Origin of the sequence: Paraburkholderia unamae (assembly GCF_003096875.1) — a bacterium.
Classification (GTDB): domain Bacteria; phylum Pseudomonadota; class Gammaproteobacteria; order Burkholderiales; family Burkholderiaceae; genus Paraburkholderia; species Paraburkholderia unamae.
In genome coordinates, this window is sequence record NZ_QEOB01000004.1 from 1 (window position 1) to 57,267 (window position 57,267).

The 57,267-nt window shown below is 66.7% G+C and carries 49 protein-coding genes and 1 rRNA gene (1 of these 50 only partly in view); 30 read left to right on the forward strand and 20 right to left on the reverse strand.

The genetic code is table 11. From position 1 onward, the window contains the following. Positions 1-133: 133 nt before the first annotated feature. Positions 134-247, forward strand: a 5S ribosomal RNA gene (gene rrf, locus C7402_RS09455). Between the two features lie 105 nt (positions 248-352). Here rrf and C7402_RS09460 read toward each other — a convergent pair. From C7402_RS09460 to C7402_RS09475, 4 genes are all read right to left on the reverse strand, one after another. Continuing rightward, a complete protein-coding gene (locus tag C7402_RS09460) occupies positions 353-661 on the reverse strand; it encodes an EthD family reductase (protein ID WP_116610459.1) in 309 nt (102 codons plus the stop codon). 169 nt (positions 662-830) lie between these two features. Beyond that, positions 831-2,813: an RNA polymerase sigma factor RpoD gene (rpoD, locus tag C7402_RS09465; RefSeq protein ID WP_116610460.1), complete on the reverse strand. Its 1,983-nt coding sequence runs from the start codon at positions 2,811-2,813 to the stop codon at positions 831-833. A 565-nt stretch (positions 2,814-3,378) separates the two neighbouring features. Beyond that, positions 3,379-3,807: a GFA family protein gene (locus C7402_RS09470; protein WP_116610461.1), complete on the reverse strand. Its 429-nt coding sequence runs from the start codon at positions 3,805-3,807 to the stop codon at positions 3,379-3,381. A 315-nt stretch (positions 3,808-4,122) separates the two neighbouring features. After that, entirely contained in the window at positions 4,123-4,464 is a 342-nt protein-coding gene (locus C7402_RS09475; protein WP_112170734.1) for a helix-turn-helix domain-containing protein, read from the reverse strand. Positions 4,465-4,543: 79 nt separating this feature from the next. Between C7402_RS09475 and C7402_RS09480 the strand changes: the two genes are divergently transcribed. The 4 genes from C7402_RS09480 to C7402_RS09495 all read left to right on the forward strand — a co-directional run bounded on the left by C7402_RS09480 (position 4,544) and on the right by C7402_RS09495 (position 8,833). Then, the gene (locus tag C7402_RS09480) at positions 4,544-5,437 is read left to right on the forward strand and encodes a hypothetical protein (RefSeq protein WP_116610462.1); all 894 of its coding nucleotides are present in this window, start codon (positions 4,544-4,546) and stop codon (positions 5,435-5,437) included. Next, the gene (locus C7402_RS09485; RefSeq protein ID WP_116610463.1) at positions 5,385-5,633 is read left to right on the forward strand and encodes a hypothetical protein; all 249 of its coding nucleotides are present in this window, start codon (positions 5,385-5,387) and stop codon (positions 5,631-5,633) included. Before C7402_RS09480 ends, C7402_RS09485 begins: the two co-directional genes overlap by 53 nt. Positions 5,634-5,645: 12 nt before the next feature. Continuing rightward, positions 5,646-6,515 (forward strand): SAM-dependent methyltransferase, encoded by an 870-nt coding sequence (locus C7402_RS09490; protein WP_116610464.1) that lies wholly within the window; start codon positions 5,646-5,648, stop codon positions 6,513-6,515. A gap of 101 nt (positions 6,516-6,616) precedes the next feature. After that, entirely contained in the window at positions 6,617-8,833 is a 2,217-nt protein-coding gene (locus tag C7402_RS09495; RefSeq protein WP_116610465.1) for an O-linked N-acetylglucosamine transferase, SPINDLY family protein, read from the forward strand. Between the two features lie 22 nt (positions 8,834-8,855). On the opposite strand, the gene bcsR is transcribed toward C7402_RS09495, so the two are convergent. The 9 genes from bcsR to bcsB are packed head-to-tail and all read right to left on the reverse strand — an operon-like array spanning position 8,856 to position 24,053. Beyond that, positions 8,856-9,065: a BcsR/BcsP family cellulose biosynthesis protein gene (gene bcsR, locus C7402_RS09500; RefSeq protein ID WP_112170681.1), complete on the reverse strand. Its 210-nt coding sequence runs from the start codon at positions 9,063-9,065 to the stop codon at positions 8,856-8,858. After that, the gene (gene bcsG, locus C7402_RS09505) at positions 9,065-10,651 is read right to left on the reverse strand and encodes a cellulose biosynthesis protein BcsG (protein WP_116610466.1); all 1,587 of its coding nucleotides are present in this window, start codon (positions 10,649-10,651) and stop codon (positions 9,065-9,067) included. Before bcsG ends, bcsR begins: the two co-directional genes overlap by 1 nt. Before the next feature lie 60 nt (positions 10,652-10,711). Next, a complete protein-coding gene (gene bcsA / locus C7402_RS09510; protein ID WP_244314803.1) occupies positions 10,712-13,318 on the reverse strand; it encodes a UDP-forming cellulose synthase catalytic subunit in 2,607 nt (868 codons plus the stop codon). Then, the gene (bcsQ, locus tag C7402_RS09515; protein WP_116610467.1) at positions 13,315-14,136 is read right to left on the reverse strand and encodes a cellulose biosynthesis protein BcsQ; all 822 of its coding nucleotides are present in this window, start codon (positions 14,134-14,136) and stop codon (positions 13,315-13,317) included. The genes bcsA and bcsQ overlap by 4 nt, the downstream gene beginning before the upstream one ends. Next, positions 14,133-14,336, reverse strand: a complete 204-nt coding sequence (locus tag C7402_RS09520) for a hypothetical protein (RefSeq protein ID WP_112170678.1) — start codon at positions 14,334-14,336, stop codon at positions 14,133-14,135. The genes bcsQ and C7402_RS09520 overlap by 4 nt, the downstream gene beginning before the upstream one ends. A gap of 9 nt (positions 14,337-14,345) precedes the next feature. Further along, complete coding sequence (gene bcsE / locus C7402_RS09525; RefSeq protein WP_116610468.1) at positions 14,346-16,157, reverse strand: cellulose biosynthesis protein BcsE; 1,812 nt, start codon at positions 16,155-16,157, stop codon at positions 14,346-14,348. Between the two features lie 56 nt (positions 16,158-16,213). Further along, complete coding sequence (locus C7402_RS09530) at positions 16,214-20,299, reverse strand: cellulose synthase subunit BcsC-related outer membrane protein (RefSeq protein ID WP_116610753.1); 4,086 nt, start codon at positions 20,297-20,299, stop codon at positions 16,214-16,216. Next, positions 20,281-21,666: a cellulose synthase complex periplasmic endoglucanase BcsZ gene (gene bcsZ / locus C7402_RS09535; RefSeq protein WP_116610469.1), complete on the reverse strand. Its 1,386-nt coding sequence runs from the start codon at positions 21,664-21,666 to the stop codon at positions 20,281-20,283. Before bcsZ ends, C7402_RS09530 begins: the two co-directional genes overlap by 19 nt. A gap of 2 nt (positions 21,667-21,668) precedes the next feature. Then, positions 21,669-24,053 (reverse strand): cellulose biosynthesis cyclic di-GMP-binding regulatory protein BcsB, encoded by a 2,385-nt coding sequence (gene bcsB / locus C7402_RS09540; RefSeq protein ID WP_116610470.1) that lies wholly within the window; start codon positions 24,051-24,053, stop codon positions 21,669-21,671. A gap of 557 nt (positions 24,054-24,610) precedes the next feature. Here bcsB and C7402_RS09545 point away from each other — a divergent pair. The 7 genes from C7402_RS09545 to C7402_RS09575 all read left to right on the forward strand — a co-directional run bounded on the left by C7402_RS09545 (position 24,611) and on the right by C7402_RS09575 (position 30,895). Beyond that, on the forward strand, positions 24,611-25,984 hold the full coding sequence (locus tag C7402_RS09545) for an MFS transporter (protein WP_165841848.1): 1,374 nt from the start codon (positions 24,611-24,613) through the stop codon (positions 25,982-25,984). 27 nt (positions 25,985-26,011) lie between these two features. Beyond that, entirely contained in the window at positions 26,012-26,752 is a 741-nt protein-coding gene (locus tag C7402_RS09550) for a dienelactone hydrolase family protein (protein WP_165841849.1), read from the forward strand. An 8-nt stretch (positions 26,753-26,760) separates the two neighbouring features. Next, positions 26,761-27,249 carry a homoprotocatechuate degradation operon regulator HpaR gene (gene hpaR, locus C7402_RS09555; RefSeq protein ID WP_116610473.1) on the forward strand — a complete coding sequence of 163 codons (489 nt, stop codon included), beginning with the start codon at positions 26,761-26,763 and terminating at the stop codon, positions 27,247-27,249. Positions 27,250-27,449: 200 nt separating this feature from the next. Next, positions 27,450-28,793, forward strand: coding sequence for a DUF3500 domain-containing protein (locus tag C7402_RS09560; protein ID WP_116610474.1), 1,344 nt, complete (start codon positions 27,450-27,452; stop codon positions 28,791-28,793). Between the two features lie 27 nt (positions 28,794-28,820). Further along, the gene (locus C7402_RS09565; RefSeq protein ID WP_116610475.1) at positions 28,821-29,603 is read left to right on the forward strand and encodes an SDR family oxidoreductase; all 783 of its coding nucleotides are present in this window, start codon (positions 28,821-28,823) and stop codon (positions 29,601-29,603) included. Beyond that, positions 29,603-29,995 carry a nuclear transport factor 2 family protein gene (locus C7402_RS09570; RefSeq protein WP_116610476.1) on the forward strand — a complete coding sequence of 131 codons (393 nt, stop codon included), beginning with the start codon at positions 29,603-29,605 and terminating at the stop codon, positions 29,993-29,995. Before C7402_RS09565 ends, C7402_RS09570 begins: the two co-directional genes overlap by 1 nt. A gap of 42 nt (positions 29,996-30,037) precedes the next feature. Then, positions 30,038-30,895: a fumarylacetoacetate hydrolase family protein gene (locus C7402_RS09575; protein ID WP_116610477.1), complete on the forward strand. Its 858-nt coding sequence runs from the start codon at positions 30,038-30,040 to the stop codon at positions 30,893-30,895. Between the two features lie 12 nt (positions 30,896-30,907). On the opposite strand, the gene C7402_RS09580 is transcribed toward C7402_RS09575, so the two are convergent. Beyond that, complete coding sequence (locus C7402_RS09580; protein WP_116610478.1) at positions 30,908-31,846, reverse strand: LysR family transcriptional regulator; 939 nt, start codon at positions 31,844-31,846, stop codon at positions 30,908-30,910. A gap of 368 nt (positions 31,847-32,214) precedes the next feature. On the opposite strand from C7402_RS09580, the gene C7402_RS09590 reads away from it, so the two are divergent. The 3 genes from C7402_RS09590 (at position 32,215) to C7402_RS09600 (ending at position 35,637) form a co-directional block, all read left to right on the forward strand. Continuing rightward, positions 32,215-33,138, forward strand: a complete 924-nt coding sequence (locus C7402_RS09590; protein ID WP_116610480.1) for a VOC family protein — start codon at positions 32,215-32,217, stop codon at positions 33,136-33,138. Positions 33,139-33,208: 70 nt separating this feature from the next. Continuing rightward, positions 33,209-34,666, forward strand: coding sequence for an aldehyde dehydrogenase family protein (locus tag C7402_RS09595; RefSeq protein ID WP_116610481.1), 1,458 nt, complete (start codon positions 33,209-33,211; stop codon positions 34,664-34,666). Between the two features lie 104 nt (positions 34,667-34,770). Further along, positions 34,771-35,637 (forward strand): alpha/beta hydrolase, encoded by an 867-nt coding sequence (locus tag C7402_RS09600; RefSeq protein WP_116610482.1) that lies wholly within the window; start codon positions 34,771-34,773, stop codon positions 35,635-35,637. A gap of 66 nt (positions 35,638-35,703) precedes the next feature. On the opposite strand, the gene C7402_RS09605 is transcribed toward C7402_RS09600, so the two are convergent. Both C7402_RS09605 and C7402_RS09610 read right to left on the reverse strand, forming a co-directional pair. Beyond that, positions 35,704-36,057: an NIPSNAP family protein gene (locus C7402_RS09605; RefSeq protein ID WP_112170662.1), complete on the reverse strand. Its 354-nt coding sequence runs from the start codon at positions 36,055-36,057 to the stop codon at positions 35,704-35,706. Positions 36,058-36,215: 158 nt separating this feature from the next. Then, positions 36,216-37,019 (reverse strand): IclR family transcriptional regulator, encoded by an 804-nt coding sequence (locus C7402_RS09610; protein WP_112170661.1) that lies wholly within the window; start codon positions 37,017-37,019, stop codon positions 36,216-36,218. 92 nt (positions 37,020-37,111) lie between these two features. Here C7402_RS09610 and C7402_RS09615 point away from each other — a divergent pair, with 92 nt between their 5' ends. The 7 genes from C7402_RS09615 (at position 37,112) to C7402_RS09645 (ending at position 45,588) form a co-directional block, all read left to right on the forward strand. Then, on the forward strand, positions 37,112-38,098 hold the full coding sequence (locus tag C7402_RS09615; protein WP_116610483.1) for a fumarylacetoacetate hydrolase family protein: 987 nt from the start codon (positions 37,112-37,114) through the stop codon (positions 38,096-38,098). A gap of 73 nt (positions 38,099-38,171) precedes the next feature. Then, positions 38,172-39,482 carry a homogentisate 1,2-dioxygenase gene (hmgA, locus tag C7402_RS09620; protein WP_116610484.1) on the forward strand — a complete coding sequence of 437 codons (1,311 nt, stop codon included), beginning with the start codon at positions 38,172-38,174 and terminating at the stop codon, positions 39,480-39,482. Between the two features lie 61 nt (positions 39,483-39,543). Then, positions 39,544-41,163 (forward strand): bifunctional 3-(3-hydroxy-phenyl)propionate/3-hydroxycinnamic acid hydroxylase MhpA, encoded by a 1,620-nt coding sequence (mhpA, locus tag C7402_RS09625; protein ID WP_165841851.1) that lies wholly within the window; start codon positions 39,544-39,546, stop codon positions 41,161-41,163. Positions 41,164-41,243: 80 nt separating this feature from the next. After that, entirely contained in the window at positions 41,244-42,530 is a 1,287-nt protein-coding gene (locus tag C7402_RS09630) for an FAD-dependent monooxygenase (RefSeq protein WP_112170657.1), read from the forward strand. A 344-nt stretch (positions 42,531-42,874) separates the two neighbouring features. Further along, on the forward strand, positions 42,875-43,918 hold the full coding sequence (locus C7402_RS09635) for an aromatic ring-hydroxylating oxygenase subunit alpha (protein WP_165841852.1): 1,044 nt from the start codon (positions 42,875-42,877) through the stop codon (positions 43,916-43,918). A 99-nt stretch (positions 43,919-44,017) separates the two neighbouring features. Continuing rightward, entirely contained in the window at positions 44,018-44,335 is a 318-nt protein-coding gene (locus tag C7402_RS09640) for a 2Fe-2S iron-sulfur cluster-binding protein (protein ID WP_116610754.1), read from the forward strand. Between the two features lie 14 nt (positions 44,336-44,349). Then, positions 44,350-45,588 (forward strand): NAD(P)/FAD-dependent oxidoreductase, encoded by a 1,239-nt coding sequence (locus C7402_RS09645; RefSeq protein ID WP_116610755.1) that lies wholly within the window; start codon positions 44,350-44,352, stop codon positions 45,586-45,588. Positions 45,589-45,638: 50 nt separating this feature from the next. Here C7402_RS09645 and C7402_RS09650 read toward each other — a convergent pair whose 3' ends face one another. Next, positions 45,639-46,283, reverse strand: coding sequence for a TetR/AcrR family transcriptional regulator (locus C7402_RS09650; RefSeq protein ID WP_165841853.1), 645 nt, complete (start codon positions 46,281-46,283; stop codon positions 45,639-45,641). Positions 46,284-46,459: 176 nt separating this feature from the next. On the opposite strand from C7402_RS09650, the gene C7402_RS09655 reads away from it, so the two are divergent. Continuing rightward, complete coding sequence (locus C7402_RS09655; protein ID WP_116610488.1) at positions 46,460-47,128, forward strand: O-methyltransferase; 669 nt, start codon at positions 46,460-46,462, stop codon at positions 47,126-47,128. 105 nt (positions 47,129-47,233) lie between these two features. On the opposite strand, the gene C7402_RS09660 is transcribed toward C7402_RS09655, so the two are convergent. After that, positions 47,234-49,450, reverse strand: coding sequence for a TonB-dependent receptor (locus C7402_RS09660; RefSeq protein WP_112170652.1), 2,217 nt, complete (start codon positions 49,448-49,450; stop codon positions 47,234-47,236). A 538-nt stretch (positions 49,451-49,988) separates the two neighbouring features. On the opposite strand from C7402_RS09660, the gene C7402_RS09665 reads away from it, so the two are divergent. Together C7402_RS09665 and C7402_RS09670 are read left to right on the forward strand one after the other, a co-directional pair. After that, positions 49,989-50,720, forward strand: coding sequence for a PIG-L deacetylase family protein (locus tag C7402_RS09665; protein ID WP_116610489.1), 732 nt, complete (start codon positions 49,989-49,991; stop codon positions 50,718-50,720). After that, the gene (locus C7402_RS09670) at positions 50,717-51,412 is read left to right on the forward strand and encodes a 4-carboxy-4-hydroxy-2-oxoadipate aldolase/oxaloacetate decarboxylase (RefSeq protein WP_116610490.1); all 696 of its coding nucleotides are present in this window, start codon (positions 50,717-50,719) and stop codon (positions 51,410-51,412) included. Before C7402_RS09665 ends, C7402_RS09670 begins: the two co-directional genes overlap by 4 nt. A gap of 168 nt (positions 51,413-51,580) precedes the next feature. Here C7402_RS09670 and C7402_RS09675 read toward each other — a convergent pair whose 3' ends face one another. Then, complete coding sequence (locus C7402_RS09675; protein ID WP_116610491.1) at positions 51,581-52,840, reverse strand: LysR family transcriptional regulator; 1,260 nt, start codon at positions 52,838-52,840, stop codon at positions 51,581-51,583. 40 nt (positions 52,841-52,880) lie between these two features. After that, positions 52,881-53,582, reverse strand: a complete 702-nt coding sequence (locus tag C7402_RS09680) for a GntR family transcriptional regulator (RefSeq protein WP_116610492.1) — start codon at positions 53,580-53,582, stop codon at positions 52,881-52,883. A 3-nt stretch (positions 53,583-53,585) separates the two neighbouring features. Between C7402_RS09680 and C7402_RS46240 the strand changes: the two genes are divergently transcribed. From C7402_RS46240 to C7402_RS09700, 5 genes are all read left to right on the forward strand, one after another. Next, entirely contained in the window at positions 53,586-53,876 is a 291-nt protein-coding gene (locus C7402_RS46240) for a hypothetical protein (RefSeq protein ID WP_133254451.1), read from the forward strand. Between the two features lie 79 nt (positions 53,877-53,955). Then, the gene (locus C7402_RS09685; RefSeq protein ID WP_116610493.1) at positions 53,956-54,801 is read left to right on the forward strand and encodes a gallate dioxygenase; all 846 of its coding nucleotides are present in this window, start codon (positions 53,956-53,958) and stop codon (positions 54,799-54,801) included. Continuing rightward, positions 54,798-55,157: a protocatechuate 3,4-dioxygenase gene (locus tag C7402_RS09690; RefSeq protein WP_116610494.1), complete on the forward strand. Its 360-nt coding sequence runs from the start codon at positions 54,798-54,800 to the stop codon at positions 55,155-55,157. Before C7402_RS09685 ends, C7402_RS09690 begins: the two co-directional genes overlap by 4 nt. 247 nt (positions 55,158-55,404) lie before the next feature. Then, on the forward strand, positions 55,405-56,487 hold the full coding sequence (locus C7402_RS09695) for a porin (protein ID WP_112170730.1): 1,083 nt from the start codon (positions 55,405-55,407) through the stop codon (positions 56,485-56,487). A 192-nt stretch (positions 56,488-56,679) separates the two neighbouring features. Further along, positions 56,680-57,267, forward strand: the 5' portion of a protein-coding gene (locus tag C7402_RS09700) for an NAD(P)/FAD-dependent oxidoreductase (RefSeq protein ID WP_116610495.1). It continues 525 nt past the right edge of the window; 588 of the gene's 1,113 nt are visible here — the first part of the coding sequence; it begins with the start codon at positions 56,680-56,682; the stop codon falls past the right edge of the window.

A 57,267-nucleotide genomic window follows, 5' to 3' on the forward strand; every position in this document is an offset into this window, starting at 1 on the left:
CGCACAGGTTGAGATCATGTGTTGTGCCAGAAACAACACAACCCCAATTGAGCAACACCTCTTTACGCTTCTTCCCGATTGGCTGTGGCGCCAGGTTCAACCAGAACCCGAGTCGACGCAGCAACCTCTCATGCCTGATGACCATAGCGAGTTGGTCCCACCCCTTCCCATCCCGAACAGGACCGTGAAACAACTCCACGCCGATGATAGTGCGGATTGCCCGTGTGAAAGTAGGTAATCGTCAGGCTCCTTATGCAGCAAGTCCAGAACCCCGGTGTCTCCGAAAGAGAACCGGGGTTCTGGCGTTTACGTGTCTGAAATGCGTGTGCGAGCAAAACGTCGCGCGATTCTTCTATACGTCCTTCGTGTCGAAGAACAAAAGGTCGGCGCCCGCCTGTGCGAAATTGCCGACGTCACGCGCCGCGGCCTCGCCTTCGGGCGAGCCGAGACCGGCACGCAAAGCATCGAAGCTATCGAAGCTCAGCACGGCCGCGAGGTGATACGGCGATGGCCCTTGCGGCGTCGACACCGGCCCGTTGCTGACTTCGTAACGCGTCATGCCCGGGATTTTCTTCGCGAGGGGGATATGCGTCGACGCGTAGTAGGCATCGAACGCGGCGGTATCCGCCGGAGTTTTGTAGAGCACGACGAGCTTGGCCATGACGTTGTCTCCTGGTTGGTTGGCAGGACATATTACGCGCATGTGCGAAGTCAGGCCGGTAGCCGTTCATCGCGCTCGAGTCGTCCAAGCGTGCCAAACAAAAAAGCCCGTCACATGTGTGACGGGCTTTTTTCATTCGAGCACTCTACAAGCGCTGCGTTAAAACCGCTTAACGCTCCAGGAACGGCCGCAGCTTGTCCGCGCGGCTCGGGTGCATCAGCTTGCGCATCGCCTTGCTTTCGATCTGGCGAATCCGCTCACGCGTCACGTCGAACTGCTTGCCCACTTCTTCGAGCGTGTGGTCCGAAGTCGTGTCGATGCCGTAACGCATGCGCAGCACCTTCGCTTCGCGCGGCGAGAGTGCCTTGAGCGCCTCGTCGATGGCAGCGCGCATGTTCGCGTGGATCGCCGCGTCGGCCGGCGAAGCCGAACCCGCGTCCTCGATCATGTCGCCGAGCGTCGCGTCGCCGTCGTCGCCCACCGGGCTTTCGAGCGAGACCGGTTGCTTGGCGATCTTGAGGATGCCGCGCACCTTCTCTTCGGTCATGCCCATGCGCGCGGCGAGATCCGCCGGATGCGCTTCCATGCCCGTCTGCTGAAGAATCTCGCGCGAGATGCGGTTGAGCTTGTTGATCGTTTCGATCATGTGCACCGGCACGCGGATCGTGCGCGCCTGGTCGGCGAGCGCACGCGTCACGGCCTGACGCACCCACCACGTCGCGTACGTCGAGAACTTCCAGCCACGGCGATATTCGAACTTGTCCACCGCCTTCATCAGGCCGATGTTGCCTTCCTGGATCAGGTCGAGGAACTGCATGCCGCGGTTCACGTACTTCTTCGCGATCGAGATCACGAGACGCAGGTTGGCCTTGACCATCTCGCCCTTCGCCTGACGCATCTTCGACTCGGCAACCGTCATGCGGCGGTTGATCGCCTTGATCTGTTGCAGCGACAACGATGCAGCCGCTTCGATCTCGGCGAGCTTGCGCTGTTCCGCCTGGATAGCGGGCAGGCTGCGCTCGATCGAAGGACCGTACTTGCTCGATGCGGCAGCGGCGCGCACGCCCCATTCCAGATCGGTTTCGTGGCCCGGGAACTGCTCCACGAACGCCTCGCGCGGCATGCCGCAGCGATCGACGACGATGGCGAGCACATTGCGCTCGATCGCACGAATCTGTGCGACCTGCTCGTGCAGCAGCGTGCACAGGCGGTCGATGGTGCGGGCCGTGAAGCGGATCGGCGCGAGTTCGGTCTGGATGTCGGCGCAGATCTGCATCTCGGCGGACGAGGCGCGCGCGTTGACGTCCGTCGTGCATGCCATCTGTTCGAACAGCGTGCGAACGCGCGCGAAGATCGCGAGGCTGTCCGCCTTCAGTTGCGCGAGCAGCGCTTCGTTGGCCTTGCTGTTGTCGGCGTCGTCGTCGCTGTCTTCATCGGAATCGTCCGACGAGTCGTCGTCCGAGGCCTGAGCGTCGACTTCTTCGTCTGAGTCGGTGTCGGCCGCAGCGGCCGGCTCTTGCGCGGCTTCGTCGCTGCCGATGCCGTCGACGAGCTCGTCGATGCGCATTTCGTCGGCGGCAATACGGTCGGCGTCGGCGAGAATCGTCGCGACGATCGACGGGCAAGCCGCGATCGCCTGGATCATTTCCTGGAGGCCGTCTTCGATGCGCTTGGCGACTTCGATTTCGCCGGCACGCGTGAGCAGCTCGCTCGAGCCCATTTCGCGCATATACATGCGCACGGGGTCGGTCGTGCGGCCGAACTCGGAGTCGACCGTCGAGAGCGCGACTTCGACTTCCTCGTCGGCTTCGTCGTCGGCCTGCTGGTCGGCGCGGGAATCTTCGTTCAGCAGCAGCGTGTCGGCGTCGGGCGCCTGCTCGTAGACCTGCACGCCCATGTCGTTGAACGTGGCGACGATCGTTTCGAGCGCGGCCGTCTGCGCGAAGTTGTCGGGCAGATGGTCGTTAATGTCGGCGTGCGTGAGATAACCGCGTTCGCGGCCGAGCTTGATGAGCGCCCGCATTTGATGCTGGCGTTTTTCGAGTTGCGAGCCTGCGTCCAACTGATTCGTGTCGCCGGACTTGTCTTTCGACGAGCGGCGTGCGGGGCGGGCAGACGAGGTCAGCGCTTCGTCCCGGTCATGGCTTGTCAATACATTCTCCTCGAAGGGATAGCCCGACAAGGGCAAAAAGGGTCACGCGCCAGCGGCGTGGCGTCCTGGCGATGACGAAATTGCAGGGGAGTGGGCGGGGGCGCGCATGCCGGTCCCGCCAAGCGAGCGCCAAACGCACAAAGGCGTGGCAGCCTGGATTTTCGTGCAATGCAGAAAGACCGCGTATGGTAGTGCGTTACGGCATGCGAGGCAACCCGAATCGTCGTGTTTGCGGCACATTGACCGCCTTTAGGGTCGGGTCTTTTGCTCATCCAGCCGATCGCGCACTTTCTACGTGATTCCCTTAGACAAACTTTCGCACGGTTTGTTCCGCTGAATTTGATCTTCAGGCTTTGCACGTGCAATCGTTCCCCATTACTCATTTATGCGCTCCGAATTCGCTCGTACCCCGTCAATCTCACGTGCGAATCGAGACAACACTTTGAACGCACTCGCCGGAGCACGGGTTGACGGTGCCCGGCGCCCGCTGGGTCACCCAATCGCCTGCGTAGCTTCCATATGGGGATCGGCATCCCCGTGGACAAGAGCGCAGCACGGCGCCGGGTCAGGGCGGGAATTCGTCGTATTGCGGCAGCGAATCCGTGATCTCGAACCACCGGGCCCGCGAGCCCACGAAGATATGCGCAGCCGGGCGGATATCGGGCGCGTCGACCAGCGTGCCGAGCGTCACGTGGACATAGGCGCCTTCGCGCACGACTGAATAGAGCAGCGAGCCGCAGCGGCCGCAATGGACGTCGTGAGCGGCCTGGGGATCGCCGTAGATCAATGCATGCGCCGCGCCCTGCGTGAGGCGAAGCGCTTCGCGCTCGATGCCCGCGAAGGGCTTGAACGCCGAACCGGTCGCGCGGCGGCACTGCGAGCAGTGGCAGATGAACGCGTAACGGAACGCATTCGCGACGTCGTAGCGGACAGCGCCGCACAGGCACTGGCCGCGCAGCGCGGTGGAAGGATCGATGTGGGTGTCGGCGGGCATGATGGGCGCAAGGGCAGATGTGGGTCGAATGAATCGACCGGTCAATCGGCAATGGCCAGGCCAATGTCAAACATTGCAATGCTGCCAGTCTGCGAACGGCGTTCCGTCTCGTAAGCGTCACCACCATCTTACGCATCGGTCTCGCGCTGCGCAGGAAACAGCAAAGGTCACCACATATGGGGATTGGGCTGCCGGTAATGCCCTGTGCGACGGCCAATGCGCGTTCCCGAGGCTCCAAAACACCGAATTGAGCGGTGATTTTCCCATAGATGGTTACCTTTTGCGCCCCGCACGCCAGGTAACCGCCCCACGGCCCTACCCCGGCCTTTCCCGCAGTTCCTTCAATCCCTTGATGACGACGAGCAGCGCGCGGCCGTGCTCCTCCGAACCGTCCCAGGCCTCGACGATCGCGTTGCGCAGCAAATCGTTATAAGCCGCCGCATGCCGGCCCGCCGCCGGCGCCTTCACGCCATAGAAACTGCATAGCTTGTTGAATGACGCGCTCCGGCGCACCCGCCGCCCGTTCGACGTGCGAAGACGTGAAACGGTAGGCTGGCTGACGCCGGAAAGACGCGCGATTTCGCTGGCAGAACGCGCATCTGCCGATAACCGCCGCAGCAGCTCCTGCACGGGAAAATGAGTGTCTGGGGCTTCCATGTCATGCATTATACATATACAGTAACGGTTATTGAATTGCCTGTCAGAATCGACAGGCAGCAGCATTCCGAGGAAGTCGATGGCTCTAAAACACCTGCCGCCCACGTTTTGCTGGTCCCGCATCGGGCCAGATGCCGGCGTTGATCTCCCCACGCTGATCCTGCGCAAGGAGTGGGAGCGCCGGCAGGGCGGCGGGCGGTTCCTGTGGGGCATCGGCCAGTCGCTCGGCAGCAGCGCGCAGGTCGCCGCATTGCGCACGGGGTCGCTCCTCGCGCTTTTTTCGCCGGCGGCAAGCCGTCCGCGCGCGGCGGTCAAGCGCGCCGGCCGCGCCGACGTCGTGGTCTGGAATGCGTGGATCGACGCGAGCGGCCAGGTGCGCCAGCTCCCGCAGCACGTGTTCGTCACGAGCAGCGCCACGCTGCCCTCCGGCGCCGCGCGCGAGCACCACTACGCGCTCGTCTGCGTCTCGCCCACCGAGCTCAGCATCGGCAGTTCGTTGCGCGTGCATCCGGAGCGGCTGCGCAGCGTGAACACGGGCAAGGCGCCCAGCCCCTCGCAAGGCACCGTGGTGGTGGACTGCGTCGAGCGGGCCGCGCAGGCGGGCGGCAAGAGCCATGCGCTCGTGTTCACGGCGGAACTGGAGGCACCGTATTTCGTGCGCCTCACACAGCCCACGCTCGTGAAGGCGCGCGATCTCGCGGCGATCCACGAGGCGTCGCGCATGGGCGACTTCGAGACCTGGGCAACCCTCACGAAGCGCGTGCGCAGCGAGGCTTGCGCGCAGCAGTCGCGCGGCTACACGCGCGACCTTTTCGACGTGCCGCCGGCCGAGCACACGGCGTCCTCGCGCCATGGCGGCGCCCGCATGCGCCATGTCTCCCGCGCGGGAGACTGGACGCAGCTCACGATGGAACTCATCCATGGCGATTCCCACCCGTTCACAAGAGGCCGAGGCCGCGCAACGCTTTTTTGAGGCGAGCCGCAACGTCGAGCGCGCCTTTCGCGCGCTTCGCACCGAGATCGACGACGAAGTCGCCTCGCCGCTGGCCTATGGCGCCGCGCAATCGCGGCTCGATCGCGCACTCGACGAACTGGCGTGCGCGCAGGCCGTGTTCGACTCGATAACCGTCGTGCGGCCGGGCGCCGGCAACGGCCATCAGGATCACTGAAAGACCGGCGCGATGACCCGCGAAGCGGCACGTACCGGAGCGGGCCCGACGGCGCTGGTCGCCATCGAGCACAACCTGCCGCCCGCGGAGCGCATCGTCGACGATGCGCTCGCCGCCGCTTTTCTGCCGCCCGTTGCGCGGGTGCTGGCCGAGCGCTGCGGCGCTGGCGGCGCACGCTGGCTGATGCGCGCGACCGAGCGCAAACACCCCGGTCTCTGGGGCGGCGTCCTGTGCCGCAAGCGCTATATCGACGAGGCGCTGCACGCTTCGTCGCCGCAGATGGAGGCGCTCGTCAACCTCGGCGCCGGTTTCGACACGCGCGCATTCCGGCCGCGGCCGGCCGCCGCCTTGCCCGCCTGGGAACTGGATCAAGCGGCGAACATCGAGGCGAAGCGGCGGCGAGCCGTGGCGCGCTTCGGCAAGGTGCCCGCCCATGTGCAACTGGTGGCGATCGATTTCGAGCACGAGTCCATCGCGGCAGTGCTCGCCGCGCGCGGTTACGGGCGCGCCCGGCGCACGTTCTTCATCTGGGAAGGCGTCACGCAGTATCTGGACGAAGCGGGCGTGCGCGCGACACTCGACTTTCTCGCGACCGCCGCGCCCGGCAGCCGGCTCGCGCTGACCTACGTGCTCAAGGACTTTCTGGCGGCCCGCGAGTTGTATGGCGCGGCGGCCATGCATCGGCGTTTCGTTGCGCGGCAGTCCGTCTGGCGCTTCGGCCTCGATCCGCAGGCGCTGCCGTCGTTCCTCGCGTCATACGGCTGGCGCGTGCTCGAACATCCCGAAGCCGTGGCGCTCGAGCGACGCTTTATCGCACCCACCGGCCGCGCGCTCACCTGCATGCCGTTGGAGCGCTGCGTGCTCGCGCAACGCGTTACCTGAATATCGAGACGCGGCGACAATCACAAGTTGTCCTCATACACGCACCGCACGCATCGCCATGCCCGGCTTCTCCCTCCGGCGCCGCGAAAGCGTTGACGAACATGCCCACCTCCCAGACCACCGATGCGCCGCGCCCGGAAGAAACGTTCGCCGCAGCCGAAGCCGCCTGGCAGCGCGGTGAAACGCATACGGCGCGCACGCTGTGCGAGCGCCTGATCGCGGCCAATCCGCACGACGCCAACGCGCTGAACCTCGCAGGCTTGATCGAAAGCGGGCGTGATCCTCTGGCCGCCCGTGCGCTCATCGGTCGCGCGCTCGCCGAGCGGGAAGACCCGCTCTTTCTCGTGAACTTCGCCATGACCTGCCAGCGCGCCGCCGACCGCGACATCGCGATCCGGGCGCTGCACCGCGCGATCGAACTGCTGCCGGACTTTCCCGTCGCGCACAACAACCTGGGCCACCTCTACGGCGAAGCGGGCGATTGCGCACAGGCCACGCGCCACTTCGAGCGCGCGATTGCGCTCGCGCCCGCCCACGCGGCGATTCACTTCAACTACGGGACCATGCTGCACAAGGCGGGCGAGTTCGCCCGTGCGGAAGCACTGCTGCGCCGCACGCTCGACCTCGCGCCGGGTCACGTCGACGCCTGGAACAACCTCGCGCAGGTTTTGCTCGCAACGCATCGCACCCCCGAAGCGCTGAGCATGCTCGAGCACGCCCACAAGCTCGCATCGGATTCGGTCGACGTGCTCACGAATCTCGGCTGCGTCCTGCTGGGCGCGGGCCGCATCGACGAAGCAAAGGCGGCGCTCGAGCGCGCGCTCGAACGCGATCCCGGCCGGGTGTCCGCGTGGAACAACCTTGGCAACTTGCTCATGCAGACCGGCCATATCGACGAGGCGCGCGCGGCGTTCGACCGCGCCATCGCGATCAAGCCCGACTTTGCCGACGCGCACATCAATCTGGGCAACGCGCACAGCAAGTCGGGCGACATCGGCGAGGCCATCGCCTGCTATCGCCGCGCCATGGCCTGCCATCCCGCCGGTATCGGCGCGCACAGCAACCTGCTCTGGTCGCTGATGTTCGCCGTCGACGACGGCCACGCGCTGCGTGCCGAAGCCGAACAATTCTCGGCCCGCCACGAGTCGGCGCTGCTCGCCGCCAGCGAGGGCGCGCATTACGCGAATACGCCCGAACCGGCGCGGCGGCTGCGCATCGGCTACGTGTCGCCCGATTTTCGCCACCACTGCCAGTCGCTGTTCACCACGCCGCTGTTGCGCCATCACGATCACGCGGCGTTCGATATCGTCTGCTACTCGCTGGGCGCAAAGGCCGACGAAGTGACAAACCAGCTACGCAGCTTTGCCGACATCTGGCGCGACGTGCATGATTTCGACGACGCGCGCCTCGCCCGGCAGATCCGCGACGACCGCATCGACGTGCTCGTCGACCTCACGATGCACATGGACGGCGCGCGGCGCTTGCTGTTCGCGCAGCGGCCCGCGCCGGTTCAGGCGGCCTGGCTCGCGTATCCGGGCACGACGGGCAGCCCGTCCATCGGCTGGCGCTTGACCGACCCCTGGCTCGACCCGGTCGGCGCGGCGCATATCGACGATCAGTACACCGAGCGCTCGCTGCGCCTGCCCGACAGCTTCTGGTGCTATGACGCGCTCGCACCGGGCGTGGACGTGAATCCGCTGCCGGCGCAGTCGGCCGGGCACATCACGTTCGGATGCCTGAACAATCCCTGCAAGCTGACCGAAGCCACGCTTGCGCTCTGGTCCGGCGTGTTCGCCGCGCTGCCCGAGTCACGCCTGCTGCTGATGGCGCCGCCGGGCCGCGCCCGCGAGCGGCTGGCAGCGCGCTTCGCGGCGCACGGCATCGATCCGGCGCGTGTGAGCTTCGTGGGCTTTCAGGGGCGCACCGATTATTTGCGCACCTACGGGCGAATCGACATCGCGCTCGACACGTTCCCGGCCAACGGCCACACCACGAGTCTCGACGCCTTCTGGATGGGCGTGCCGGTGCCCACGCGCTACGGCCGCTCGGCGGTGAGCCGCGCCGGGCTCTGCCTGCTTGCGAACCTCGGATTGCCGGAGCTGGCCGCGTCGAGCGACGCCGGCTACGTGGCCGCGCTCACGTCGCTCGCTCGCGACCTGCCGCGCCTCGCCGCGCTGCGCGCCGGCCTGCGCGCGCGCATGCAGGCGTCGCCACTCATGGACGGCGCGCGTTTCGCGAGCAATATGGAAGCCGCTTTCCGGCACATGTGGAAAGCGTGGTGTACGGAGCAGCGCGCGGCCCCCGGCGCGGCGTCCTGACCCGTACCCGTTCGGGGCGAACTCAGCCCTTTTTCTCCTCCACCGTCAGCTCCAGCAAGGCCGCCACGAGCGGCCAGCGTCTCGCGGCGGCCTGCCACGCGTCCTCGGCCTGGACGTCGAGATAGCGGTCGCGATCCACGCCCTCGACAAGGCGCGCCAGCGCGTCGATATCGCTCGGCAGCGCGGGACCGCTGCGCGAACGCCGCCCGGAGCCCCACAAGCGCAGCGCCATTACTTGCCCTCCACCCACACGCCGTCGGGCGTATGGATCACGTAGCCATTTGGCGTCGTCATGGTGACCGTGCCTTCGTTTTCGCCCACCATGCGCGTTTGCGGCAGGTTGCTCGCGTACTGCGCGAGCGGCGGCGCGCCGGTGGCGAACGGGCTGTGCGCCACGAGATTCGAGAGCAGTTGCGCGAGCGCGAGATAGCTCGTCGGCGTGTCGATGGTCGTCACGCCGCCGGTGTGCTCGCTGCCGGCCGGCAGCCCCACCACCTTCACGCCCACGGGCACGTGGACGATGTTCGGCGTCGGGATCTCGCGCATGCCCGCAATCTGGTTTTCCTCGCCGCGCAGCGCCGCGCCGTGCTCGGGCACGAACACGATCACGGCGCGGCGCCCCGATTGCGCAACGAGGTTGATCAGCTTGTCGACGTCGCCGAGCAGATTTTGTAGCCGGATCGGGTAGGACTGGAGACTCGTGAGATTGTTGTTCGGCCGGGGCAAGCGGTTGCCGTCGTGCATCGAGACCGTGTTGTAGTAGAGCGCGACCGGACCGCCGCCCGCGGCGACGCGTTGCTTGTACCAGCGCGAGAGCACGTCGTAGTCGCCGACGAGCGGCGAGCCGTCGAATTCCTTCATCGCTTCCGGCAGGCCGTCGTTCGAGGGAATCGTCACGCCCGGCACGCCGATTTCATTGACCACCGTGCCACGGAAATTGTCGAAGCGGCCGTTGTGGTTGAGCAGCGCCTGCGGCTTGTAGCCCGCCTGCGCGAGCTGCGCGAACAGATGGCACTCGGGCGGCGCGGGGTCGTAGAGCGCCTTGTGCGGCTCCTGCCCGCAGGAGGCGCGCAGCACGCGAATCGCGGCGGGGCCGCTATAGCTCGCGGCGGAGCTGAAGTTCTGGAAGATGTAGTCGAAGCGCGAGAACAGCGGGTTGTTGCGCATCTTCACGACATCCATGTCGTCCCACGAGAGCGAGCAGATATGCACCACGATGATGTCGAACTGCGCGTTCGCGTCGGTCGTGAGCGGCGTGAAATTCACGTGGCGGCCTTCCTCGTTGGCGCGGAACGCCGCGAGCTGCTGGTCGTAGCTGCCCGACTGCTCGTCGCGCTTCTTGCCCGTGCCGCCGTCGTCGTCGCCGCTGCTCGCGAGCGAGGCATTGGCGGTCGCGTTCGCGACGATCGAGCCCACGCCCTGCCACACCGGCATGACCACGAGCGCGATGAGCACTAGCGTCGTCACGCGCACCCAGCGGTTGATGAGGAAGTAGAGCAGCACCGCCAGCACCGCTGTGACGACCATCGAAAGCGAGATCACGCGCCGCGTGAGCTCGAACATGTACGCGGGCGTGAAGGTGAGCAGCACCGGAATCTGCGAGATCGCCCGGCCGATGTCGGGCATGCTCGACTCGTGGTACGCAATGGCGATGCCCACGATGACGGCGATCACATGGCGCGCGATACGCAGCCACCGGTAGCGCAGCGGCACGAGCAGCAGGATGACGAAGCCGAAGTTCATCCACCACTCGGGCTTGAGCGTGCCGATCGAGTAGAGGTACAGCTTGGCGAGGAAGTAGAGATTCCAGAGACCCATGATGGTGTTCGCGTTCCAGGGTGTGGCGGCGTGATGTGGCGGCTGTGGTTATCAGGGTTGTCAGGGCTGGCGGGCCTGATCGGCCCGGCGTCGCGTGAAGAGACTTTCCAGTGCGTCGAAGAACGCGTCGATCAGGCGCATGTAGCCCTGCCAGCTCAGCTCGATCAACTGGACGAGGCCGTGCAGCGGCGCGTCGGTGGGGGGCTCGTCCTCCCATTCGAGCCAGGCGTCGGCGCGGCCGAACGTGCATTCCACGAGCTTGCGCTCCGTCTCCACCGTCATGCCGACGAAGCGCACGCCCAGACGCCGGTCGGCCAGGCGCGCGACCACGGCGGGAAAGTCGTGCTCCAGCACGCCGCGCGAGAGCGTCACGTTGATGCGCTCGCCCGGCGCGAGCTTCGTCGCGGTGTCGGCGGGCAACATAAGGCCGAGACCGCCCATCGAGTAGTTCTCGGTCTTGCACGCGAGCGTGCGTCCGTCGGGCAGCGTGAGCATGGCGGGCACGCGCAGCGGAATGCGGTGCGCGACGCGCACCTGCTTCGCTTCCTTCGCCACGCCGAGCGCGAGGCCGAGCACGATGAGGTTCACGGTGGCCCAGAAGAGATTCATGAAGACCGTGGCGGGCTCGTCGGTTGGCCAGATCGTGAGGCGGCCAATGCCCGCGAGCACGGCGCACACGTTGATTGTGAGCAGCACGAGATACGGCTTCGAAATCGTCCAGTCGAGATACTCGTGCTCGATGTGACCGCCCTTGGAGGTCACGTTGAACTTGCCGAGCTTCGGGTTGATGAACGCCATGGTGGTGGGCAGCACGATGTACCACGCGAGCACCGACTCATAGGCTTCGGCCCAGAACGAGTGCCGGTAGCGCCCCTGGATGCGCGAGTTGGCGATGGCTGCAATCACCAGATACGGCACCACGTACGCGAGGATCACGGGCGCGGGCGTGTTGATCACATGGAGTCCGAAATACAGGTACGCGCCCGGCATCACGAGGAAGATGAGGCGCGGGAAGCCGTAGAAGAAGTGCAGCATGGCGTTGCTATAGCACATGCGTTGGAAGAACGAGAGGCCCTTGCCGACCCACGGATTGTCGATGCGGAAGATCTGCGTCATGCCGCGCGCCCAGCGGATGCGCTGGCCGATGTGGTCGGCGAGGCTGTCCGTGGCGAGCCCCGCCGCCTGCACGGTGCGCAGGTAAGCCGAGGTATAGCCGTGGCGATGCAGGCGCAGCGAGGTGTGGGCGTCTTCGGTCACCGTCTCGGTCGCGATCCCGCCGATGTGCTCGAGCGCCGCGCGCTTGATCACGGCGCACGAGCCGCAGAAGAACGTGGCGTCCCAGAAGTCGTTGCCGTCCTGGATCAGGCCGTAGAACAGGCTGCCTTCGTTGGGCACGCGGTGGAACGTGTCGAAGTTGCGCTCGAACGGGTCGGGCGAGAAGAAGTGGTGGGGCGTTTGCACCATCGCGCACTTCTTGTCGGCGAGAAACACGCCCACGGTCGTTTGCAGGAAGGAGCGCGTGGGAATGTGGTCGCAATCGAAGATCGCGATGTACTCGCCGTCGGTGAGCGGCATCGCGTGGTTGATGTTGCCCGCCTTCGCGTGCGTGTGTTCGTCGCGGCGCAGGTAGCCCACGCCCGCATCGCGCGCGAAGTCGCGGAATTCGTCGCGGTCGCCGTCGTCGAGAATGTAGACGCGCAGCTTGTCGCGCGGCCAGTCGATCGAGCTGGCGGCGAACACGGTGGGCCGCACCACCGAAAGCGACTCGTTATAGGTGGGAATGTAGATGTCGACGGTCGGCCAGTTGGCGGGGTCGTCGGGCAGCGGCGAGGGCTTGCGGCGCAGCGGCCACGCGGTCTGCACGTAGCCGAAGATCAGCACGATCCACGTGTACAGTTCGGCCGCGTAGAGGATGTAGCCGACGATGGCTTCGGCGGGGCTCGAAAGATGCAGCGTTTGCGTGGAGCGCCACCACACGTAGCGGCCCGTCATGAGGATCGAGAGCATCACCATCAGCATGGTGGCGAGCCGTCCCGGCACGCGGCGCGCGATCAGCACCACGACGTACACGAGCAGGAACAGCAGGACCTGACCCGCGAACGGCAGCGGCGTCGTGCACACGACGATGGCCGCGACGAAGGCGAGCCACAGCAGGCACTGGCGCAGGAAAGGCACGCGGTCGAGCGACTCGGAGGCCTGTTCGAGGCGCTGCTGGACGCCGTCCCACGGCACGTCGGGCAGATGCAGTCCCACGGCCGAACTCACGCGCGAGACGCCGCGATACGCGGGTTCGAGCATGCGGGCGAGCCAGGCGCGCAGCGCGAAGCGATGGTGGCCGTGCGGCGCCTTGTGAAGCTTGCGCAGGTCGGCGGCGAGGCGCTGGCGCGCGCGGCGCGGCCGCAGAAAGAGCCGCATCAGCCACGCGCTCGCGCTGCGGTCGCGGCCCATGTCCAGGCGCCGGCCGATGTCCTTGCCGAGCCACGCGAACGCGAGGGCGGGCACGTCGCGCCGGCCGGGGCGCGGCGGCCGGAAGAAGGCGCGCAGCAGCCACTGGCCGCCCGTGGCGTCGGGGGCGAGGTTGAGCTCGGGCGCACTCAGGCGGCGCAACGCCGCCCAGAACGCGGCCCACGTTGCAGTCCACATCGCGCCGACGCGCTCGCGGATCATGGCGTGCCTCCGCGTGCGGCGTGCCGCGCGAGCGGTTCGTCGGTCGCGTCGAGGCTCGCGCCGGTGCTCCAGTGCGAGATCCACGAGGCCACGCCGTTGAAGTCGTGCGCGGCCTGCGAGCTGGGCGCGCTCAGGCAGAAGTTCTCCCCGCCGGCGAGCGCGGCGGGCACACCCGTATCGGCGTGCACGAGGTAGGGCAGCATGGCGGCGCCCAGGCGCGCGCGCAGCAGCGCGACCACGTCCATGTGCAACTGGCGCGCGGGCACGACCGCATTGGCCACGAACACGGCGCGCTTTTGCGCGCGCACGAGCGCGTCGATGAAGCGCGGCAGCGTCGCGCACGCGGTGGCGCAGGGCGTGAGCACGCCGAGCACGAGGTCGGCCGCGTCGATCGCCTGGCGCGCGTGCGCCGAGGGCCACGTGCCCGCGTCGATGAGCGCGAGCGTATGCGCGGGCAGGTCCACGCGGGCGAGCAGCTCGCGCAGCCAGCCGGGGCGCGCGTCGAGCCGGGCGCTGGCGTCGTCGCCGGGGGAATCGTCGTTGCCCGCGAGCGTGCCCCACGGCAGCACGAGCACGCCGTCGTCGCTTTGCAGCGCGGCGCGCGACCAGGCGTCGTCGTCCGTGCCGGCCGCCAGATGCGTGACGAGTCCTTCGCGCGCGTTCTCGCGCAAGCCGAAATGCAGCGAGAGCACGTTGCGCGGGTCGCATTCCACGGCGAGCGCGACGTGCTCGCGCGCGGCCAGCAACCCGGCGAGCGCGGCGGTGAGCGTGGTGCGGCCTGCGCCGCCGACGGTAGACACGATGGCGATGGTTTTCATCGGCGCGACCCCGTCTGGCCAAAGCGGCGCTGGCCGCGAATCACGAGGGGCTCCAGTTGCGGCGGCAACTGGAGCGGGCGCGAGCGCACGGGGCGCAGCCACATCGGCACGAAGCGGCCGAGCCGCAGGCGCCAGCCGATCCAGGAGAGCGGCACGCCGAGTATCAAGCCCCAGACGAAGTAACCGAGGAAGACATCCATGTCGCTCTCCTATGCTTTGAGCGGCAGCGGCGCGCGGCGCGGCGCGGCGCGCGGCTTCGCGTTGTCCACGCGCGCGGCGGGGTCGAGCGCGGGCAACAGGCCGCCGTTTATGGGAGCCGTGGCGCGCGGTTCGACGGGCGCGGCCGCCACACTCGTCGCGGCCGGCGGCACGCTCTGGCCGTTCGCCTGCACCGAGACGGTGGCGGCCGCGGCGGGCTGACCCTCGTTGAGCGCGAGCCAGCCCGAATAGTCGGGCGGCGGCGTGGTTTCGATTTCGTCGGCGAGCGTGGCGAGCGATTCGGTGATCGCGCGGGCGTCGCCGTAGCGCTCCTCGCCCTGGAACAGCTCGGCCAGCGGCAACTGGAACACGCGCTGGCACACGGCGTCGGCGTCGCTCAGGCGGCACGCGAAGAAGAACACGTAGAGGCTGTCGCCGTTCGCGGTCACGATGTCGCCCGCGCGGCGCAAGTGGCATGCCTTGAGCGCGTCCACGTGCGCGACTTCCGGCATCAGCGCGAGGCGGATCAGCACGCTCGGCAACTGGATCACGCGGCTGCGCTCCACGGCCGCGCGCACGAGTTCGACGAAGTGCGCCGCGCCCACGTAGCCGCTTTCCTCGCCATGCACCACGGCGGCGAGCGCCGCCCGGTAATCGGCGGGCATGGGCCGCGAATACACCTGGCCTTGCAGACTGTCGACGATGGCCTCGACCTGGGCGAGCGGCGTTTGCCGCGCGATCACGCGGTTCGCGCCGAGGTTGAGCATGAGCGACTCGTAGCGCATGGCCACGGCGTCCTCGCGCACGATGATCTTGAGCGCTTCGCCGCATTGCAGGCGCAGCGTGTGCACCTGTTCGGCGAGCGTTTCCAGATCGCGATTCACGCTGAAGTCGAGAATCAGCGTAGCCGCGACCGAGGTGCGCGCGGCGGCCACGGCCGCCTCGTTGTTGTCGACGATCTGCCACGCCGGCGGCAGCACGCGCTCGTGCAGCATGGCGTCGCGCGAAACGATCACGCGGCCTTCGTCGGGGGCGAGCAGGCCCGCTTCGCCAATCTCGGTTTCGAACGTGCCGCCCGAGACCGTGAGCCGGTGATCGGTGGCCGAAAAGCGCAGCGGCACGCTCTGGCTGCCGTGCACCGCGTCGCCGGCGCGCCAGAACGCCACTTCCCAGTGATACTGGCCCTGCACCTGGTGCAGTTGCGCCGCGCCCGCGAAGCGCGCCTGAAACGCGTCCAGCTCGGGATGCTCCTGATCGTCGCCGAGACCCGGCGGCGCGGCCACCATCAGCACACCGTAACGATGCTGCGCGCACCAGCCCGCAAGCTGCGCGCCCTGGCTTGCGAGCGCGGCGGCGTCCTGCCAGTTGAAGAACGCCTCTGCGCCCTCGATGAAGAACTGGCTTTCGGGCGCCGCGCATTGGGTGGCCAGCGCGTCGAGCGCTTCGATCAGCACCTGCGCGCCGTCGCGATCCGGCTGCGGGCGCAGCGCGCATACGTTTGCCCACGCATGCAGGGAACCGCTCCGGTCGATGTCCACGCCATGATCGCGCAGCGTGGCGGCGAGGCTCGCGGCGTCGCGCGTGGAGAGCACGGTGGCGGGACCGGCGAGCGCGGCCGCGGCCGTCTGCCAGAACAGCGCGTCGCGCGCGGGCGACGCGCCTGCGTAGACCACGTGCACCTGGCCCGCGCCGAGCGTGGCGAGCGAGGCCGGCAGGCCGTCGATCGCAAGCGGCTCGCGGCGCGCGAGGCGCGAGAACAGCGAGCGGCGCGGGTCGCGGCCGCCGGCGGCCGGCGTCGCGGGGAGGGTGGCGGGATCGTTCATCGTAGGGCTCGGGTCGCGGGTTTCGTCGTCATCTGCGCGCTCATTCAGTGGCCATGTCAGTAGGCCGAATAGGGGACGACCGGGCGCGGCGGGAACGGCACCGGACCCTTCTGCGGCGAGAAGAAGTAACGCATGTAGAGCACGCCCACGTTCGGCGCGTAGTCGCGCGAGCGGTCGATCGAAAAGCGCCCGCCCACCACGAAATGCTCCGTCACGCGATATTCGAGCGCCGCCTCGATCGTATAGCTGAAGCCGCCGCCCGAGCCGCCGCCGAAGTACGGCGAGCCGAGGTCGTTGGCGTTCATGAACGCGAGCGCCTGGGCTTGCAGGCCGGGGCGCGTCGGGTAGAACGGCGACTCGTTCTCGTTGGTAAACGACATGCCCACCGACCCGTCGATCTCCCATGAAAGCTTTTTGTAGCGGCCGGTCCAGTCCAGAGGAATGCCAACCGAAAAATAACCCTGCGGGCTGTAGTACCCGCCGTTGCCAAACGTGTAGTTGTGCTCGTTTTTCGAGTACTTCCAGTAATTGAGCGTGAGGCCGCTCGACACGATCTGGTCGGGCCGCCTGATCACCGACCAGTCGTAGCCGCCGCGCACCTTGAACTCCTGGTTGGTCTCGACGTTGGTGCCGGTCAGGAGGCCGAAGCCGATGCTCGTGAACACCGTGCCGGGGCCGAAGTCCTGCGCGCCGCGCACAGTGAAGCCGTTGCGCACCACGCCGCCCCACTTCTCGCCGGTCACCGGATCGATGCCGCCCGCGTAGGAAACGAGGCTCGCCGTGACGGGCCGCCGCGAGACGTCGAACGAGAGCGACGAATGCTGGAAGTCGTGCCGGTACTGGATGCCGCCCAGGATGCTCTGGATCGGAAAGCCCACCGGCGTGCTGCCGACATCGGCGCGCCAGCTGTTGTTCGCGCCGTTGAACTCGTAGCCCGCCGCGAGCGCGACGCCCGTGGCCGTTTCGTTGATCGGCGAGAGTCCGGCGTTGCCGAGCGCGGCGATCTTGCCGTACTTGTACGCAGTGTCGAGATCGTTGGCGGGCAGCGTGCCGGCGTTCAGGTACACCGTGTCGGCGTGGAAGAAATAGTGGCCCGTGTAGCCGTCCGGAATGCGTACGTAGAGCGGAATTTCGGTGGCGTGCAGCTCCGAGATGCCGGGGTCGCCCGAGAGGTTCGACTGATACCAGCCGGTCGCGACCTGACCTTGTTTGCGATCTTCCAGACCTTGCAGCGCGCGGCCCGCCGAGGTCGTGCCGTCGGCGTCGGGCTGTGTGCCTCCGGCCTGCTCCTGCGCGCGCGAGGTGCGGTACAGGCTCGCGGCCTCGTTGTAATTGCCGCGCGCCTGCGCGATGCGGCCCGACTGGATCGTGATGTCCGGGTTGTCCGGATACTGCTCGCGCAACGGATCGACGACGGACGACGCCTCGTCGTTCAGTCCGAGCGCGGTGAAGCGACGCGCCACGGCAAGGCGCGTGTCGATGTCGTTCTCCGCGGTGTCGGCCAGCACTGCGCGCACCATGTCTGCGGCCTCCCGGTCTCGGCCCATGCGCTCCAGCATACGCGCAACCGTGAGGCGCGCCTCGGCGTCGTCGGGGTGGGTGGCGAGCACCTTCTGCGCCGAAGCCATCGCGCTCTTGTAGTCGCCCTTCGCTTCGAACAGGTCCGCCTCTTCCAGCAGCCAGCGGCGGTTCGACTTCAGGCGGTCGGGCACGGCGTCGAGTGTGTGACGCGCGCCCGTGAGGTCGCCCGCCGTGATCTGCCGGTCGGTCTCGCGAATGGCGAGGCGCAGCTCCTGGTCGTCGAGACTCGCCAGTTGCTCCGCAGTGATGCCGGGCTGATCGCGCGTCGCGTCGATCCAGTTCGCCCAGGCGTCGTCGCGATTGGCCGCCGCCAGGAGTTCGCCGTAGCGCACGCGCGCGCCGTTCGCCGCCGGGTCGTCGGGGTGCGCCGCGAGCCAGTCCTGCACGAGCTTCAGGCCCCGGTCCGGCTCGCCGATGGCGATCCACTCGCGCCCGACCGAGGCGAGCATCTGCGGGTCGTTGGCGGCATTGGCGTCGTCGGCGGCGGCGTCGAGCAGCGCGCGCGCCTCGGCCTCGTTGCCCTGGGCGATGAGCTGGCGCGCCTGCACGAGCTTTCGTTGCGCGGAGAGATTGCCCATCAGCTCGCGCATGCCCGCGCTGCGCTCGGCGGCGGGCACGGCGTCGAGTTGCGCGGCGGCCGCGTCGATGTCGTCGACGGAATTCAGATAGAGCGCCGTGGCGTAGCGCATGTCGGGTGACGGCGAGACCTTGACGCCGTCCTCCATCACCTCGCGGCCGAGCGCGGGCAGGCCCAGATCGCGGTACTGGCGCGCGAGCGTGAAGCGCGTCCAGGCGTCGTCGGGCGTGAGGCGCACGGCTTCTTCGAGCCTGGCGATGGCCGGGCTCTTGAGGTTATCGGCCAGCAACTGGTCGGCCTGGATCGAAAGCAGTTCGGCGTGCAGGCGCTTGAGCTCCGCCGAGGAACCGCTCACGCGCGGGGCCGTGGCGGCGATGAGCGGCTCGATCTCGTTTTCGCGATGCGTTTCGCGCAGCACCGTGACGAGACCGCGCAGCGCGTCCATGTCAGGCTTGGGCGCGTTGACGAGCGGGCGCAGCACGGCTTCGGCCTCGGGCCACTTCTTCTGCGCGATGAGCGCGTTGCCGAGAATGTCGAGAGCGCTGGTGTTGCCCGGATCGAGCTTGAGCGCCTCGCGCGCGAGCGCTTCGGCTTCCTGCGGCTTGCCTTGCGCGTTCGCTTCGCGCGCCTTCGCGATGGTGCCCCAGAGGGTGGCCGTCTTTTCGAGGCTGCGCCATTTGCCCGCGTTGTCGGGGTCGAGCTTGAGCGCGCGCGCGAACAGCGCTTTCGCTTCGTCGTGACGGCCTTCGCGCAGCCGCACGAGGCCGAGCGCGCCGATCGTCTCGCCGTCGTTGGGGTTCGCGCGCTGGGCGCTTTGCAGCGAGGTTTCGGCGTCCTTGAGATCGCCGCGGTCGAGCTGCGCGAGGCCGCGCGCGCGATCGGCGGCGCCGGGGCCGGGCCGGGGTCGCGCGCGCGCCTGGGTGCTCGCTTGTGTACCGCCACCGCCGCCAGCGGCCCGCGCGGGCGCGGTGACGACGGCCTGCGGATTTTGCGCCTGGGCGAGTGCCTGCGCCTGGCCCTTCGCGCCGAGCTTCTTGCCGAGATCGGCGACGGTTTGCTGCGCGTCGCTGTCGTCGGGCACCTCCTGGAGGTAGCGCAGATACCAGACGTAGTACGCCGGGTCGTCGCGCCCCGCGCTCGCGAGCGCGCGCCGCCACAGTTCGAGCGCGAGCGCGCGGTTGCTGTCCTGGCGCTGGTACACGCGGTAGATCAGGTTGAGGCCTTCCATGCGCGTGTCGGCGCGGTCGGTGAGCAGGTCGCCCAGGATCAGCGTGAGGCGCGGGTCGTTGGGGTTCTGCTTCACGCGCGTGCGCAGTTCGCTGATCGCGCGCGCGCGGCCCTCGGTCGTGCCCGCGAGAATGCGGTAGTAGTCGCGCGCGAGATCGCCCGCGGGCGCACCGTTCGGGAAGAGCTTTTGCAGCCGCGCCGAGGCTTCGTCGCTCTTGCCGGCGGCCGCGAGCAGACGGATCTGCGCCATCTCCATCTTGCCGCTGGTGGCGACGCGATAGGCGTCGTCGAGCTCTTTCGTCGCGCTCGCGTCGGGCGCGATTTTCTTGAGCTGCGCGAGGATCTTCGCGGCTTCGGCGGGGCGATTCTCGCGCAGCTCGATCTCGCCGAGCAGCGCGAGCGCGTCGGGCTGCCGGGGATCGAACAGCAGCGCCTTTTGCACGAGCCCGCGCGCGACATCCGGCCGATTCTTCCCTTCCCACATGCGCGCGGCCGAGAGCAGTTGCGCGGCCTGGGCGGCGGGCGTGGCGGCGTTCGGCGCGGGCGGCGGACTTGCCTGCGCGCAGGCGAGATACGGCGAAGCCGCGAGCAGCAGCGCGACGAGTTGCGTGAGCCTCGGCAAGAAGCGCGGCAGCGCGTCCACCGCCGGATCGCGCGGCCGCGCGCACGCGGCGGGCCGCCGCGCCTCACGGCGCGCGCGCCGCCCGCGGGCGGTTGGCGTGGCGAGCGCGAGGGCGTTCAGTGCGGCTTGGGGCATGCGCTCGTCCATGCGGGGGCGACGCGGCCTTGCGCGTCGAAACGGTAGAACCCGTCGAGATAGCCGAGGCCGAACAGCATCAGCACGCTGCTGTAGTAGCCCGGCGGCGACTTCTGTGCGAGCGTGCGGCTGCGTTCGACCTGGGCGTTCGCGAGATCCGTGCGGCCGAGCGCGGCCAGATACGGCGCGACCGCCGCCGAGAAGCCGCCGTTGCCCTCGTTCGGCCCCGCCGCGCCGGTGCGCGTGTCGACGCGCTCGGGTGCGAAGCCATGCGCGCCCACGAAGTCCGCGAGCGGCTTGAAAGTGGCGAGCGTGCTGGCGCGCAGCGGGTCGTCGTTGGCGAGCATGCCGGCCCACAGGTACACGCGGATCGCGTTGTACGCGCTTTCCGCATGAGTCTGGTCGTCGGGCGCGAAGCCGCCTTTCGCGTGGTACTCCACCCAGTCGGGCGAAAAACCCTTGGGCGCGGTGTCGTTGACGAGCTTCGCCGAGCTGGCGAGCAGCGCCTTCCATTCGCCCGCCTGCGGCAGCGCGAGCATGAAGCGGCGCATCACCTGGAGCGGCACATAGCTCGGGTTGAGCCGCCAGCCGTCCTTGCCGATCGTGAAGCCCACGGGCCCCGGCAGCACCGTACGGCCGAGCCCTGGCAGCACGGCGGTTTCCTTGCTCACGATGTTGCGCGCCATCAGCGTGCCGAGCGCGGTATAGCGGCGCTCGTTCCACAGCCGCCCGGCTTCGAGCAGCGTGTAGGCGATCCAGAGGTCCGCGTCGCTGGCGGGATTGCTGTCGATCACGCCCCACTGCGGCTCGCCTGCATGCGCGCCGCTTGCCGTGGCCGAAGCTCCCGAAGCCCCCGAAGCCCCCGAAGCCCCCGAAGCCCCTGACGCCGCCACCGGCTTGCCGTCCTCGCCGATGTCGCGCCGCCCCCAGATCCATGCGGGCAGATGGGTGGCGAGGTCGCCCTGGGCGAGATTGTTCTCGGTCCAGGTGAGCACTTTGTCGAAGCTCGCGCGATCGTTCGCGACCAGTGCGAAGAAGAGCGCATACGACTGCCCTTCGGAAACGGTCACCTGGCGCGGCGTGCTTGCGTCGATCACGCGGCCGTCCGCGCTAATCAGGGTGCTGCGAAACGCGGTCCATGCGGGCCACGCGCAGGCAACGGCTTGCGTGGCGGGCGCGGCCGCCTGCGCGCCGCCCGCCGGGATCAGCAAAGCCGGCAGCGCCAACGGGGTCAGCGAGGCCAGCGGCGCGCAGGCGAGCGCACCCGCCGCGAACCAGCGCGCGAGGCGCCGCAGCGGGCGCGGCGCCGGACAGGGAACCCGGCCGGTTACCCAGCCGGGCGCAAGTGCCGCCAATGCCGGGCGCATCGTCAGTTCCCGGTGCGGCGCGTGGCCATGCGGCCGAGCGCCCAGAACACGGTGAGCGCGACGATCAGCCCGGCGAGAATGCCCGCGAGCGCCATCAGCGACGGGTAGCGCGAGATGAACACCCAGATGCGCGCATACCAGGGCAGATCGCCGACGAAGTAGCGCTCGCCCACGCGCAGGCCTTCCACCTGGCCCTTGCGCACGAGCGTTAGGTCGCCGTGCATCTGCGCGATCTTGCCGCCGTCCTGGAAGGCGTCAAGCACGTCGCTCAACTGCGCGGAGGACGTGCTCGCGAGCGCCACCACGCTCCGGCCGCCCCTGAGCGGCGACTCGAAACCGATCAGCGCCGCCATCGGGCCGCCGAGCGTGACGATCGAGCGGCCCGAGGGCGTGAGATCCTCGTCGTCGGTGCCGCCGCGCCAGCCGGGCCAGCCGCTGCGCTGGTCGCGCGTGGTCACTTCGGTCCGGCCGCGCTCGATCAGCAGCGGCAGGCTCTTGCCCCACTTCTCCAGCAACTGCGCGGCGGACCCCGAGCCGATCACGAACAGATCGCGATCGCGCACCGTGTCCACCTGGCTTGCGGGCACGATGGTCATGCGCAGCGAGGGCAGGCCGGTCCACTGGCCCATGTGGCCGAGCATCGTGAGCACGGCCTCCTGGTCGTGCGTGTCGGGCACGTCGGGAATCACGATGGCCGTGTTCGAAAGGTCGGCCATGCGCGTGAACGGATAGCCGCTGTTGGCGAAGTAGGCGAGATTGGGCAGCGCCGTGTAGTGCGCGAAGCCGCTGAAGTCGATCACCGAGTCGGGGTCGACGGCCGCGCGCGCGACGTCGGCGGCGGTTGAGGTGCACAGGCCCGTCTTCTGCGAATCGATATGAAACTGGAACTGGAACTGGTTGTCGCTGCCCACGCGGAACGCGGGAATCTCCAGATTGGTGGAAGCGCGCGTGTCCGAACCCGAGAGCAGCGGCACGTTGATGCGCGCTTCGTCGGAGGCGCGCGTGACGGGCCGCAGACGCTGCGAGCGCACGAGCTGGTCGTTGATGCTCACGTTGAGCACCGAGTCGTTCCATGCGGAAGGCGCGGTATAGCGATAGCGGATATCGAGCGGCACGTTGCCCCGCGCCCAGGCGTAGAGGTCGGCGGGCACGCGCAGGTTCACGCGGATCGCAGGCGGGTTGTAGCCCGACACCTGGAGCTGCTGCGGGTCGCTCACGAGTTCGCGGAACAGCACGGGGCGATCGGTCGGCACCCAGTTCGGCGCGTCGTAGGGTTTGCGGGCCGGGCCGAGATCGATCGACTGGACCATCACGCTGCTGCCGGCCATGCCGGCCTGGCCGAGCACGAGCGCATACGCGGCGTTTTGCAGCTCGTCGGGCGTGCGGCCCGCGAGCACCAGCAGCTTGCGGCCCGATTGCGGGTCGGCGGCCGGGTTGGGCATCACCGTGATGGTGGGGCCCTTGATCTCCGGCAGCTTGAGCCCTTCGGGCACCTGGTCGGGCAGCACGAGCGCGATGGCGTTGGCGTCGGCCGGCGCGGTGCGCGCGACCGGGAAGCGCGAGCCGCGATAGCTCGCGAGCGCGCCGAGCCAGGAGGACACCATGCCGGCCGCGCGCAGCACGGGCACGCCCGCGTTGCCCGCGAGCACGAACGGCACGCGCACGAGGCGGTTGTCGTGGCGGTCGAAGAACGGCACCGGCAGCAGCGCGAGACTGTCGGGCAGGACGATGCCGGAAGTCGTGAGCGTGAGCGACGTTTCCGGGCTCACATCGGCCCACAGGCTGGAGTGATAGGCGTCCTCGCAATGATCAATCGTGTAGTGCGCGATCATCTGCACGCTGATGCGGTTGAAGTCCGTGAAGAGGCGCGGGTCGAGATTGATCTCGCTCGTGACGAGCTGACCGGCCGTCTCTTTCACGAGCGGAATGGTCGCGACGACTTCGCCGTTGACGAACACCTTGAGATGCGAAAGCGCCCAGATCAGCGACGGCGAGTAGGTGTAGACGAGCTTGAGCTTCGCGCCGGTCACGACCTCGTCGGTGCGCACGTCGACATTCATGCTCGCGGTCGGGTCGAGGCCGCGCAGCGCGATCGGCCCGTACGCACCCATCTCGCGCAGCGTGAAGGTGCGCGTGCGCGTTTCGCCGATCGGCGCCGGTGCGGCGGCTTCGGGCAGCACCGCGCCGGGCGCTGTCTGGATGACAGCCGGTCCGCTGACGGCAGCTGAAGCCGCGGTGGGCGCGGAAGCAGGAACGGCGCTTGCTGCCGGCGCCGCCTTCGCGCCCGGCGTAGCCGCCACTGCTGACTCGCTCGCCGTGAGAATGCTCGTGCCCAGCAGCAATCCGGCGACGAGCGCGCCCAGTACCACTTGAACGGATAGTCGCATCGCAACAGCCCTTTGTTTTCTTCACAGTGGCTGTCGTTTATCTCCCAAACGCAGCCATTCAGGGTATAGGCGGATTTGTGCCGCCTGCCGTTATCTCGAAACTACCTCTATGTTGACCGGAGTTTAGCGGAGAGCCACGGATCGCGCCCTATGAATGCACGTGTTTATGCGGCGTGCGTAAAGCGTCGAGATGACGGACTGGCGCGGGCTGGCGGCCGATCTGACAGTTGCGTGCGCGGGCAACGCAGGGATTGGCGCGCGTCTGACCGTTTCGCTGCGTGCAACGCGGGGCGACGACGTTGCGAATATGCAACGCGTGTTGGGAGCGGGGCGATGGCACGGGGCGTTTCATACAGGCTGCCGGTGTCATCAAATTAATCAGGATGCCGTATCAATATGCGCGCCGTGGGCGAAGTCTCGCGGCCTGCCGCGCCAACTCATTTCCGCGTGCCGGAAAACGGCGCTGACCCCGCCGCATGCTGAAGATAATCCCCGCAAGGGCGCGGCAACCCGGCGCGCCCGCCACACCAACGCGGCAATACGCGAGGAGACACAGCATGTCAGCCCCCCTTCCGGACAGTGAACACGCCGGCCATCAATCGATCGACGCGCGCGCCGTTTATGCCCGCGTTTCGCGGCGCATCATGCCGTTTCTCGTGCTGTCGTTCGTGGTCGCCTTTCTCGACCGCGTGAACATCGGCTTCGCGCAGTTCCAGATGAAGCAGGACCTCGGCTTTTCGGACGCCGTCTACGGTCTTGCCGCCGGCATCTTCTTCATCGGCTACATGCTGTTCGAAGTGCCGAGCAATCTGCTGCTTCACCGCATTGGCGCACGGCGCACCTTCAGCCGCATCATGATTTGCTGGGGCGCGGTATCGGCGGGCATGGCGTTCACCACGACGCCCGCCATGCTCTACACGATGCGCTTCTTGCTGGGCCTCTTCGAAGCGGGCTTCTTTCCGGGCATCGTGCTCTACCTCAGCTACTGGTATCCGGCGCGCTACCGCGCGGCGCGCACCTCGTGGATCTTCGCCGCGATGGCTGCGGCGGGCGTGGTGGGCGGCCTGCTCGCGGGCACGATCATGACGCGCATGGAGACGGTGGCGGGCTTGCGCGGCTGGCAATGGCTGTTCGTGCTCGAAGGCGTGCCCGCCATCGTGCTGGGCGTGATCGCGCTCCTGTGGCTTACCGACTCGCCCGAGCGGGCGCGCTGGCTGAGCCCCGCCGAGCGTGCGTTTCTCGTCGCGCAACTGGAAGAGGAGCGCGCCGCGCGCAAGCATGACGACGAATCGCACGCGTGGGGTGCGGTGCTCAAGCAGCCCGTGATTTATGCCATCACCTTTGTTTACTTCACGCTGTGCAGCGTCACGATGGCGCTGAACTTCTGGCTGCCGACGCTCGTGAAGGAAGCGGGCGCGGGCTCGCTGGCGAACACGGGTCTCCTTACCGCGCTACCGTTCGGCGCGGGCATCGTGGCCATTCTGCTCGTGGCGCGACGCTCCGACCGGCTGCGCGAGCGCCGCCGCCACTACATCGCGCCGGTGCTCGCGGGCTGCGCCGCGCTTGCGCTGCTCGCCCTCGTGCGCTTCGACATCACGGGCACGCTATTGCTGCTCTGCGTGGCCGTGGCCGGCACATTCTCGGCGCTGCCGGTGTTCTGGTCGATTCCGCATGACTTTCTCACGCGCCGCACCGCAGCAGCGGGTCTTGCGTTGATCAGCTCGCTCGGGTCGCTTGGCTCCTTCTTCAGCCCGACGCTGATCGGCTGGGCGCGCACCGCCACGGGTTCGATGAGACCCGCGCTGCTCGCCATCGTCGTCCTCTCGCTCGTGTCGTGCGTGATCGTGCAGCGACTGTTGCGCACGCCGCGTGTGCCGGGCCGCGAAGTCAGCGGGCCCGCGGGCACCGCGCAGGCCGCGCTTTCCGAATAAGCCATCCACTGAATCTGGAGAATCGAAGTGACGCAGGAATTTGCTAAGGATATCGAATATTCGCACGACGGGGCGCGCCTCGTCGGCCATCTTTGTCTGCCGCGCAATGCGCAGACGGGAAGCGCCGTGCCGGGCGTGGTGCTCGTGCACGACGCCTTCGGCGTAGGCGAGTTCATGAAGCAGACCGCCGCGCGCGTGGCTGCGCTCGGCTATGCCGTGCTCGCCGCCGACGTGTGGGGCGAGGGCGCACAGTTGCGCGACGAAAGCCAGATCGGCCCGACCATCGGCCGCTTCGCGAGCGATCGCAAGACGTGGATGGGCCGCATCGAAGCCGGGCGGCAGGCGCTGGCGGCGCAGCCCGGCGTGGACGGCGCACGCGTGGCGATCATGGGGTACTGCTTTGGCGGGGCCTCGGCGCTGGAATATCTGCGCACCGTGGGCAGCGTGAGAGGCGCGGTGAGCCTGCACGGCGGTCTCGACCTCGTCGGCCCCGACTGGAGCGTGGCAGCGGCGGGCGGCAAAGCGCTCATTCTCACGGGCGCGGAAGATCCGATGGCGGCCGCGCCGAAGCTGCTCGAACTCCAGCAGGCCATGAGCGCGGCCGGCGTGGACTGGGAAGCGAACGTGTACAGCCACACGAAGCACGGCTTCACGCGGCCCGACTCGGACCGCGCCAACAAGCCCCAGGTGATCGCGTACCGCGAGCAGAGCGACCGGCGCGCGTGGGCCGCGCTCGTGCGCTTTCTCGACGAAGTGCTGGCGGCTTGAAGCACGCCATGAGCGAAGCGGCCGCCGCCCACGCGCGCGCGCACGAGGCGGACAACGCGGACGACGCCATCGGCTCGGCGTTGCCCATGCTGCTGCTTCATGCGCGCGAAACGGTCATGCAGCGCTTTCGGCCGCATCTGCGTCGTCACGCGATTACCGAGCAGCAGTGGCGCATTCTGCGCGCGCTCGCCGAGCACGGCGAAGCGGACATGCGGGACCTTGCGGAGCATTGCCGCATCCTGCCCGCAAGCCTCTCGCGCACGGTGGCCTTGCTGGTGCGGCGCGCTCTCGTGGCGCGCCGCCATGGCGACGACGATCAGCGCCGCGTGATCGTGTCACTGGCGGGCGAGGGCCGCGCGCTCTTTGCCGCGATGATCGGCGAGACGAGTGCGATTCATCGCCAGCTGGAAGCGCAGATCGGCGCACAACGTCTTGCCGACGCGCATCGCGTGCTGCGCGAGTTGATCGCGCTAGGCCGTGAGGCGGGCCGGGATTAACGTGAGCGACGATCGATTTCCACTGGCCGGACTTCACCCGGCGCGGCGCGGGCAACGCCGTTAAGCTCGACGAGATGATGTTTTCGCCGCGAAAGGCGGCCAATTTCCATCGCCTGGATGATTAACATATCAAGCATCCGCAAGGACTCGCCTGGTCATCGTGATCATTCCGGCGGCATGGCAGTGAGGAGACAAGCGCGATGACGAGCGACTTCCGCGACAACCTGATTCCCGCCGATTCACCCCGGCTCACGAATGCGCGCGGCCTCGATCCGTTCGAGTATGCAAAGCCCATCATCGCCTCGGACAAGGCGCAATCGCTGATCCAGACGTGGCAAGCGCTTTATCGCGAGCCATACAAGGGCGTGACGGCGAACGGCCAGGTCGAGCCGAATCTGTTCCATCTCGCCGACGAAGGCCTCGACATTCACCCCGTAGTGCGCGCCGGGAACGCGCTGCTCGCCGCCGTGAGCGACGGCGAGCGCGCGAAACTCCGCTACCCCGTGGACGCGCCCGAATGGCGCGACTGGTACAACCCCGAGTTCCCGATGAACGCGAACGGCCTGCGCCTCGACGCCGTGAGCCCGGCCGTGCGCGACGCCGCGATGAACCTGATGCGCGCGAGCCTGAGCTTCGACGGCTATGTGAAGACGCAGCGTTGCCGCCTTGCGAACCTCTATCTCGGCGAGCTGTACGACCTGCGCAACATCATGAACGAGTGGAGCTATCACTTTCTGCTGTTCGGCACGCCGTCGGCCACCGAACCGTGGGGGTGGAACCTGTACGGCCATCACATCGCGATCAACTGCTTCATGCTGGGCGGCCAGATGGTGGTCTCGCCCACCTTTCTCGGCGCGGAGCCCACCATCATCGACCGCGGGCCGCATGGCGCGTTTCGCCTGTTCGAAAACGAAGAGACCTTCGGTCTCGAACTGATGCGCTCGCTCGCGCCCGATCTGCAACGCCGCGCCACGATTTTCGAGCGCATGAAGGACCCGGCCATGCCGGCGGACCGCTGGCACTTCGCGGACGAGCGTCAACTGGGCGCCGCGTATCGCGACAATCGCGTCGTGCCGTATGAGGGCGTGTGCGCGCGGGAGTTTTCCTCCGCGCAGCAGGAGCAATTGCTCAGTGTGGTGGATTCGTTCATCGACTACTTGCCGAAGGGGCCGCGCGAAGCGCGCATGAAGCAGCTCGAAACGGTGCTGGAGCGCACCTGGTTTAGCTGGATCGGCGGCCACGGCGAGGACGACCCGTTCTACTACAAGGTGCACAGCCCGCTCCTGATGGTGGAGTTCGACCATCACAGCGGCGTATGGCTCACCAACGCGGAGCCCGCGAAGTATCACATTCACACGGTGGTGCGCACGCCCAACGGCAACGATTACGGCAAGGATCTGCTGCGTCAGCACTATGCGCAACTGCATCGCGAAGGCTCCGCGCACATGGGCGCGCAGCACGCGCACGATCATCACCACACACACGATCACGATGGCCACTCGCATTCGCACGCGCATGGCGATCACACACACCGCCACGACTGAATTCAATCGAGCAAGAGAGGACAAGACATGGATCTGGGAATCAAGGGCCGCCGCGCGTTCATTGCGGCGTCGTCGCAGGGGCTCGGGCTTGCCTGTGCCGAAGCACTCGCGCACGAAGGTGTGGCGCTCACGCTGAACGGGCGCGACGCGAACAAACTCGAAGCGGCCGCGCAGGCGCTGCGCGAGCGCGTTCAAGGCGCGCAGGTGAGCACCATTGCCGCCGACATCACCACGGCCGAAGGCCGCGAAGCGATCGTACGCACGCTGCCCGAGGTCGACATTCTCGTGAACAACAACGCGGGGCCGCCGCCCGGCCGTCTGGACGACTGGGACGAAGCCGCGCTGCTGGCCGCGCTCGGCGCGAACATGATTCCCGCCGTGCAGCTCATGCGCGCGTATATTCCGGGCATGCAGGCGCGCCGCTTCGGCCGCATCGTCAACATCACCTCGGCGATGGTGAAATCGCCGCACTACATGATGGGTCTCTCGACCTCGGCGCGCACGGCGCTTACGGCCATGAGCAAGGCGATCAGCACGCACGTGGTGGCCGACAACGTGACGATCAACAACCTGCTGCCCGAGCGCATCGACACCCCGCGCCAGGAGTTCATGGCGCAGCGCATGATGAGCGAGCACGGCATCGATCGCGACGAGGCGCGCCGTCGTATCGCCGATACGATCGCCGCGAAACGGCTCGGACGCCCCGAGGAATTCGGCGCGGCTTGCGCGTTCCTGTGCAGCACGCAGGCGAGCTATATCTCCGGCCAGAACTTGCAGCTCGACGGTGGCTCGTACGAAGGGCTGATCTGATGCGCGCGGACGAGGCGCAAGACCGCGCGGCGATTCTGGCGCTGGAGCAGCGCCGCCAGGCCGCGCTCGTGGCCGTGGATCTCGACGCGCTCGACGAACTCTTCGCGGACGATCTCGTGCATGTTCACAGCACGGGGCTCGTGCACGACAAGGCCGCGCTGCTGCGCCATATCGAGCGCAAGCGCGGATTCATCGCGATCGAACGCGGACCGCTCGCGCTGCGCGTGGACGGCGATATCGCCGTGATGACCGGGCCGCTCACCAACCGCATGCGCGCGCCGCACGGCGAAGGGGAAATCGCCATGCACGCCTTCGTCACGCAGGTGTTGCGGCGGCGCTCAGGCCGCTGGCAATTCACGAATTTTCATCTGACGATAACGCAGGAATCCTGATTGACTATCGTCTCAAGTATCCAAATGAATACAGGAGTCTGAATGAAACTCGTACGTTTCACGGTGGAAGGACGCACCCGCATCGGCAAGCTGAGCGGCGACCGCGTCATCGACCTGTCGGCAGTACAGGGCATGCAGGGCGTGGGCGATTCCATGCGCGAGTTGCTGGCGAATTTGCCCGCGCTGCGCGCCGCGCTCGAAGCGGAGCAGGGCGCAGCGTTCGCGCTGAGCGAGGTCAAGCTCGAAGCGCCTGTCAACGATCCGCAGAAATATCTGGCGATTGGCCTGAACTACAAGGCGCACGCCGAAGAGGCAAAAGCCGCGGGCGTGCCGATTCCTTCGAGCCAGCTCTGGTTCAACAAGCAGGTGTCGTGCATCAGCGGACCGTTTGATCCGATCGACCTGCCTTCGGTCGTCGAGAAGCTCGACTACGAGATCGAACTGGGCGTGGTGATCGGCAAGCGTTGCCGCAACGTGAAGGCCGCCGACGCGCGCGCCGTGATCGCGGGCTACCTCGTGACGAACGACGTGACCGCGCGCGACTGGCAAAACCGCTCGCCCACCTTCACGCTCGGCAAGTCGTTCGACACGCACGGCCCGATCGGCCCGTGGCTCACGACCGACGACGAGATCGCCGATCCGCTCGCACTGGAAATGGTGCTGAGCGTGAACGGCGAGGCGCGACAGCGCATGACGACGGGCGACATGATTTACGACATCTACGCGCAGATCGAATATCTCTCGACGGTCATGACGCTCGAACCCGGCGACATTCTCGCCACCGGCACGCCCTCCGGCGTGGGCGTGGCGATCGGCAAGCTGCTCCAGGACGGCGACGTGGTGCGCGCGCAGATCGAAGGCCTAGGCCATATCGAGAACCGCGTGGTGGCTTCGGCCTGAAGCCGCGGTTCGTCAGTCGTCGCGCAGCGCGGCGAGGCTCGTGCGATTTTCCTGGGCCCAGCCGCGCAGCACCTTGATGAAGGCCGTGGCGATGGGCGGAATATACGCATTCACGCGATACGCCACGCCGATGGGCCGCAGCGTGTAGGAGCTGGCGGCCTGCACCCGCGCGAAGCGCCCGCTCGCCGTCAACGCGTTGGCGAGCGGGGAGGGGATCAGCGTGAGAAAGTCGGTGCGCGCGAGCACGTCGGTCACGAGCGTGAGCGACGCCGTTTCGAGCGCGACGCAATCCTGCGTGAGCCCGAGCGAGGCCATGCCCGCTTCGACGTCGCGCCTCAGCGGGTCCTGTTCGAGGCAGGCCACCCAGCGGTATTCGCGCAACTGGGCCACCGGCGCGTCCTGCTCGAGTTTCGCGAGCGGATGATCGGCGCGGCCCACCGCCACCAGGTCGTTGTCGACCAGCGCCTCGAAGCGCAGCCCATGCTCCTCGGGCAGCATTTGCGTGCCCCCCACCACGAGATCGAGCTGACCCGCGTCGAGTTCTTCCAGCAAACGCGGCGTCGGCCCCGGCAGCACGCGTAGCGACGTCTTCGGCCTTGCCGCGAGAAAGCGGCTCACCGGCTCCGCGATCAAGCCGTTCGCAAGCGAGAACGCCGCGCCCAGGCGCAACTCACCCACTTCCCCGCGATGCACGGCCGCGCCCGTCGTGGCCGCCTGCTGGCTCAGCTCGAAAAGCCTGCGTCCATAAGCGGCGAGCGTCTTGCCTTCGTCGGTCGGCACCGCGCCGTGCTTGCCGCGTATGAGCAGGCGCACGCCGATGCGCGACTCCAGCAACCGGATATTGCGCGAAAGCCCAGGCTGCGTAAGCCCGAGCCGTTCGGCCGCCGAAATGAACGAGCCCAGCTCCACGATCATGTGGAGCTGGATCAGATGTCTGGGATCGATCAACATGCTGCGCGTCCTTTCTGTCTCTCTTGCTTTCTGGCCACGATTCTAGCAGTCCCGGCCGGCTGTCCCGTGCGTCATTCGTTGCGCGCGCATCGTTCGAGGCGCGCTTCAAACAGGCGAAACCCGCTTTCAACCCCAATTGAAGAGCGCCGTTCTCAAGGCGCTTTCCCCCATTGATTTATCGCCACGCGAATGCTAGCGGCGCACCCGTATCAGGGTATGCACGCACTCACGATGCATGCAGTTATGGATGAGCGCGCCGACGTCATTCTTTTGATTGGACGCCCCCAGGCCCGCTCCTTAATCTATGCCTCGACCCTGTGCGCCATGCAAGACGCAGGGAAGCCAGATCAGGAAGAGGAAGACAGCAGATGACGATTCGCAATATCCAGCATTTCTCCATGTCGGTCCCCGACCTCGCGATTGCGCGCGTGTTCTACGAGGACTTCGGCCTCGAGACCTTCGAGCGCGACGGCACGCTCGTATGCCGTTGCTACGGGCGCGATCAGGACCAGGTGATCCTGACCCAGGGGCCGCGCAAACGTCTGACCTATGTGAGCTACGGCACCGACGAGCAGTCGCTGCGCGAGATCCGCGCGAATCTCGAACGCGGCGGCATCGAACTGCTCGACGCGCCGAAAAACGTGCCGGGCGACGGCCTCTGGTTCCGCGACTTCGACGGCATGCTCACGAACGTGAAGGCGGCCGACGAAGCACCGTGGGACACCGCGCCGCGCGTGACCTTCAACACGCTCGATAACCGCACGGCGCGCAAGGGCCGCACCGAGCTCATCGACGAGAAGCCGATCCGCCCGCGCCGCATGGGCCACGTCGTGCTGTTCTCCACCGATCCGAACCGCAAGGTCGCGTTTTACGACGAGATGTTCAACCTGCGCCTTTCGGACAGCGTGGCCTCGTTCCTGAACTTCCTGCACTCGCCGCACGGCTCGGACCATCACATCGTCGCGTTCGGCAAGTCGAGCACGTACGGCCTGCATCACGTGGGCTTCGACGTCGGCACGACCGACGAAGTGGGCGCGGCCGCGCGCCAGATGGTCAACAAAGGCTATATCCCCGGCTGGGGTCCGGGCCGTCACTTCGTGGGCTCGAACACGTTCGCCTATATCCGCGACCCGTGGAACAGCATGCACGAGTATTTCGCCGACATGGACTTCATCGCGCCAGGCGTCGAATGGGAAGCCCAGGACTGGCAGGAAGTGGGCACGCGCAGCATCTGGGGCGAGTCCGAGCCGCTCGACTTCCCGACCAACTTCGAAACGCCGGAACTGCGCTAAGGGCGCGGCGTGCATGCATCAAGCGTCCTATAGCGGGTCCTGTAGAGCGTCCAAAAGAGGAGACACAGTCATGGTTGCCGCGACGACACAGTTTCAGGAGCAGTTGTACATAGACGGCCAGTTCGTAGCCGCAACCGGCGGCGCCACGCTGCCGGTGATCAATCCGTCGAACGAGCAGGTGCTGGCGCACGTGGCCGCCGCGAGCGAGGCCGATGTCGATGCGGCGGTGCAGGCCGCGCAGCGCGCCTTCGACGGCGCGTGGGGCGCCGTGGACGGCGTGGGCCGCGCGCGGCTCCTCAATCGCCTCGCCGACCTCGTGGAGCGCGACGCGGACCTCATCGCGCGCCTCGAAAGCCTCGACAACGGCAAGATCCTCGGCATGGCGCGTCACGCCGACGTGGCCAACCTGATCCGCACGCTGCGCTATTTCGCGGGCTTTGCCGACAAGCTCGACGGCCGCAACATTTCGGTGCCCGATATGTTCGGCCGCCCGGTGCTCGCCTATACGGTGCGCGAGCCCCTGGGCGTGATCGGCGCGATCGGCGCCTATAACGCGCCGACGATGTACGTGGGCTGGAAAGCGGCCGCCGCGCTCGCCGCGGGCAATGCGGTGGTGCTCAAGCCCGCCGAGGAAGCGCCGCTTTCCACGCTGCATATCGCGCGTCTGTTCAACGAAGCCGGCTTTCCGGCCGGCGCGTTCAACGTCGTGCCGGGCGCGGGCCCCGTGGCCGGCATGGCGCTCGCGCGCCATCCGCTCGTGGCTAAACTGAGCTACACGGGCAGCGGCACGGTGGGACGCATTCTCGCGGCTGAAGCCGCGAAAACGCTCAAGCCGCTCACGCTCGAACTGGGCGGCAAGGCCGCGCAAATCGTGCTGCCAAGCGCGGATCTCGACACGGCCATCGGCACGCTCGCCATGGGCTTCCTCGCCAATCAAGGCCAGGTGTGCGCGGCGGGCACGCGCATTCTCGTGCACCGCTCGCGTGTTGCCGAAGTGGCCGAGCGCCTTGCTGCGATCGCGAGCGAACAGGTGATCGGCGACGCGCTCGATCCGGCCACCACGCTCGGCCCCGTCATCAGCCAGCGCGCCGTGGACCGCATTCTCGGCTACTGCGGCGCTGGCCTCGAAGAAGGCGCGCAAAAACTCACGGGCGGCAAGCGCGTGGCGCGCAGCGGCTACTACGTCGAGCCGACCGTGTTCGTGGGCAACAACAGCATGCGTATCGCGCGCGAGGAAATCTTCGGGCCGGTGGCCTGCGTGATTCCCTTCGAGGATGTGGACGAAGCCGTGGCCATGGCCAACGACAGCGACTATGGCCTGTCCGCCGGCGTCTTCACGCGCGAACTGGCCGAGGGTCATCTCGTCGCGCGACGCCTGAAAACCGGTGCGGTATGGCTCAACGGCTTCGGGCTGATCGATCCGGCCATGCCTTGGGGCGGTGTGAAGGCCAGCGGCTATGGCCGCGAGAACGGCACCAACGCGCTGGAGGACGTCACGCACGAAAAGGTCGTGACTGCATTGCTTTAAGCGCACCGCACGAATAGCGGTTGCGAACGCTCCGCGCGCGAGAACCCCGCGCACGGCGTGCGAAACGTTTCGGGGCAGCCCGATCAAGCAAACTGGAGAAATACATGCAGGCGAAAGTTTCCATTCCGTCGGACGGCCTTCAACTCGCGGGTGTGCTGCGCGTGCCCGAAGGCGCACGCGACCCGTTGCCGGCTGTGATCGTGAGCCATGGATTCGGCGGTAATAAGGATGGCGAAACACATGTGATCGAAGCCGAGCTCTATGAGCGCCTTGGCTACGTGGTGCTGAGCTTCGACATGCGCGGCTGCGGCGACAGCGAAGGCCAGCGCGGCCGCATTATCTGCCAGGACCAGGTGGCAGACATGCGCAACGTGGTGACGTGGCTCGCCGCACGACCGGAAGTGAAGGGCGAGCGCATCCTGCTTTCGGGCCAGAGTTTTGGCGCGGCGATCAGCATTTTCGCGGGCGCCGTGGATGTGCGCGTGGCCGGCGTGGTGTCGATGGGCGGCTGGGGCGACGGCTTGCAGAAGTCGCGCGACCAGCATCCCACGCCCGAGGCCTGGGCGCGCTTCACCGAAACGATGGAGAAGGGCCAGCGCCACCGCGAGCAGACCGGCGAATCGCTCATGGTCAAGCGTTGGGACATCGTGCCGGTGCCCGAGCCCATGCGCAACCATCTGCCGCCGGGCTCGATCATGGACTTCACGGCGGAAACGATGGCGAGCATTTGCAGCTTCCGGCCGATCGACGTGGTCGCGCAGTTCGCACCGCGCCCGCTCCTGCTGCTGCATTCGGCCAACGACAGCGTGACGCCCACGGCGCAGGCCATCGACGTGTTCAAGCACGCGGGCAAGGGCACCGAGCTGATCCTGCTCACGGAAGTCGACCACTTCCCGTTCGCGGACGGCAGCACGCGTTTGCGCGAGATCCTGAAGGGCTGGCTCGACCGCTATTTCCCGCTCGCAGCTTGACAGGCGCAACGGACCGGCCTCGTGCCGGTCCCTGTTCCTCGTGGCAGCGGCAACGGGAGTCGAACTTCAGGCGATGCTTTCTTCCTGCTCTAGCGCGAACGTCGCGATGGGAGGCGTGAAGAACGAAGCGGGCACGAGAATCTTGCTTTCCTGATGCTGGATTAGCGGCAGGATCTGCGCGACATAGGCTGTCCAGCGCGGGTCCTGCTTCATGAGCGCGCGGCGTTGGGCGCGATCGTTGAGATCGTCGTACGCCCACATGTGAATGACCTGGTTGAGCGTGCCGAGTTCGGTGCTGTAGTAGCCGATGGGCCGGGGCAGGTATTCGAGCTGGATGCTCATGCCCTGCTGCGTGTAAAGCGAAAAGTATTTGCCGGTATTGCCGGGGTGCAGGGTGTAGGTTCGGTGTTCGATGATCATCGTCGTAGTCTCGCCTGAAGGCAGGTTGCAGTGGCCACGCGTCGCGCAAGCCGCTCCCGCTATGCTCGCCCGGCGCACAACGCGAACGCTCGTATTGTTTGCCAGGCGGAAAGCGTTTTTGCTCAGGACCACGATTGACGATGCAACTTGAGGTGAGACTAGTCGCGCCCGCGGAAGCTGTGCAGCGACTCGCGAATGCGCCCCACCGTGTTGTGCAACTGGCGCGCGAGCAGTTCGATGCGCGGGCCCGACATGCGGCTGTCCACGGCGGCCACGCTCACGGCGGCAATGGGGTTGTCGAGCGTGTCGAGCACGGCCACGCCCACGGCGGTGGTGCCGAGCGTGACCTTGCTGCGGATGAGCGAGTAGCCATGCTTGCGGCAGGTATCGATGGCGGCGCGCAGCGGCTTTTCCTGCAACGCCTTGTTGGCGGCGTGGCGGTGCGTGATCCAGGCGATGGTGTGCTCGCGCTCTTCCTCGGGAATCGCCGCGAGGATGGCGAGGCCGCCCGCGCCGAGCCCGAGCGGCCGGCGGCTGCCGACTTCGAGCGTGATGACGCGGATAGTGGAGGGGCCTTCGTACCGGTCCTCGCACACGGATTCGTTGCCGCTGCGCACGGTGAGGTAGACCGTGTCCCCGATCTCTTCGGCGAGGCGCATGAGGATGGGGCGGCAGGGCTCGCGCAGGTCGTAGATCTGCGTGGCGGCGAGGCCGAGTTCGAAGGCGAGCGGTCCGAGCACGTAGCGCTTGTTGGACTCGCGCTGCATGACCATGCGCTCGGCGATGAGGCGGCGCAAGAGGCGATGCGCGGTGGAGTGCGGCAGCTTCGCGGCTTCCGAAATCTGCGTGAGCGCGAGGCCGTAACGGCCGGCGGTGGCGAGCAGACGCAGCATTTCCATGGTGCGCTCGACAGTGCCGGGCTCCGAAGTCTCCGATTTGGTCTTTTTGGATTGTGTGTTCATCAGATGGAAAGGCAGATATGAAGGTTGACGCCCAAGCGTAAATTTCACGGACTGGAGTTTAGCCAACTTTTCCAACCAGTGGAATTCTGAAAATGAAACTTGCCTCGCTGAAGAACGGCACCCGTGACGGTGCACTGATCGTCGTATCGCGTGACCTCTCGCGCGCCGTCGCCGCTGCTGACATTGCGCCGACGTTGCAGTCCGCCATCGAAAACTGGGAAACCGCCGAGCCGCGCCTGAAGGCGCTTTCGGACGCGCTGAACGCGGGCAACGCCGCTGGCGCGTTCGCATTCGATGCCGCGCAGTGCGCCTCGCCGCTGCCGCGCGCGTATCAGTGGCTCGACGGCAGCGCGTATCTGAGCCACGTGGAGCTCGTGCGCAAGGCGCGCGGCGCCGACATGCCCAAGTCGTTCCTTGAAGACCCGCTCATGTACCAGGGTTCTTCGGACTACTTCACAGGCCCGCTCGACCCGGTGATCGTGGCGAGCGAAGACTGGGGCGTGGACCTCGAAGCGGAAATCGCGATCATCACCGACGACGTGCCGATGCTCACCACGCCCGAAGAGGCGCGCAAGCACATCAAGCTGCTCATGCTGCTCAACGACACGTCGCTGCGCCACATCATCCCGCCTGAGCTGAACAAGGGTTTCGGCTTCCTGAACGGTAAGGGCGTGACGGCGTTTTCGCCGGTGGCCGTGACGCCGGACGAACTGGGCGACGCATGGGACGGCGCGAAGGTCGCGCTGCCGCTCACGGTGCACGTGAACGACGAGAAGCTTGGCGAACCGCTCGCGAACGTGGACGTGTACTTCGACTTCCCGCGCCTGATTTCGCACGCCACGGCCACGCGCACGCTGGGCGCGGGCACGGTGATCGGCTCGGGCACGATTTCGAACCATGACCGCAGCCGCGGCTTCTGCTGCATTTCGGAAAAGCGCGCACTGGAAACCGTTGAGCACGGCAAGCCGCTCACGCCGTTCTTCCACTTCGGCGACCGCGTGCGCGTGGAGATGTTCGACAAGGAAGGCGCGTCGATCTTCGGTGCGATCGACCAACCGATCCAGAAGTACGCACGCTGACAAGCATGATCGCTTCGGCATGCAGATCAATGCATGCCGGGCAGAAGAGTAACAAGCCCACCTGAGATAACAGATGAGTGTACAGACCACGACGGAAAACCCTGGCTATATGAGCGGCTTCGGCAATCATTTTTCGACCGAGGCCCGGCCGGGCGCCTTGCCGCAAGGCAGAAATTCGCCGCAACGCGCGCCACACGGTCTGTATGCGGAACTGCTCTCGGGTGCGGCCTTCACCGCGCCGCGCGTGGAAAACCGCCGGACATGGATGTATCGCCTGCTGCCTTCGGCCATGCACGGCGAGTACCGGCCGCTCGCGCACGCCACATGGGAATCGGGGCCGTTCAAGGAAGTGGATACGCCCGCGAACCGCTTTCGCTGGGATCCGTGGCCCGCGCCCGCGGCGCGCACCGACTTCGTGGACGGCATCGTGACGGTGGCCGGAAACGGCGACCCGGAAGAGCAGTCGGGCATTGCGGCGCACGTTTATCACGCGAACGCCTCGATGACCGACCGCTATTTGCTGAATGCGGACGGCGAAATGCTGATCGTGCCGCAAGCGGGCGCGCTCGTCATCAAGACGGAAATGGGCGTGCTCGACGTGGCGCCCGGCGAAATCGCGCTGATTCCGCGCGGCGTGCATTTCCGCGTGGAGTTGCGCGAGGCGCAGGCAAGCGGCTATCTCTGCGAGAACTACGGTGCGCCGTTCCGCTTGCCCGAGCTGGGCCCGATCGGCTCGAACGGCCTTGCGAACCAGCGCGACTTCCTCACGCCCGTTGCCGCTTACGAAGAAGGCCCGCGCGACGTGACGGTGGTGCGCAAATTCCTCGGCAAGTTCTGGCAGGCGCGACAGTCGCATTCGCCGCTCGACGTGGTCGCGTGGCACGGCAATCTCGCGCCGTGCAAGTACGACCTCGCGCGCTTCATGGCGATCGGCACGATCTCGTTCGATCACCCCGATCCGTCGATCTATACGGTGCTCACCGCACCCTCGCTGCAAGCGGGCACGGCCGACTGCGACTTCGTGATCTTCCCGCCGCGCTGGCTCGTGGCCGAAGACACGTTCCGTCCGCCCTGGTTCCACCGCAACGTGATGAGCGAACTGATGGGCCTCGTGCGCGGCGTGTACGACGCCAAGGCCGAAGGCTTCGTGCCGGGCGGCGTGAGCCTGCACAACTGCATGATGCCGCACGGCCCCGACGTGACGACCTTCGAGAAAGCGAGCGCGGCCACGCTCGCGCCGCACAAGGTCGACAACACGCTCGCGTTCATGTTCGAGAGCCGCCGCGTGTTTCGCGTGACGCGCCGCGCGCTTGCGGCGGCGCATCGCCAGGCGGCATACGACACCGTGTGGGATGGCTTTCGCGCGCCGCAAGCGGGCAACTGAAGGCCAACCGAAGGGCAACCGAAGCGACAGAACAGGCAACAACAGAAGGCAGAAGGAAATCATGGAGACATACGACGCAATCATCGCGGGCTACGGCCCCACCGGTGCGACGCTCGCCAACCTGCTCGGCACGATGGGCATGCGCGTGGCCGTGGTCGAACGCGAGAAGGCAATCTACGACAAGCCGCGCGCGATCACGGCCGACCACGAGGCGATGCGCGCATTCCAGGCCATCGGCCTCGCCGAACAGATCGAGGAAGGCACCTGCCCGCATCCCGGCACCGATTTCGTCGGCGTGAAGGGCGAGGTCATCAAGCGCTTCTATCCGATGCCCGCGCCCGGCCCGCTTGGCTGGGAGCCGACCTTCATGTTCTTTCAGCCGACGCTCGAAGCCATTCTGCGCGAGGGCGTGAAGCGCTTCGCCGCGGTGGACGTGATGCTGGAGCACGCGCTGCTCGACGTGCGGCAGGACGCCGAGGGCGTGGATGTGGCCGTGGCGGGCCCGGACGGCGCGCAAAAGACCTTGCGCGCGCGCTGGCTGCTCGCCTGCGACGGCGCGCGCAGTGTCGTGCGCACAACGATCGGTGCGCCGCTGCACGACCTGGCGTTCGACGAATGGTGGGTGGTGGTCGATGCGAACCTGCATGGCGATATCGAACTGCCCGAGCGCTGCGTGCAATACTGCCGCCCGTCGCGCCCCGGCACCTATATCGTGGGCCCGGAGCGCCTGCGCCGCTGGGAAATCAAGGTGATGCCCGGCGAAACGCCCGAGTCGTTCAACGATCCCGAGCATCTGGACCGCGTGCTCTCCACCTTCGTGGACACGAGCGGCGTGGACGTGCTGCGTGTGGCGATCTACCGCTTCCACGCGGTAGTGGCGGAGCAATGGCGCCAGGGCCGCGTGTTCCTGCTGGGCGACGCGGCGCACCAGATGCCGCCGTTCCTCGGCCAGGGGCTGTGCGCGGGCGTGCGCGACGCGTACAACCTCGCGTGGAAGCTCGACGCCGTGCGTCGCGGCAAGGCCGGCGACGCGCTGCTCGACAGTTATGGCGCGGAGCGCCGTCCGCATGTGCAGACCGTGGTCGAGCATGCGAAGTCGTTTGGGCTGATCATCGGCGAACTGGATGAGGCGGCTGCGCTCGAACGCGACAGCGTGCTCGGCGCGGCGCTGGCGGCCGGCATCGCGCCCACTGTGCGGCAGGCGTTCATTCCGGACCTGGCGGCGGGCCTGCTGCAAGGCGCGGGCGCAGGCGAACTGGGAGAGGGCGCAGGAACGTTGTTCCCGCAACCATGGGTGAACGGCGCGCAGATCGAACGAACGCGCCTGGACGAACGGGTGCGCGGCGACTTCTATGTGGTCTGCACCGATGCCGGCATAGCGGCACAGACGCGTGCGCAACTAGGCGAGACGCGCTGGCTGGAAGGCGCGGCCGTGGTCTGCCTGGGCGGGAATGGCGCGAGTGGTGCGAGCGGCGACACGCCCGGCGTGCTCTACTGCGAAGAAGAACGCGACACCGTGCGCCGCTGGCTCGCGGACCACAACGCCGTGGCGGCTATCGTGCGGCCGGACGGCTTTGCCTGGGGCAGCGCGCGCTCGGCGGCCGATCTGGGCGGCGCGCTTGCCGTGCTCGCGCAGGCGCTCGCAGCGGAACATGGCGCAAACGTGGCGGTCGCGGCCTGAGGGCGGGATTTGGGTTTATCACTATCTGGGCAAAACGGGCCGTTTTGAAAGTGCCCGTCGCCATACTGGAGGAACTTATCGTGTTGGACGTTGCGATCATTGGAGCAGGCATCGGCGGGTTGACCCTTGCGCTGCGGCTGCATCAGCAGGGCATGCGCGCGCGCGTGTACGAATCGACCTCGGAACTGCGCCCGCTTGGCGTGGGCATCGTGAGCCAGCCTTACGGCACGCGCGAGATCACCGAGCTTGGTCTGCTCGACGAACTCAATGCCATGACCGTTGATTCGGTCGAGTCGATCTATTACAACCAGTACGGCCAGGAGATTTACGGCGAGCGCTGCGGCACGCATATGGGCTACCCGCACGGGCAGCGCTTCGTGCATCGCGGTCTGCTGCAAATGTTGCTCTACAAGGCCGTGATCGAGCGGCTCGGGCCCGATTCCGTGGTGCTCGGCGCGCGTTGCGCGGGCTTCACGCAGGACGAGAGCGGCGTGACCGTGCGCTTTCGCGCGAACCCGAACGCGGCGGGCCCCGTGCCGGAGGAGGTGCGCGCGGACGTCGTGATCGGCGCGGACGGGATCAAGTCGGCAGTACGCGAGCAGTTGTATCCGCAATCGTCGAAGCCGCATTACTCGGGCATCACGCTCTGGCGCGGCGTCACGCTGATGAAGCCGTTCAAGTCGGGCGGCACGATCCTGCATATCGGCGCGCCGAGCCAGGGCAGCCTGATCGTCTATCCGATCGTGGACGACTACGAAGGCACGGGCCTCACGCTCACGAACTGGATCGTCGAGCAGAACGGCCGCGACGAAAGCGTGGAAGACTGGAACCAGAAAGCCGACGTGGCGGAAATCGCGCACATGTTCGACGAGTGCAAGCTCGACTTCGTCGACGTGGGCGAGATGCTGCGCAACGCGAAGGAGGTGTACCTGTTCCCGCTCATCGACCACGATCCGCTCCAGCAATGGTCGTTCGATCGCGTGGCGCTGATGGGCGACGCCGCGCATGCCATGTACCCCCGCGGCGGCAATGGTGCATGCCAGGCGCTCGTGGACGCGCGCGTGATCGCCGAGAAACTCGCGGCGTTCGCCGACCCGGCCGAGGCGCTCAAACACTACGAAGCCGAGCGCCTGCCGATTGCGAACCGCATCGTGATGGCCAATCGCGGCGACGGTCCCGAAGTCGTGCGGCGCATCGTGGAGGATCGCACGGGCGGCGCGCGTTTCGACGACATCGAGAAGGTGCTGCCGTTTGCCGAGGCCGATGCGATCTTCAAGGAGTATCACCGCCTGGCGGGCATGAAGCGCCCGAACGAAAAGCCGGGCGAGGCGAGCGGCTTCCGCTCCGTTTTCTTCGAGGACGCCTGATTCCCCTGATCCGCAGGTGCAGGAAAGCAACGGCCGGAGCCCCCACGGGGCTCCGGCCGTTTTTTCTGGTTGCGGCGGCAACGATCTGGGCCTTTCCACTGGGTGGACAGATCCGGTGTCATATTTAGGGTACTCACTAGTACCGTTTATGAGACCCGTATTCGACAATTCAATCGTCGATGAGTCGCATCATCGCTGGGCGATCCGGGATGCGAGCTGTCGCGGAGCCTTCCGCTAGCGCGCGGGTTCCCACAACACGCGAATCACACAAAGCGCGCAATACATTCAATCAGTATGACGAAATAATGGAGCGGCCTCTGCGCACGCTCCCACTGGAGAAGAACATGGAAGGGATCTTGCAGAACACGTGGTACATGGCAGGCTGGGAGCACGAACTGGCGCCGGGCAAGCTTGCGCGCCGCATCGCCGATATTCCCGTTGTCGTGTTCCGCAGCGAGAGCGGCAAGCTCGGCGCCGTGCTCGACCGCTGCCCGCACCGTTTCGCGCCGCTTAGCATGGGCACGGTCGAAGGCGAGAATCTCGTCTGCCCGTACCACGGCCTGGGCTTCAACACCCAGGGCAAGTGCGTGGTCAATCCGTTCTCGGAAAAGATCCCGGCGGGCAGCACGATCCGCCACTTCAAGGTTGTCGCGAAAGACACGATCGTCTGGCTCTGGCTCGGCGACCAGGAGAAAGCCGACGAAGCGCTGATTCCCGATTACGCGTTCCTCAACGACACCTCGGCGAACCGCGTGGTGCGCGACTACATCCACATGGCGTCGCACTACGAATACATCACCGACAACCTGATGGACGCGAGCCATATCGAGTGGTGCCACCGTAATTCGTTCGGCGGCAACGGCCTCGTGCAACTGGGCCAGCATGCCGTGGTGCCCGAAGGCGAGTCGCTGTGGATCAACTGGTCGTTCCCCGACGTGCCGCAGCAGCCCATCCCCATCTACGAGACGATTCCCTGGGAGCGCGTGGACATGTGGATCGATACGCGCTGGAGCGCGCCGGCAAGCGTCGTGATGAAGATCGGCGAGACCCCGGTTGGCGCGCCGCGCGAACAGGGCCTGGAGCAGTTGCTCGCGCATATCGTCACGCCGGAAACGGCCACCACGTCGCACTACTTCTGGGGCGTGGCGCGCGGCATCAAGCTCGATTCGGTCGATGAGGACAAGCGCCTTTACGGCATGTTGCGCGGTGCATTTGAAGACGAGGATGGCCCGGTGATCGAAGCGGCCCAGCGTGCGGTAGGCACGGAGAACTTCTGGGATCTCAAGCCCGTTCACCTCGGTCCGGACATCGGTTCGACGCGCGTGCGGCGCATGCTCGAAACGATGATCCGCAAGGAACAGGACGCAGCGGCAGCCGCCACGGTGTAATCAATCGATTGGCATAACGAAATGAAAGGCGAGGCGTTGGAAACAGCGACGCCCCGGCCTTCCACCAGCAACACAGGCAACAACGAGGCGCGCGCGGTCATGGCCCAAATCACACTGGTTCTCAGAGACGGAAACACACTGGACGTCCCCGGCAAGGCGGGCGACAACCTCATGAAGCTGATTCGCGACGGCGGCGGCTACGAACTGCTTGCGCTGTGCGGCGGCGGATGCTCGTGCGCGACGTGCCACGTCTACGTGGACGAGCGCTACGCGCACGATCTGCCTGCACCGAACGCGGAAGAGAACGATCTGCTCGATTGCTCGGGTCATCGCAAGCCGAATTCGCGCCTCTCGTGCCAGATCGCGTTTCACGACAGCATGGATGGCATGCGCGTCGAGATCGCGCCCGAGGAATGAGGCGCGCGGCGATCATGGCGAATGCATCCACGGATTTTCATGACGTGCTTATCGTCGGCGCGGGCCACGCGGGCGCGCACTGTGCGGCGGCGCTGCGTCAGTTCGGATTGACGGGCACGATTGGTCTCGTGAGCGACGAGGCGCATCTGCCCTATGAGCGCCCGCCGCTTTCGAAGGACTACCTGGGCGGTGCGAAAGCGTTCGAGCAGATGGGGCTGCAACCGGCGTCGTTCTGGCGCGACCGCAACATCGCCCTGCTCGGCGGCAGGAGCGTGACGAGCGTGGACGCGGCGCGCCATGTCGTGACGTGCGCGGACGGCGGCACGCTTGCTTATGGCAAGCTCGTTTGGGCCGCGGGCGGCCGCGCGCGCCGCCTCTCGTGCGCCGGCGCGGACCTGCGCGGCCTGCACGTGATCCGCACGCGCGACGACGTCGACGGGCTGAAAGCCGAACTCGACGAGGCGCGGCGCGTGGTCGTGATTGGCGGCGGCTTTATCGGCCTCGAAGCGGCGGCGGCGCTGCGCAAGCAAGGCAAGGACGTGAGCGTGGTCGAGGCGTTCGAGCGCGTGCTCGCGAGAGTCACAGGGGAAACGCTCTCGGCGTTCATGCAGGACCAGCATCGCGCGCGCGGCGTGGAAATCTGCCTGGGCGCGAAGGTCGAAGCGCTTTCGGGGGAAGCCGGCCGCGTGAAGCGCGTCGAACTGCACGACGGGCGCAGCCTGCCCGCCGATCTCGTGATCGTCGGCATTGGCATCGAGCCGTGCGTCGAGCCGCTGCGCGCGGCGGGCATTGGCGGCCCGGCAGGCGTGGATGTCGATGCGCAATGCCGCACCGCGCTCGACGATGTCTACGCCATCGGCGATTGCGCGCGCCACGCGAACGCGTTTGCCGGGCGCGCCGCGCTGCGCATCGAAAGCGTGCAGAACGCCGTCGATCAGGCCACGCTCGTGGCGGGCGATATCGTCGGGCGGCCCATGCCGAAGGCGGCGCCGCCGTGGTTCTGGTCCACGCAGTACGACATCCGCATCCAGATGGCCGGTCTTTCCGGCGGTCACGACAAGGCCGTGGTGCGAGGCGATCCGGCCTCGGGTTCGTTTTCGGTGGCGTACCTGCGCGATGGCGCGCTGATTGCCATCGACTGCGTGAACGCGACGAAGGATTTCGTGCAGGGGCGCAGTGCGCTCGCCAAAGGGTTGCGGCCCGACTGCGCGGCGCTTGCCGACGCGAGTGTGCCGCTGTCGAGTCTTTCCTGATCCGGGAGACCCATGCGCGGCACGGCCACGGCACTATTTCGGATGACTGATTACAGCGGATCGACGAGGCGTGCGACCGCCTCGCGCGCCTTGTGCGCGATTTCGGCCATATCGGGCGTCTCGCGATAGCTGATGGCCGCGATCAGGTGCGTGCCGATCACGGCGCCGAACAGCATGTCGGCGGTGCGGTCCACGTTCACGGGCGCAATGCGCTTGCGCTCGACGAGCGCCGCGATGCGCGATTCGAGCCACTGCTTGCTGCGGTTGATGCCCTGCTCGTAGTAATGCTGACGAATCTCGGGAAAGAGATTCGACTCGGCGATCACGAGGCGGCTCACGGTCACGTGGCGCTCGCTCAGCACATAGTGCGCGATGGCCGCGAGCGTGGCTTCGAGCACCTCCTGTGCGCCAGCCGTATCGTCCATCTCGTGCGCGGTGTCGGGAAACGACTCCACGTCGGCAACGAGCGCGCGAAAGAGGTCTTCCTTGGCCGGAAAGAGTTCGTAGAGCGTGCGCTTGGAGGTTTCGCACACGCGCGCGATGTCGGCCATGCTGGTGGTGGCGTAGCCCGCCTGTTTGAAGAGGCTTTCCGCCACCTTGAGAATCTGTTCGCGGCGCAGCTCGCGCGAGATCGTGACGGGCCGTCCCCGGCCGCGTGCGGCGGGAGCGGAATCGGTGGGCGTAGTGGAATCCAATGGGCACCTTGATAGCGATGAAGCGTTCGCGCGGGAGACGGCGAACAGAGGAATACTATCAAAGATGCCGCGTGACAAGAATGAAAGCGAAGCCGGAAAGCGGACGTGCCACGCTCATGCGGCCGCGCGCGCGAGTGCGGTAAGCTGTGCCGCGTGATCCACAGGGGAGCAGGGCAATGAACGAGCAAACGTGGCAAGCCGTTGACGACTGGCTCTGCGAGCGGCTGATCGGCCCCGACGACGTGCTGGACGGCGCACTGGCCGCAAGCGCGAAAGCGGGACTTCGAGCGATCAACGTCGCGCCGAACCAGGGCAAGTTTCTGCATCTGCTCGCGCGCATCCAGGGCGCGCGGCGCATCCTCGAAATCGGCGCGCTGGGGGGCTATAGCGCGATCTGGCTCGGGCGGGCGCTGCCCGAAGACGGCTCGCTCGTATCGCTCGAATTCAGTCCGGAGAACGCGGCGGTTGCGCGCGCAAACATCGCGCGCGCGGGGCTCGACGCCAAGGTGAAGGTCATGACCGGCCTCGCGCTCGATTCGCTCGATGCGCTCATCGCCGAAGGGGTGCCGCCTTTCGACTTCGTGTTCATCGATGCCGACAAGAGCAACAACGCGAACTACCTCGAACGCGTGCTGAAGCTTTCGCGGCCCGGCACGGTCATCGTGGCCGACAACGTGGTGCGCGAAGGGCGTGTGACCGATCCGGCGCATCACGAAGACGATGTGGTGGGTTTGCGGCGCTACTTCGAGATGCTGTCCGGCGACAAGCGGCTGGAGACCACGGCGGTGCAAACGGTGGGCAGCAAGGGCTGGGACGGGTTTGCGATTACGGTGGTGGGAAGCTAGGCGGCAACGCATCGCACAAGCGCGCGGGCACGCATCAAGCGAAGAGGGCCTGGCAGTCATCCTGCCAGGCCCTCGTTCATGCCGCTATACGCGCATGGTGCGCGATCAGAAGTCCGTCGTCATCGAGAACAACACCGTACGCGGCGCGCCCATCGTCAGATAGCCGCCGTTGGTCGACGACCAGTAAGCCTTGTTCGCGAGGTTATACACGTTCGCGCGGAACGTGGTCGGGCGGCCAAACACGTTCGTCGAATAGCGCGCGCCGAGATCCACCGTGTCCCATGCCTTGATCGACATGGTGTTGGCGGCGTCGAAATACTGCGGACCCGTATGCGTCCAGCGCGCCGAGAGCGTGAGACCCTGAACCCAGGGCACGTCGTATTCGGCGCCCAGGTTGACGAGGAAGCTCGGCACGCCCACGGGCTTCTTGCCGTCGGTTGCGCCGCCGTCGGTGTCGAGCTGTTCGGCGTTGAGGTAGGTCGCGCCCGCGATCAGGCGCACGCCCTTGTAGACCTCGCCGAAGATCGACGCTTCCACGCCGCGATGGCGCTCGTTGCCGTTGGCCACATACATGCCCGCGCCATTGGTGTACGTCTGCGGCTTTTCGAGCTGGAACAGCGCGAGCTGCGCGCCGTACTTGCCGTTGTCGTACTTCGCGCCCACTTCATACTGCTTCGTGCGCTCCGGCGCGAGCTGTTCGCCGTAGTTCAGCGAACCCTGAGGCGCCGTGCCGCCCGCCGAAAGCGACTCGCTGCGGTTCGCGTAGAGCGAGACGTTCTCCCACGGTTTGACGACGAGGCCGAACAGCGGCGTCGTGATCGAGTCGTTGTAGTTGGACGTTTGCAGCAGCGTCGACGACGAGTAGCCGTTGGAGAGAATCTCCTGGTGGCGCACGCCCACCGTGAACAGCACGCGGTCATGGAAGAAGCCGAGCGTGTCCGACGCGGAGAGGCTGCGCATCAGGTTGAGCGCCGTGATCGGCGGGTTGCCGTCCATGCCGGCCTGATACGCCGTGGCGGGATACGGCACCTGCACGGTGTTGTAGAGGCTGGTCGGGAACGAGTTGGAGAGCGTCCAGCCCGATTGCGTCATCACGCGCACGATCGAGGCGCCCGCCGTCACGAAGTGGCTCACGGGGCCCGTGTCGAAGTGGCCGCGCACGCCTGCTTCCGCCGACGTCGCGCCTTCCTTGCGCACCACGCCAAGGCGCGAGCCCGTGGTGGTGTCGGCGTCGGTGTAGTAGGGCGAGAGGTATTCGCCGTGCTCGTTCGTGTGGCGCACGCCGCCCGTCACGTAGGCCGTCCAGCCGGGCAGGAAGTCGTACTCGGCCTTCAGGATGCCGACCGTGTCTTCGGCATTGCTGTACGACCAGGTCTGGGCGTAGTTGTAGCTTGCCGAGGGCACGCCCGGAATCTCGTCGCCCTTCACGTAGACGACCGGGCGGCCGTCCGAGACGCGCTGGCGCTGATAGAGGAAGTCGCCTTCGAGGCGCAGCTTGTCGCCGCGGTAATCGAGCGCCACGGCGGTCTGGTTGTTGCGGCGGTTTTCGCCGTCGATGCTCGTTTCGCCGTCGCGGTTCGCCTGGTTCACGCGAATGCCGAACTGGTCGTTGTCGCCGAAGCGGCGGCCCACGTCGATATGCGTGCCGAACTCGCCCGAGGCGCTGCCTTCGAGCGTCACGCGCGTGAGCGGCTTGTCGTCGGCGCGCTTGAGTTGCAGGTTCACGCTGCCGCCAATCGAGCTGCCGTTGGGCGACGCGCCGTTCAGGAACGCGCTCGCGCCCTTGAAGATGTCCACGCGTTCGAGCGCGGCCGTTTCCACGAGCTGACGCGGCGTGATGCCGTAGAGGCCGTTCAGGGAGATGTCGTCGCTGTCGAGCGTGAAGCCGCGAATGACGTAGACCTCCTGGAAGTTGCCGTAGCCGTAGGCCGTGCGCACGGCGGGATCGTTCGACAGCACGTCGGCGACCGAGCGCGCCTGCTGGTCCTCGATCAGCTTCGCCGTGTAGGTCGTCATGCTGAACGGCACGTCGATGTTCTTCTGCGAGCCGAGCACGCCGAAGTCGCCGCCGCGCGCCACCTGGCCGCCGCCAAAGGTCGGTTGCAGGTCGCCCGGCAGGGTGTCCTGCGCGGCTTGCACCTTGACTGTGGGCAGCGTGGCGTTAGCGGTGTCGCCGCCGTTCGTCGCTGCCGCGGCCTGCGCGAACGCGACGGCGGGCAAGCTGAACGCGACGGCAATGGCGGCGAGGATCGAGGCGCGGGTGGCGGAGGCGGGGAAACGCGAAGGCGAATTGAAAGGCGTGTGCAAACGGGGTGCGGACATAAAAAAGTTCGAAGCGAAAGCTGGCACTGGCGGCCCGCGACGCCTTTGTGATGTCACGAGGCTCGGGGCAGATGGGTTGTGTTCGCCGCCGGGCGGGGCTTGCAGGAGCGCGCCGCGGCCGGGTCGGCAAAAGTATGCGGATTGTATTGCAAATGAGAATGCTTGTTATTTAAATCATGCTGTCAATAGGTGTATTCAGCGTTTACGCAACAATTTCGGTTTCGCGAACCCGATGCATGCGCAACGAAAGGTCAGGTTATTTGGGTCCGGCACTCGGGGCGCGACGCGAACCGCCGTGCTTGCGCCGGTTATGGCGTGTTTTTTGCCCGGTGTCGCCACCACGTTGCGCGCTCAACCAATGCGCCAGGCGGCGCCCGCCGCCGCATGGTCAAGCCCTTCCCGGCGCGCTTGCGCAGTGCGGCAAGAATCCCGGTCGATAAACAGATTCGATGCCTTTAGGCAGTCCTTTCGTTAGTCCGCGTCGCGCGCCCAAACCTACAATGAGGCTTCGTGAAGATCGACGTCTGGTGAACCGGAAATGACTGAAAAATCGATGCTCGTGGTGAGCGCGCATAGCGCCGATTTCGTATGGCGCGCGGGCGGCGCGATCGCCCTGCACAAGAAGAATGGCTATCGCGTGAAGGTGGTGTGCCTCTCGTTCGGCGAGCGCGGCGAGTCCGCGAAGCTTTGGCGCAAGGGCGCCGACATGACCATCGAAAAGGTGAAGGCCGCGCGCCGCGAGGAGGCGCTCGCCGCCGCCGACATTCTCGGCGCGGAAGTCGACTTTTTCGATCTGGGCGATTACCCGCTGCGCGTGTCCGACGAAGCGCTCTTGCGCCTCGTGGATGTCTACCGCGACGTGCAACCGGCCTTCGTGCTGAGCCACTCCCAAAAGGACCCGTACAACTTCGATCACCCGCTCGCCATGCACGTGGCGCAGGAAGCGCGCATCATCGCCCAGGCCGAAGGCCACAATCCGGGGCAGAAGATCGTCGGCGCGCCGCCCGTCTATGCGTTCGAGCCGCACCAGACCGAACAGTGCGAGTGGACGCCGAACACCTTCCTCGACATCACCGAAGTGTGGGACGTGAAGCGCCGCGCCATCGAGTGCATGGCGGGCCAGGAACATCTTTGGGAGTACTACACGCGCGTCGCGCAGCAGCGCGGCGTGCAGGCGAAGCGCAACATCGGCATCACGGCGAAGCGCGACATTCAATATGCGGAAGGCTATATGCGCCTGACGCCCGCAGTAGTGGGAGACCTGGCATGAAACGCGGTGTAGTCGTTACCCGGATTCCGCGCGCCGACGCGCGCCATGTGCAAATCCTCAAGGAAGCGGGCACGGCCACCGTGCACGAGGCGCAAAGCCGTCTCGGCCTGCTCGCCACGTACCTGCGGCCCGTTTATTCGGGCGCGGCGATCGCGGGTTCGGCCGTGACCGTGCTCATGCCGCCCTCGGACAACTGGATGTTGCACGTGGCCGTGGAGCAGTGCCGCGAAGGCGACGTGCTCGTGGCCGCGCCCACCTCGCCCTGCGAGGACGGCTACTTCGGCGAATTGCTCGCGACTTCGCTTGCGGCGCGCGGTGTGCGCGGGCTCATCATCGACGCGGGTTGCCGCGACGTGCGCGCGTTGAAGGCGATGGACTTTCCGGTGTGGTCGAAGGCCGTCTCGGCGCAGGGCACGGTCAAGGAAACGCTGGGGTCGGTGAACGTGCCGGTGGTGTGCGCGCAGCAGATCGTGCACCCCGGCGACGTGATCGTGGCCGACGACGACGGCGTGGTGGTGGTGCCGCTCGCCACGGTGGCGAAGGTCGTGGAAGCCACCCAGGCGCGTCTTGCGAAGGAAGAGAAGACGCGCGCGGTGCTCGCGGGCGGCACGCTCGGCCTCGACTACTACAGCATGCGCGAGCGCCTGGCCGAAAAGGGGCTGCGCTACGTCGACACGCCCGCAGACGCTTGAGCGCGCAACCATCGATGGCGCCGGACGAACGGCGTGGTGGGTATGCCCGCCTCGATGTGGCAAGGACGCGTGCAAGCCGTCCATACGCTTTGACCGACTGACCGACAGACCAACAGCGAGCGCCGCACCGGCGCTCGTTTCACATGCGCGCCAGGCGGCGCGCCATGCTCACCCGGTGCGCCGTCCTTCCACCACGCGCGTGGCCGGCGCCACATCCATCACCGAAAGACGGATCGCGTCGATCAACGCGCGCGCGGCCGGCGAGGGCGAGCCCTGCGCGCGCAGAGTGAGGCCGATGTCGCGGCGCGTGTGCTGCAACGGCACGTCGAGCACCGCGAGCTGGCCCGACTCGATTTCATAGTGCAACTGCTGCGCCGAGAGCGACGTGATCATGTCCGTGCCGAGCAGCAGCCCGCGAATCACGGCGAGATCGGCTGTTTCGACGGTGGGCATGGGCGGCCTGAGCTTCACGCGGCGGAACTGCGCTTCGAGCAATCCGCGCGAAGGTGAATGCGTGCGCGAAAGAATCCACTGGGCGTCGCGCAGGTCGTTCAGCGTGAGGCCGTGCTTCTTCGCCAGAGGATGGTCCCGGCGCGCGAGCACGACCATGTCCTCCGACATCAGCCGTTCGTTGGCAAGCCCGCTTGCCGCGTCGTTTTCGCGCAGCGCGCCGAGCACGAAATCCACGTCGCCCGCGCGCAGGCCCGCCACCAGCAGTTCGTAGGCGCTTTCGTCGGTGACGACGCGCACGCCCGGATGCAACGCGGAAAGCCGCGCGATGGCCGCAGGCAGGATCAGTGTGCGCCCGAGCGGCAGCGCGCCCACCGTGACAGACCCCTGGATGTTGCCGTGCAGCGCCGCGATGTCGTCGGGCACGTGGCGCAGTTCGTTGAGCGCGCGCCGCACGTGCAGCAAGAAGGTTTCGCCCTCGGCCGTGAGCAGCACGCCGCGCGGGCCGCGATGGAACAGCGTCACGCCCGAGCCGCTTTCGAGCACGCGCATCGCGCTGCTCACCGCGGGCTGGCTGATGCCGAACGCATTGGCCGTGCTCGGCATGTGGCGGTGCCGCGCGAGCGCGACGAAAAGCTGGAGGCGGCGCGTATTGAGCAGGTACGCGGGCAGCGTGCCCTCGCTCAACGCGCGGCGGCGCGCCTGGCGCGCGGCGCACCACTGCGCGAGTTCTTCCAGCTCGCAGAAGATGCGCGCGCAACGTTCCAGCACGACGCGCCCTACGGCCGTGGGCAGCATGCCCGAGGGCTTGCGCTCGAATAGCGGCGCGTCGAGGGCGGTCTCCAGCTCCTGCACCGAGCGCGTGACGGCCGACTGCGCGCGATAGAGGGCCGAAGCGGCGCGCGTGGCGCTGCCGGTGTCGGCAACGAGGCGAAAGGCGCGCAGATGCGCGAGGTTCAGGAGTTCGGGCTGGCTCACGGCTCGATGGTGTTTTCTGGGGTGGGGAACGTGCCGTGTCTCACGCGGCGCCTGCGATCAGATGCAGACGGTCGACCGAAAGATTGAGGCTTTCCTTGGAAATATGCGTGTGCTCCTTCATCAGCGCCTCGACACGCGCGCCTTCGCCGTTCAGCAGTGCGCCGACGATGGCGTGGTGCTGGCGGTGCGCATAGGAAAGCATCATGAACTGGCGCTCCTGCGCGGCCTTGTCGAAAACCACCGTGCCTGGGGAAACGAACGGAATCTTGTCGTTGAGCCCGAGCGCGGCGGTTACCGCGAGATTGTGCGCCGCTTCGACAATCAGTGCGTGGAAGCGGCCATTCATCGCGGCGTAACGCGTTTCGGCCTCGCTGTCGAGCACGCCCGCCGCGAACAGCGCGTCGCCTTCGCGCAGGCAGTCTTCGAGCGCGCGGGCAAGCGCCGCGTCCACGCCGCGCTCGGCGACCGAGCGGGCGGCGAGCCCTTCGAGCACGCCGCGCACGTCGATGGCGTTGAGCACGTCGGTCACGGAAAAGCGCCGCACCGTGTAGCCGCGCGCGCCCGAGCGCTCGACCATGCCTTCGGTGGCGAGCACGCTCAAGGCATAGCGCAGCGGCGTGCGCGAGATGCCCAGGCGCTCGGCGAGCTGCGCCTCGACGAGGCGCTCGCCGGGCGCAAGCTCGCCGGAAAGAATGCGCGTGCGCAGCGCCTGTACGATGGTTTGCTGGGTTGTCCCGTTCATGTCATGCGTGAATCGCAGCGGGCGGGGCGCGCCCGTGACGGCGCATGCCGCCCTTGCGAGTTTGTTCTTTTGATATCTGTTTCGTTTATGGAGTGGTTGCCTGGGCGATCGTCAACGGATTCCCGCAACAGGGTTTCAGGATACCAAAAACCGTTGCAGCGCGCGGGTTTGGGAGCCGCGCCAGGTGCTAAAAAATGCATGGAAGCCCTGAAAATAAGAGAAAAAGCAAAAATTCCGTGGTTAACCCTGACTTACCGTTTGCGCGGTACTTTTGTAATTTCGTATCCCAATTGATGGATCGAAGGCGTCAGGGGGCGTATCCGGTCCGGCGCGGCGCGCATGCGCCGCATGAACTGCGGCAGAGGGCAACATCATGGCAAGAATAGTGGGCGGCATCGGCACATCGCACGTGCCGACAATCGGTATGGCGTACGACAAGGGCAAGCAGAACGAACCCGCGTGGGCGCCGCTTTTCCAGGGGTACGAACCGGTGGCGAAGTGGCTCGCCGAGCGCAAGCCGGACGCGCTCGTGATGTTCTATAACGACCACGCCAACAGCTTTTTCTTCGATTGCTATCCGACCTTTGCGCTGGGTGTGTCGGCCAGTCACGAGTTCGCCGACGAAGGCGCGGGCAAGCGTCCGCTGCCCGATATCGCGGGCCACCCGGAACTGGCGATCCATATTGCCGAGCAACTCGTGAACGACGAGTTCGACCTGACGATCTTCCAGGACAAGCCGCTCGATCACGGCTGCAATTCGCCGCTCTCGCTCATGCTCCCGCACGAAGGCGGCTGGCCCGCGGCGCTGGTGCCGGTGCAGGTGAACGTGCTCCAGTACCCGCTGCCCACGGCCAACCGCTGCTACCGGCTCGGCCAGGCGCTGCGCCGCGCCATCGAATCGTTCGAGGAGAATCTCGACGTGGTGGTGGTGGGCACGGGCGGCCTCTCGCACCAGGTGCACGGCGAGCGCAGCGGCTTCAACAACACCGAGTGGGACATGGAGTTCCTCGACCTGATCGTGAACGATCCCGAACGGCTCGCGCGCATGAAGCACGTGGACTACGTGCGGCTGGGCGGCGCGGAGAGCGTGGAGACGATCATGTGGCTCGCCATGCGCGGCGCGCTTGGCGGCAAGATTCGCGAAATCCACCGCAATTACTACCTCGCGACCAGCACGGCGATGGCGGTCACGGTCTACGAAGAAGAGGGCCGGCAATGAATCCGCAACTGGTGGGCATCGAGGAATTGACGGGCACGTATGCGTTCGACATTCGCCAGAGCATGAAGGCCATGCGCCTGAACCGTTTCTTCTGGCAAATGCGTTTGCCGCAGGCACGCGACCTATGGCTTGACGACCGCAAGGCCGCCTACGACGCGGCGGCCCTGACTGACGAAGAACGCGCGCTGGTGGACGCGACGGACTGGCTCGGCCTGATCCAGTACGGCGTGTGCTTCTTCGTGCTGGAGAAGTTCGCGCGCGTGGTGAAGATCACCAATCTCGGCATGTACGCGAGCATGCGCGGCGAAACCCTCGAAGCGTTCCTCAAGACGCGCAGGGTGCCCGACGCGGTTTGAGCGCCGGCGCGGCGGCGGCGCACGCCTGACCCGCCGCCCGATGTCCTGATTCCCTTTTGCGTACGAGCGGGCGGCACAGCCCGCTCGCCTCGCGTACGACCTCGCGGCGCACGCGCCGCGCGGTTGCTTGCGGCCCGCCGGATTCCGGGGTGGCGGGCCGGATAACCGTCGATGCACGAAAAAACAGGTTTGTTCAAAACAGGAGGCTTGGAGAATGGAAAACAATAAGCAGTACAAAAAGATTGCGATGGCGATCGTGGGCGCCATCGGCGTGATGGCGGGCGCCGCACCCGCGTTCGCGCAAAGCAGCGTGACGCTCTACGGGATGATGGACACCGGCATCACCTATGTGAGCAACCAGGGCGGCAAGCACAACGTCAAGATGGACGACGGCGTGAACGGCCCGAACCTCTGGGGCATGACCGGCACGGAAGACCTGGGCGGCGGCACGAAGGCGTTCTTCCAGCTCGTCAACCAGTTCCAGGTCGACAACGGCAGCTTCATGCCGAACAAGAGCCTCTTTAGCCGCACGTCGATCGTTGGCTTGAGCGACGAGCGCTTCGGCAAGCTCACGCTCGGCAATCAATACGATTTCATGACGGACTCGCTCTACTTCGCCGGCAACGATCCGGCGGAGCTTTCGGGGCACTTCTACGATTTCCGCGCGGGTCCGTTCCAGAAACTCGCGCTGCCGAACAATCCGACCGGCGCGTTCGACTGGGACCGCATGGCGGGCGAAACCGTCAACAACTCCGTGAAGTATCTGTCGCCGACCTACGGCGGCTTTAGCGCGGGCGCGATGTACAGCTTCGGCGGCGTGGCCGGTTCGATCGGCACGGGCAACGGCACGAGCTTCGCGCTGAACTACGCGGCGCATGACTTCGGCGTGAACGCGGCCTATACGAACCTCAAGACCGTGGTGACGGGCGAGGGCGACGTGAGCATCCGCAACTGGGGTATCGGCGCGCACTACCGCTTCGGCGGCTGGATCACGAATGCGCTGTTCACCACGGTCCACAACTCCGCCAATGGCGGCTCGGTGTACGAAGGCTCGGTGGGCGCGCACTACAACTTCACGCCCGCGCTCAGCGCCGGCGCGTCGTACATGTACATGAAGGGCAACGACGTGGTGGACAACAACCACGCGCACCAGGTTGCCGCGATCGTCGACTATGCGCTCTCCAAGCGCACGAGCGTGTACGTGCTCGGCGTGTACCAGCGCGCCAGTTCGGGCGGCCTCGCGCAGATCAACGGCATGAACTCGTCGGACGGAGCGTCGAGCGGCCAGACCCAGGCGGTCGCGCGCGTGGGCCTGCATACCCACTTCTGATCGGCACTTCCGATTGCGTCTTCTCGGCTTGTCATTGCGCGCCGCCCACACGGGCGGCGTTTTTTTTGCCGCGTTCCGCGATCTCGGCTGCGCGCGGACTCACTCCAGCCTCCCGTCGGGCACGCAAACCACGCGAATTGGGCAAAATAGCGCCAATCGAAACAGCACTCGCGTGACGAGAAGGGAAGTTTCATGACGGACACGGTGGATTGTGTCGTGATCGGCGCCGGGGTGGTCGGTCTCGCAGTGGCGCGCGCGTGCGCAAGGCAAGGCTGGGAGACCGTTCTCGTCGAGGCGGAAAACGCGATAGGCAGCGGCACCAGTTCGCGCAACAGCGAAGTGATCCATGCGGGCATCTACTATCCGCAGGGCTCGCTCAAAGCGCGTCTGTGCGTGCAAGGCAAGCAGCAGCTTTACGCCTACTGCGACGCAAAAGGCGTGGAATATCGCCGCTGCGGCAAGTTCATCGTCGCGACGAACGAGGGGCAGCTCGACGCGCTGCGCGCCATTCGCGCGGCGGCGGCGGCCAACGGCGTGAACGACTTGCGCTGGCTGGAAGGTGTGCAGGCGCAGGCGCTGGAACCCGCGCTCCATTGCGTGGCCGCGCTGGAGTCGCCTTCCACGGGCATCATCGACAGCCACGGCCTGATGCTCGCGTTGCAGGGCGATTTCGAGGCGGCGGGCGGCATGCTCGCGTTGTGCTCGCCGGTCACGGGCGGCGCGGTGCGCGCGGACGGCATCGTGCTGGAGGTGGGCGGCGCGGAGCCGATGCAACTGGCC

Bases quoted from the DNA above. Each gene is read 5' to 3' on its own strand.
- C7402_RS09460 (WP_116610459.1), bottom strand. From the start codon at position 661: ATGGCCAAGCTCGTCGTGCTCTACAAAACTCCGGCGGATACCGCCGCG.
- C7402_RS09470 (WP_116610461.1), bottom strand. From the start codon at position 3,807: ATGCCCGCCGACACCCACATCGATCCTTCCACCGCGCTGCGCGGCCAG.
- C7402_RS09475 (WP_112170734.1), bottom strand. From the start codon at position 4,464: ATGGAAGCCCCAGACACTCATTTTCCCGTGCAGGAGCTGCTGCGGCGG.
- C7402_RS09480 (WP_116610462.1), top strand. From the start codon at position 4,544: ATGGCTCTAAAACACCTGCCGCCCACGTTTTGCTGGTCCCGCATCGGG.
- C7402_RS09485 (WP_116610463.1), top strand. From the start codon at position 5,385: ATGGCGATTCCCACCCGTTCACAAGAGGCCGAGGCCGCGCAACGCTTT.
- C7402_RS09490 (WP_116610464.1), top strand. From the start codon at position 5,646: ATGACCCGCGAAGCGGCACGTACCGGAGCGGGCCCGACGGCGCTGGTC.
- C7402_RS09495 (WP_116610465.1), top strand. From the start codon at position 6,617: ATGCCCACCTCCCAGACCACCGATGCGCCGCGCCCGGAAGAAACGTTC.
- bcsR (WP_112170681.1), bottom strand. From the start codon at position 9,065: ATGGCGCTGCGCTTGTGGGGCTCCGGGCGGCGTTCGCGCAGCGGTCCC.
- bcsG (WP_116610466.1), bottom strand. From the start codon at position 10,651: ATGGGTCTCTGGAATCTCTACTTCCTCGCCAAGCTGTACCTCTACTCG.
- bcsA (WP_244314803.1), bottom strand. From the start codon at position 13,318: ATGATCCGCGAGCGCGTCGGCGCGATGTGGACTGCAACGTGGGCCGCG.
- bcsQ (WP_116610467.1), bottom strand. From the start codon at position 14,136: ATGAAAACCATCGCCATCGTGTCTACCGTCGGCGGCGCAGGCCGCACC.
- C7402_RS09520 (WP_112170678.1), bottom strand. From the start codon at position 14,336: ATGGATGTCTTCCTCGGTTACTTCGTCTGGGGCTTGATACTCGGCGTG.
- bcsE (WP_116610468.1), bottom strand. From the start codon at position 16,157: ATGAACGATCCCGCCACCCTCCCCGCGACGCCGGCCGCCGGCGGCCGC.
- C7402_RS09530 (WP_116610753.1), bottom strand. From the start codon at position 20,299: ATGCCCCAAGCCGCACTGAACGCCCTCGCGCTCGCCACGCCAACCGCC.
- bcsZ (WP_116610469.1), bottom strand. From the start codon at position 21,666: ATGCGCCCGGCATTGGCGGCACTTGCGCCCGGCTGGGTAACCGGCCGG.
- bcsB (WP_116610470.1), bottom strand. From the start codon at position 24,053: ATGCGACTATCCGTTCAAGTGGTACTGGGCGCGCTCGTCGCCGGATTG.
- C7402_RS09545 (WP_165841848.1), top strand. From the start codon at position 24,611: ATGTCAGCCCCCCTTCCGGACAGTGAACACGCCGGCCATCAATCGATC.
- hpaR (WP_116610473.1), top strand. From the start codon at position 26,761: ATGAGCGAAGCGGCCGCCGCCCACGCGCGCGCGCACGAGGCGGACAAC.
- C7402_RS09560 (WP_116610474.1), top strand. From the start codon at position 27,450: ATGACGAGCGACTTCCGCGACAACCTGATTCCCGCCGATTCACCCCGG.
- C7402_RS09565 (WP_116610475.1), top strand. From the start codon at position 28,821: ATGGATCTGGGAATCAAGGGCCGCCGCGCGTTCATTGCGGCGTCGTCG.
- C7402_RS09570 (WP_116610476.1), top strand. From the start codon at position 29,603: ATGCGCGCGGACGAGGCGCAAGACCGCGCGGCGATTCTGGCGCTGGAG.
- C7402_RS09575 (WP_116610477.1), top strand. From the start codon at position 30,038: ATGAAACTCGTACGTTTCACGGTGGAAGGACGCACCCGCATCGGCAAG.
- C7402_RS09580 (WP_116610478.1), bottom strand. From the start codon at position 31,846: ATGTTGATCGATCCCAGACATCTGATCCAGCTCCACATGATCGTGGAG.
- C7402_RS09590 (WP_116610480.1), top strand. From the start codon at position 32,215: ATGACGATTCGCAATATCCAGCATTTCTCCATGTCGGTCCCCGACCTC.
- C7402_RS09595 (WP_116610481.1), top strand. From the start codon at position 33,209: ATGGTTGCCGCGACGACACAGTTTCAGGAGCAGTTGTACATAGACGGC.
- C7402_RS09600 (WP_116610482.1), top strand. From the start codon at position 34,771: ATGCAGGCGAAAGTTTCCATTCCGTCGGACGGCCTTCAACTCGCGGGT.
- C7402_RS09605 (WP_112170662.1), bottom strand. From the start codon at position 36,057: ATGATCATCGAACACCGAACCTACACCCTGCACCCCGGCAATACCGGC.
- C7402_RS09610 (WP_112170661.1), bottom strand. From the start codon at position 37,019: ATGAACACACAATCCAAAAAGACCAAATCGGAGACTTCGGAGCCCGGC.
- C7402_RS09615 (WP_116610483.1), top strand. From the start codon at position 37,112: ATGAAACTTGCCTCGCTGAAGAACGGCACCCGTGACGGTGCACTGATC.
- hmgA (WP_116610484.1), top strand. From the start codon at position 38,172: ATGAGTGTACAGACCACGACGGAAAACCCTGGCTATATGAGCGGCTTC.
- mhpA (WP_165841851.1), top strand. From the start codon at position 39,544: ATGGAGACATACGACGCAATCATCGCGGGCTACGGCCCCACCGGTGCG.
- C7402_RS09635 (WP_165841852.1), top strand. From the start codon at position 42,875: ATGGAAGGGATCTTGCAGAACACGTGGTACATGGCAGGCTGGGAGCAC.
- C7402_RS09640 (WP_116610754.1), top strand. From the start codon at position 44,018: ATGGCCCAAATCACACTGGTTCTCAGAGACGGAAACACACTGGACGTC.
- C7402_RS09645 (WP_116610755.1), top strand. From the start codon at position 44,350: ATGGCGAATGCATCCACGGATTTTCATGACGTGCTTATCGTCGGCGCG.
- C7402_RS09655 (WP_116610488.1), top strand. From the start codon at position 46,460: ATGAACGAGCAAACGTGGCAAGCCGTTGACGACTGGCTCTGCGAGCGG.
- C7402_RS09660 (WP_112170652.1), bottom strand. From the start codon at position 49,450: ATGTCCGCACCCCGTTTGCACACGCCTTTCAATTCGCCTTCGCGTTTC.
- C7402_RS09665 (WP_116610489.1), top strand. From the start codon at position 49,989: ATGACTGAAAAATCGATGCTCGTGGTGAGCGCGCATAGCGCCGATTTC.
- C7402_RS09670 (WP_116610490.1), top strand. From the start codon at position 50,717: ATGAAACGCGGTGTAGTCGTTACCCGGATTCCGCGCGCCGACGCGCGC.
- C7402_RS09680 (WP_116610492.1), bottom strand. From the start codon at position 53,582: ATGAACGGGACAACCCAGCAAACCATCGTACAGGCGCTGCGCACGCGC.
- C7402_RS46240 (WP_133254451.1), top strand. From the start codon at position 53,586: ATGCGTGAATCGCAGCGGGCGGGGCGCGCCCGTGACGGCGCATGCCGC.
- C7402_RS09685 (WP_116610493.1), top strand. From the start codon at position 53,956: ATGGCAAGAATAGTGGGCGGCATCGGCACATCGCACGTGCCGACAATC.
- C7402_RS09690 (WP_116610494.1), top strand. From the start codon at position 54,798: ATGAATCCGCAACTGGTGGGCATCGAGGAATTGACGGGCACGTATGCG.
- C7402_RS09695 (WP_112170730.1), top strand. From the start codon at position 55,405: ATGGCGATCGTGGGCGCCATCGGCGTGATGGCGGGCGCCGCACCCGCG.